Annotated in this window: 47 protein-coding genes and 1 riboswitch (2 of these 48 only partly in view); of the genes, 22 read left to right on the forward strand and 25 right to left on the reverse strand. The window is 56.2% G+C overall.

Annotated features, from left to right (window positions below; genetic code table 11):
• The 3 genes in view from NB069_RS03275 to NB069_RS03285 are tightly spaced (at most 10 nt apart) and all read right to left on the reverse strand, a layout consistent with a single transcriptional unit that may run on beyond the window.
• A protein-coding gene (locus NB069_RS03275; RefSeq protein ID WP_250587754.1) for a PTS system mannose/fructose/N-acetylgalactosamine-transporter subunit IIB crosses the window boundary here: on the reverse strand, positions 1–166 show its beginning. 329 nt of this gene lie to the left of the window's left edge; 166 of the gene's 495 nt are visible here — the first part of the coding sequence; its start codon is at positions 164–166; its stop codon lies beyond the left edge, outside the window.
• 10 nt (positions 167–176) lie between these two features.
• Positions 177–605, reverse strand: coding sequence for a PTS sugar transporter subunit IIA (locus NB069_RS03280; protein WP_250587756.1), 429 nt, complete (start codon positions 603–605; stop codon positions 177–179).
• A gap of 2 nt (positions 606–607) precedes the next feature.
• The gene (locus tag NB069_RS03285) at positions 608–2,347 is read right to left on the reverse strand and encodes a class I mannose-6-phosphate isomerase (protein WP_250587758.1); all 1,740 of its coding nucleotides are present in this window, start codon (positions 2,345–2,347) and stop codon (positions 608–610) included.
• A 183-nt stretch (positions 2,348–2,530) separates the two neighbouring features.
• Between NB069_RS03285 and NB069_RS03290 the strand changes: the two genes are divergently transcribed.
• The 5 genes from NB069_RS03290 to NB069_RS03310 all read left to right on the forward strand — a co-directional run bounded on the left by NB069_RS03290 (position 2,531) and on the right by NB069_RS03310 (position 9,727).
• Positions 2,531–3,538 carry a LacI family DNA-binding transcriptional regulator gene (locus NB069_RS03290; RefSeq protein WP_250587760.1) on the forward strand — a complete coding sequence of 336 codons (1,008 nt, stop codon included), beginning with the start codon at positions 2,531–2,533 and terminating at the stop codon, positions 3,536–3,538.
• Positions 3,539–3,671: 133 nt separating this feature from the next.
• Positions 3,672–4,493 (forward strand): 4-hydroxy-tetrahydrodipicolinate reductase, encoded by an 822-nt coding sequence (dapB, locus tag NB069_RS03295; RefSeq protein WP_250587762.1) that lies wholly within the window; start codon positions 3,672–3,674, stop codon positions 4,491–4,493.
• A gap of 455 nt (positions 4,494–4,948) precedes the next feature.
• Positions 4,949–6,097 (forward strand): glutamine-hydrolyzing carbamoyl-phosphate synthase small subunit, encoded by a 1,149-nt coding sequence (gene carA / locus NB069_RS03300; protein ID WP_139564307.1) that lies wholly within the window; start codon positions 4,949–4,951, stop codon positions 6,095–6,097.
• Between the two features lie 18 nt (positions 6,098–6,115).
• Positions 6,116–9,340: a carbamoyl-phosphate synthase large subunit gene (carB, locus tag NB069_RS03305; RefSeq protein WP_250587764.1), complete on the forward strand. Its 3,225-nt coding sequence runs from the start codon at positions 6,116–6,118 to the stop codon at positions 9,338–9,340.
• A 153-nt stretch (positions 9,341–9,493) separates the two neighbouring features.
• On the forward strand, positions 9,494–9,727 hold the full coding sequence (locus tag NB069_RS03310; RefSeq protein ID WP_250587771.1) for a YgdI/YgdR family lipoprotein: 234 nt from the start codon (positions 9,494–9,496) through the stop codon (positions 9,725–9,727).
• A 55-nt stretch (positions 9,728–9,782) separates the two neighbouring features.
• Here the strand turns inward: NB069_RS03310 and NB069_RS03315 are convergent, their stop codons facing one another.
• A complete protein-coding gene (locus NB069_RS03315; protein ID WP_434543602.1) occupies positions 9,783–11,834 on the reverse strand; it encodes an autotransporter outer membrane beta-barrel domain-containing protein in 2,052 nt (683 codons plus the stop codon).
• A gap of 1,181 nt (positions 11,835–13,015) precedes the next feature.
• Here NB069_RS03315 and kefF point away from each other — a divergent pair.
• From kefF to folA, 3 genes are all read left to right on the forward strand, one after another.
• Positions 13,016–13,546, forward strand: coding sequence for a glutathione-regulated potassium-efflux system oxidoreductase KefF (gene kefF / locus NB069_RS03320; protein WP_250587773.1), 531 nt, complete (start codon positions 13,016–13,018; stop codon positions 13,544–13,546).
• Complete coding sequence (gene kefC / locus NB069_RS03325) at positions 13,539–15,404, forward strand: glutathione-regulated potassium-efflux system protein KefC (RefSeq protein WP_250587774.1); 1,866 nt, start codon at positions 13,539–13,541, stop codon at positions 15,402–15,404. The genes kefF and kefC overlap by 8 nt, the downstream gene beginning before the upstream one ends.
• A gap of 114 nt (positions 15,405–15,518) precedes the next feature.
• On the forward strand, positions 15,519–15,998 hold the full coding sequence (folA, locus tag NB069_RS03330) for a type 3 dihydrofolate reductase (protein ID WP_006173915.1): 480 nt from the start codon (positions 15,519–15,521) through the stop codon (positions 15,996–15,998).
• Between the two features lie 43 nt (positions 15,999–16,041).
• Here folA and apaH read toward each other — a convergent pair whose 3' ends face one another.
• The 6 genes from apaH to lptD are packed head-to-tail and all read right to left on the reverse strand — an operon-like array spanning position 16,042 to position 22,766.
• Entirely contained in the window at positions 16,042–16,890 is an 849-nt protein-coding gene (gene apaH / locus NB069_RS03335; protein WP_250587775.1) for a bis(5'-nucleosyl)-tetraphosphatase (symmetrical) ApaH, read from the reverse strand.
• A 2-nt stretch (positions 16,891–16,892) separates the two neighbouring features.
• A complete protein-coding gene (gene apaG, locus NB069_RS03340; protein WP_039030409.1) occupies positions 16,893–17,270 on the reverse strand; it encodes a Co2+/Mg2+ efflux protein ApaG in 378 nt (125 codons plus the stop codon).
• Positions 17,271–17,273: 3 nt separating this feature from the next.
• Positions 17,274–18,095 (reverse strand): 16S rRNA (adenine(1518)-N(6)/adenine(1519)-N(6))-dimethyltransferase RsmA, encoded by an 822-nt coding sequence (rsmA, locus tag NB069_RS03345; protein ID WP_250587776.1) that lies wholly within the window; start codon positions 18,093–18,095, stop codon positions 17,274–17,276.
• Positions 18,092–19,078 carry a 4-hydroxythreonine-4-phosphate dehydrogenase PdxA gene (pdxA, locus tag NB069_RS03350; protein ID WP_250587777.1) on the reverse strand — a complete coding sequence of 329 codons (987 nt, stop codon included), beginning with the start codon at positions 19,076–19,078 and terminating at the stop codon, positions 18,092–18,094. Before pdxA ends, rsmA begins: the two co-directional genes overlap by 4 nt.
• On the reverse strand, positions 19,078–20,364 hold the full coding sequence (gene surA, locus NB069_RS03355) for a peptidylprolyl isomerase SurA (RefSeq protein ID WP_250587778.1): 1,287 nt from the start codon (positions 20,362–20,364) through the stop codon (positions 19,078–19,080). Before surA ends, pdxA begins: the two co-directional genes overlap by 1 nt.
• A gap of 53 nt (positions 20,365–20,417) precedes the next feature.
• Positions 20,418–22,766, reverse strand: coding sequence for an LPS assembly protein LptD (gene lptD, locus NB069_RS03360; protein WP_250587779.1), 2,349 nt, complete (start codon positions 22,764–22,766; stop codon positions 20,418–20,420).
• A 239-nt stretch (positions 22,767–23,005) separates the two neighbouring features.
• On the opposite strand from lptD, the gene djlA reads away from it, so the two are divergent.
• Positions 23,006–23,824 carry a co-chaperone DjlA gene (gene djlA, locus NB069_RS03365; RefSeq protein ID WP_250587780.1) on the forward strand — a complete coding sequence of 273 codons (819 nt, stop codon included), beginning with the start codon at positions 23,006–23,008 and terminating at the stop codon, positions 23,822–23,824.
• Between the two features lie 40 nt (positions 23,825–23,864).
• Here the strand turns inward: djlA and rluA are convergent, their stop codons facing one another.
• The 6 genes from rluA to araB all read right to left on the reverse strand — a co-directional run bounded on the left by rluA (position 23,865) and on the right by araB (position 34,054).
• Positions 23,865–24,524, reverse strand: a complete 660-nt coding sequence (rluA, locus tag NB069_RS03370) for a bifunctional tRNA pseudouridine(32) synthase/23S rRNA pseudouridine(746) synthase RluA (protein ID WP_250587781.1) — start codon at positions 24,522–24,524, stop codon at positions 23,865–23,867.
• 12 nt (positions 24,525–24,536) lie between these two features.
• Positions 24,537–27,443: an RNA polymerase-associated protein RapA gene (gene rapA / locus NB069_RS03375; RefSeq protein WP_250587782.1), complete on the reverse strand. Its 2,907-nt coding sequence runs from the start codon at positions 27,441–27,443 to the stop codon at positions 24,537–24,539.
• A 129-nt stretch (positions 27,444–27,572) separates the two neighbouring features.
• Positions 27,573–29,930 (reverse strand): DNA polymerase II, encoded by a 2,358-nt coding sequence (gene polB / locus NB069_RS03380; RefSeq protein WP_250587783.1) that lies wholly within the window; start codon positions 29,928–29,930, stop codon positions 27,573–27,575.
• A gap of 154 nt (positions 29,931–30,084) precedes the next feature.
• Positions 30,085–30,780 carry an L-ribulose-5-phosphate 4-epimerase gene (gene araD, locus NB069_RS03385; RefSeq protein ID WP_250587784.1) on the reverse strand — a complete coding sequence of 232 codons (696 nt, stop codon included), beginning with the start codon at positions 30,778–30,780 and terminating at the stop codon, positions 30,085–30,087.
• Positions 30,781–30,831: 51 nt separating this feature from the next.
• Positions 30,832–32,334 (reverse strand): L-arabinose isomerase, encoded by a 1,503-nt coding sequence (araA, locus tag NB069_RS03390; protein WP_103823226.1) that lies wholly within the window; start codon positions 32,332–32,334, stop codon positions 30,832–30,834.
• A gap of 10 nt (positions 32,335–32,344) precedes the next feature.
• Positions 32,345–34,054 (reverse strand): ribulokinase, encoded by a 1,710-nt coding sequence (gene araB / locus NB069_RS03395; RefSeq protein WP_250587785.1) that lies wholly within the window; start codon positions 34,052–34,054, stop codon positions 32,345–32,347.
• 335 nt (positions 34,055–34,389) lie between these two features.
• Here araB and araC point away from each other — a divergent pair, with 335 nt between their 5' ends.
• Both araC and NB069_RS03405 read left to right on the forward strand, forming a co-directional pair.
• Complete coding sequence (gene araC / locus NB069_RS03400; RefSeq protein ID WP_250587786.1) at positions 34,390–35,235, forward strand: arabinose operon transcriptional regulator AraC; 846 nt, start codon at positions 34,390–34,392, stop codon at positions 35,233–35,235.
• Positions 35,236–35,364: 129 nt separating this feature from the next.
• On the forward strand, positions 35,365–36,132 hold the full coding sequence (locus NB069_RS03405) for a DedA family protein (protein WP_250587787.1): 768 nt from the start codon (positions 35,365–35,367) through the stop codon (positions 36,130–36,132).
• Positions 36,133–36,137: 5 nt separating this feature from the next.
• On the opposite strand, the gene thiQ is transcribed toward NB069_RS03405, so the two are convergent.
• The 4 genes from thiQ to sgrR all read right to left on the reverse strand — a co-directional run bounded on the left by thiQ (position 36,138) and on the right by sgrR (position 41,212).
• Entirely contained in the window at positions 36,138–36,833 is a 696-nt protein-coding gene (gene thiQ / locus NB069_RS03410; protein ID WP_250587788.1) for a thiamine ABC transporter ATP-binding protein ThiQ, read from the reverse strand.
• Complete coding sequence (gene thiP / locus NB069_RS03415; protein WP_250587789.1) at positions 36,817–38,427, reverse strand: thiamine/thiamine pyrophosphate ABC transporter permease ThiP; 1,611 nt, start codon at positions 38,425–38,427, stop codon at positions 36,817–36,819. Before thiP ends, thiQ begins: the two co-directional genes overlap by 17 nt.
• Positions 38,403–39,386: a thiamine ABC transporter substrate binding subunit gene (thiB, locus tag NB069_RS03420; protein ID WP_250587790.1), complete on the reverse strand. Its 984-nt coding sequence runs from the start codon at positions 39,384–39,386 to the stop codon at positions 38,403–38,405. The genes thiP and thiB overlap by 25 nt, the downstream gene beginning before the upstream one ends.
• A gap of 34 nt (positions 39,387–39,420) precedes the next feature.
• Positions 39,421–39,520: riboswitch (TPP riboswitch) on the reverse strand.
• 36 nt (positions 39,521–39,556) lie between these two features.
• Positions 39,557–41,212 (reverse strand): HTH-type transcriptional regulator SgrR, encoded by a 1,656-nt coding sequence (gene sgrR / locus NB069_RS03425; protein ID WP_250587791.1) that lies wholly within the window; start codon positions 41,210–41,212, stop codon positions 39,557–39,559.
• Between the two features lie 87 nt (positions 41,213–41,299).
• Here sgrR and sgrT point away from each other — a divergent pair, with 87 nt between their 5' ends.
• Together sgrT and NB069_RS03435 are read left to right on the forward strand one after the other, a co-directional pair.
• Positions 41,300–41,452, forward strand: a complete 153-nt coding sequence (gene sgrT / locus NB069_RS03430; protein ID WP_250587792.1) for a glucose uptake inhibitor SgrT — start codon at positions 41,300–41,302, stop codon at positions 41,450–41,452.
• Between the two features lie 103 nt (positions 41,453–41,555).
• Positions 41,556–42,734, forward strand: coding sequence for a sugar efflux transporter (locus NB069_RS03435; RefSeq protein WP_250587793.1), 1,179 nt, complete (start codon positions 41,556–41,558; stop codon positions 42,732–42,734).
• A gap of 54 nt (positions 42,735–42,788) precedes the next feature.
• On the opposite strand, the gene leuD is transcribed toward NB069_RS03435, so the two are convergent.
• The 5 genes from leuD to leuL all read right to left on the reverse strand — a co-directional run bounded on the left by leuD (position 42,789) and on the right by leuL (position 47,650).
• Positions 42,789–43,394, reverse strand: coding sequence for a 3-isopropylmalate dehydratase small subunit (gene leuD / locus NB069_RS03440; protein ID WP_250587794.1), 606 nt, complete (start codon positions 43,392–43,394; stop codon positions 42,789–42,791).
• Positions 43,395–43,404: 10 nt separating this feature from the next.
• The gene (gene leuC / locus NB069_RS03445; RefSeq protein ID WP_250587795.1) at positions 43,405–44,805 is read right to left on the reverse strand and encodes a 3-isopropylmalate dehydratase large subunit; all 1,401 of its coding nucleotides are present in this window, start codon (positions 44,803–44,805) and stop codon (positions 43,405–43,407) included.
• Between the two features lie 2 nt (positions 44,806–44,807).
• Positions 44,808–45,899, reverse strand: a complete 1,092-nt coding sequence (leuB, locus tag NB069_RS03450) for a 3-isopropylmalate dehydrogenase (RefSeq protein ID WP_250587796.1) — start codon at positions 45,897–45,899, stop codon at positions 44,808–44,810.
• Positions 45,899–47,470, reverse strand: coding sequence for a 2-isopropylmalate synthase (gene leuA / locus NB069_RS03455; protein WP_250587797.1), 1,572 nt, complete (start codon positions 47,468–47,470; stop codon positions 45,899–45,901). Before leuA ends, leuB begins: the two co-directional genes overlap by 1 nt.
• Before the next feature lie 93 nt (positions 47,471–47,563).
• A complete protein-coding gene (gene leuL, locus NB069_RS22510) occupies positions 47,564–47,650 on the reverse strand; it encodes a leu operon leader peptide (RefSeq protein WP_350223412.1) in 87 nt (28 codons plus the stop codon).
• A 635-nt stretch (positions 47,651–48,285) separates the two neighbouring features.
• On the opposite strand from leuL, the gene leuO reads away from it, so the two are divergent.
• The 9 genes from leuO to murE all read left to right on the forward strand — a co-directional run.
• Entirely contained in the window at positions 48,286–49,230 is a 945-nt protein-coding gene (gene leuO, locus NB069_RS03460) for a transcriptional regulator LeuO (RefSeq protein WP_250587798.1), read from the forward strand.
• A 385-nt stretch (positions 49,231–49,615) separates the two neighbouring features.
• Positions 49,616–51,340, forward strand: coding sequence for an acetolactate synthase 3 large subunit (gene ilvI / locus NB069_RS03465; RefSeq protein WP_250587799.1), 1,725 nt, complete (start codon positions 49,616–49,618; stop codon positions 51,338–51,340).
• A gap of 1 nt (position 51,341) precedes the next feature.
• Positions 51,342–51,833 carry an acetolactate synthase small subunit gene (gene ilvN, locus NB069_RS03470; protein WP_032616525.1) on the forward strand — a complete coding sequence of 164 codons (492 nt, stop codon included), beginning with the start codon at positions 51,342–51,344 and terminating at the stop codon, positions 51,831–51,833.
• 179 nt (positions 51,834–52,012) lie between these two features.
• Positions 52,013–53,017, forward strand: a complete 1,005-nt coding sequence (cra, locus tag NB069_RS03475) for a catabolite repressor/activator (protein WP_250587800.1) — start codon at positions 52,013–52,015, stop codon at positions 53,015–53,017.
• Positions 53,018–53,615: 598 nt separating this feature from the next.
• On the forward strand, positions 53,616–54,074 hold the full coding sequence (gene mraZ, locus NB069_RS03480) for a division/cell wall cluster transcriptional repressor MraZ (RefSeq protein ID WP_103178262.1): 459 nt from the start codon (positions 53,616–53,618) through the stop codon (positions 54,072–54,074).
• 2 nt (positions 54,075–54,076) lie between these two features.
• Complete coding sequence (gene rsmH, locus NB069_RS03485) at positions 54,077–55,018, forward strand: 16S rRNA (cytosine(1402)-N(4))-methyltransferase RsmH (protein WP_250587801.1); 942 nt, start codon at positions 54,077–54,079, stop codon at positions 55,016–55,018.
• Complete coding sequence (gene ftsL / locus NB069_RS03490; protein ID WP_250587802.1) at positions 55,015–55,380, forward strand: cell division protein FtsL; 366 nt, start codon at positions 55,015–55,017, stop codon at positions 55,378–55,380. The genes rsmH and ftsL overlap by 4 nt, the downstream gene beginning before the upstream one ends.
• Positions 55,381–55,395: 15 nt before the next feature.
• Positions 55,396–57,162, forward strand: coding sequence for a peptidoglycan glycosyltransferase FtsI (locus NB069_RS03495; protein ID WP_250587803.1), 1,767 nt, complete (start codon positions 55,396–55,398; stop codon positions 57,160–57,162).
• Positions 57,149–57,671: the beginning of a UDP-N-acetylmuramoyl-L-alanyl-D-glutamate--2,6-diaminopimelate ligase gene (gene murE, locus NB069_RS03500; protein WP_250587804.1), read on the forward strand. 965 nt of this gene lie beyond the right edge of the window; 523 of the gene's 1,488 nt are visible here — the first part of the coding sequence; it begins with the start codon at positions 57,149–57,151; its stop codon lies beyond the right edge, outside the window. The genes NB069_RS03495 and murE overlap by 14 nt, the downstream gene beginning before the upstream one ends.

The raw sequence follows: 57,671 nt of genomic DNA on the forward strand, positions 1-57,671 counted from the left end.
CTTTGGTATCCGATACCGCTCCTTTCATGACCGATGAAAGCAGCGGATCGGCCGCGACGGCATCGTCAATGGCGACAATCCCGTCGCAAGGGAGTTCTTTAGCCCAGCGCGTGACGAGCTGGCCGTGAATCACCCTGTCATCAATGCGTACGAAAGAAATACTCATAGCGGTCTCCTTAAAAATCGTCAGTCTGCGCGGTCACCACGGGCTTAGCCTGGATGAGCGTGGGAAAAGTAAGCGCAAGAAGTTGCTCTGCCGCGAGATGCACATCCTCCTGTGCCGCGACCTCATCGATTTGCAGCAGCATCGGGAAATTCACCCCCGCCACCACGGCGACCGGCGGCTGGGTTAAGGGATTAAACGCGGCTTCGCAGGCGACATTCCAGGGGGTACCGCTCTGCATATCACAGAGCACCAGCACGCCGCTGGCCCCTTCGCTGGCCTGGGCCAGCGTTGCGTTGAAATCACGGCGAAAACCGTCAATACCCGACTGCCCGGTGAGGCATACGGCACGTACATGTGGCAACTCGCCATAGACCATTTCCCCGCTTTGCAGCAGCGCGGCGGCCAGCGGGCCATGCGTCGCAACGATAAACTGGATCATGCTTATCCCCTTACCCAGGCTTTAACGGTGGCCAGTTGCTGGCCGATGCTTTTGCCCCACGGCGAAATACGGTATTCACCCACGGCAGCCGGAACGATAAAGGTTTCGGCGTAATGCACCACAAAGGGTTCAAATGCGTTATCGGGACTGTCCACCAGCGCTTCTGCCCCCTCCACCAGGTTCAGCACGTTTACGCCGCCTTCCGTGTTGTGCAGGACTGGTTCGCTGAACCAGTGACGGCGGGTTTCGATAAATTCGCGCTCGTGCAGGCCGGTGCGCTCTTCGCGCCAGCCCTTGCCTTCGCTCACCGGCTCAAACTGGTTCACAAGGTGCTCATGCACCCAGCGGGTATCGCGCTGCCAGTCAATGACCTGCTCGCCGTGCCCGAGGTGAACAGGGCGGGGCTGGCCATCCATGCCGAGACGGCCCCAGTCCCAGAGTTTGAAGGTGAAAATGTAAGGTGTGGCGCTGATCTCCAGCACCATCGTGCCGGAACCCGAGCAGTGAACCGTTCCGGCGGGGATCAGGAAGTGATCGTGCTTATGGGCCGGGATCTTGTTCACAAAGCGGGCATCATCGAAGGCTTTTTCGCCCTGAGCGGCCCGTTTGAGATCGTCCATCATGGCCTCGGGATGGGTGCCGCTCACGGTGCCCAGGTAAACCACTGCGCCGGGCTCCGCCTCCAGAATGTAATAACTCTCATCCTGGGTATAGTGCATACCAAACTGCTGCTGGATGTACTCCGTGACCGGATGTACCTGAAAACTCAGGTTCTGCCCGCCGATGGTATCGAGAAAGTCAAAGCGGATCGGGAATTCCGCGCCGAACCGGGCGTGGACCTTTTCCCCCAGCAGCTCGCGGGGCTGAAGCAGAACCAGATCCTGAGAGGGGATCTCAATCCGCACCGTGCCAAAACGCAGTAACAGGCTGTTTTCCTCGGGCACGCAATCAAAACACCACGCGTAGTTGGGCGCGGCGGGATCGAGATCAAATTGTTGTTTCATCCACTGGCCGCCCCAGACGCCAGGATCGAAGAAGGGGACCACGCGGAAAGGACGTCGGGTGGTTTGCGCCAGGCCCGCGCGCAGGGCGTCGCCGCACACCATCGCCGGGGCGTTATCGAGAGTGGTATCCAGCAGGAAGTCAGCGCGTTTAAGCAGCGGCGTTTTGTGACGATCGAACACCCGCCATTCAATAAAGAAGGCGCGCTTATAGCGACGGAGCATATCTTCGGCCTGATTTTCGACGCCCCAGTTACCCAGCTCGCCTTTGCGCATACGCTGCTGAATTTCCCAGCGCGGCAGATCGGCATAGACCAGTACGTCACCTGGATGGACAAGGGCAGCGCCGGGGCCATAAACCACCACCAGCCCCTCTTCACAGGCGTTGACCTGCTGTTGCAGGGCTTGCAGCTTCTCCCGATCCATAAATTCCACCAGCTGGTGGCAGGAAAGCACTCCAAAAACACGGTCGTCGGTGAGATTACGCGCCAGCATCGTATGCAGCGCGTGTTCATCGCGGCGGGCCAGTTCAGCATTAATCATCAGCGCCGGACGGAGCGATGCGAACAGCATCTGCTCCAGTTCTTCGAGGCGTACGCCAGGATAGCAGTCGACAACCAGCACGCTGCGTTTAGGCTGCTGTTTCTGTGCAAGCGTACGTCCAATCGCCTCCCAGCCCTGCCAGGCACGGTGGTCGAAGCCGCTTATGTTGACTTCAGGATGTTTATCGTAGGTCGTCATAATTATTCTCCTTGAATGCTGATTAGGTTATTCGATTAACCGCATTTGAAAAGAGTGGTTAACGCGATTAACCCGGCATTCCGCGCCATTGATGGGCAAGGAGGAACGGTTATGTGAGGGGCATCACAGGGAAAAGTGCAAAGAATAGGTTATTCGATTAATCTAAAGAAAAAAGGAGAAACCATGACGGGAATAACGCTGGCGGACGTGGCAAAACGGGCAGGCGTATCAACTGCAACGGTATCCATGGTGCTGTGCAATAAAGGGCGTATCTCCCAGGCCACGAGGGAGAAAGTCCTTAAGGCGCTGGACGAGACGGGCTACGTCTATAACCAGACGGCGGCTAATCTGCGCAACCGCCGAAGTAACCAGGTCGGACTGCTGCTTCACGATATTACTAACCCGTTCTACGGCGAGATGACGGCAGGGCTGAGCCATGAGATGGAGCGTCACGACATGCTGCTGTTCCTGGCAAACAGCGAAGAGTCTTCACCGCGCCAGCAGAAGTTCGTTGATTCATTGATGCGCAACAACGTCTGCGGCATGGTGCTGTGCGCGGCGCGCGAAACGCCGCAGGCTTTTTTTGATGGCCTGAAGCGACGCACTATTCCGGCGATTATGGTGGTGCGCCCCCTTAACGATCCGGATTTTGATTTTGTTGGCACAGATAACTTTCTCGGCACCCAGTTAGCCACGGAGCACCTGTTGCGCATGGGTCATCGCCATATCGCCTTTATCGGCGGAAGTGCGCGCTCGGGCTCGCGGGCGCAGCGCCTCGGCGGATTTACCAGCAAGCTGCTGGAGTATGGCGTAACGCCGAATCCAGAGTGGATCGTCACCGCCCAGGCCAGCCAAAGCGACGGGGCGCGCGTTGCGCAGGAACTGCTGTCGCACCACCCGCAGATCACGGCGGCAATCTGCTACCAGGACATCGTGGCGCTGGGCGTTATGCAGAGTTTACGCAAGCTGGGGCGCGAGCCGGGGAGCGATTTTGCGCTGGTCGGGTTCGATGACATTACCGAAGCAGGTCTGGTTCAGCCTGCATTAACGACGGTGTCGGTGGCCGCCAAAGAGATCGGTCGTAAGGCGGGGGAGCTGCTCTTTAGCCGCATTCAGGGGAATGACGAGCCGCCAAAGCGCATCATCCTGCCCCCTACGCTGGTGGTGCGTGAGTCGTGCGGTTTTCGATGACACCTATGTTTTTTACTGATATCTGACCCGTTTTATCATTAAATTCTAATTATCGGCGTTTTCAGATGGCGGCAATCTCGCTGGCTGGTTACTCTGGAAACGATTTACATCATTTTAACGTAAGAGAATAACTATGCATGATGCACAGGTCCGTGTCGCAATTGCGGGCGCGGGTGGCCGTATGGGCCGTCAGTTAATTCAGGCTACGCTGCAAATGGACGGCGTTGCGCTTGGTGCCGCGCTGGAACGCGAAGGCTCTTCCTTAGCAGGCGCGGACGCCGGCGAGCTGGCAGGGGCGGGCAAATCAGGCGTTACCGTTCAGAGCAGCCTTGATGCGGTTAAAGATGATTTCGATATCTTCATCGACTTTACCCGTCCGGAAGGCACGCTGCACCACCTGGCGTTTTGTCGTCAGCATGGCAAAGGCATGGTTATTGGTACCACCGGTTTCGATGACGCAGGTAAGCAGGCTATTCAGGATGCGGCAAAAGCGATCCCCATTGTATTTGCAGCCAACTTTAGCGTGGGCGTGAACGTTATGCTCAAGCTGCTGGAGAAGGCGGCGAAGGTGATGGGAGATCACACTGACATTGAGATCGTTGAAGCCCACCACCGCTACAAAGTGGATGCGCCGTCAGGTACGGCACTGGCGATGGGCGAGGCGATTGCCCAGGCAATGGATAAGGATCTGAAGGAGTGTGCCGTCTACACCCGTGAAGGTCATACCGGTGAGCGCGTTCCTGGCACCATTGGTTTTGCCACCGTGCGCGCAGGCGACATTGTAGGCGAACATACTGCAATGTTTGCGGATATCGGTGAGCGCATTGAAATCACCCATAAGGCCTCCAGCCGCATGACATTTGCAAATGGGGCAGTTCGTTCGGCATTTTGGTTGAAAGGCAAGAAAGATGGTCTTTATGACATGCGTGATGTGCTTGATCTCAACAATTTATAATCATAGTTACCCTTCGTGATGTGGTTATTGCAGTCGTAATTACTTGATTGCAGAGGGCAATATTTTATTGCCCTTTAATTTTATGCTCTTCGTTTTTATTTCTTCATGATGCAACCAAAAAAATAACTTGTTACTCGGTTTTTTGTTTCAAAATTGTGAATTTTGACCAAGTGGTCCACTTTTTTGAGGTGGGTAAGATGTTTTAACAATAAAATCGGCCCGCAAGCGTTTTCCCAGGTGATTTAGTTGATCTTTTTGCCTGTTAACTTCGCTCTCTTCCATCAGTGGCGCGAAAATCACATACAAAACCCACTTTTTAAGTTGACTTTCCCCTGTCAAATCTCCAGAATGCCGCCGTTTGCCGAAAATCCACTGGCAGCAAATTTGCATTGATTCAAACCATGGTTATGAATTAATATGCAAATAAAGTGAGTGAATATTCTCTGGAGGATGTTTTGATTAAGTCAGCGCTATTGGTTCTGGAAGACGGAACCCAGTTTATCGGTCGGGCCATTGGGGCAACAGGTTCGGCGGTTGGGGAAGTCGTTTTCAATACTTCAATGACCGGTTATCAAGAAATCCTCACTGATCCTTCCTATTCCCGCCAAATCGTCACTCTAACTTATCCCCATATCGGTAATGTCGGCTCTAATGCCGCTGATGAAGAGTCCTCCCAGGTACATGCACAAGGTCTGATTATTCGTGACCTGCCGCTGATTGCCAGCAACTACCGCAATACCGAAGACCTCTCGTCCTACCTGAAACGCCATAACATCGTGGCGATTGCCGATATCGATACCCGTAAGCTGACGCGTCTGCTGCGTGAAAAAGGTGCCCAGAACGGCTGCATCATCGCTGGCGACAATCTGGATGCGGCCCTGGCGCAAGAAAAAGCCAAAGCCTTCCCGGGTCTGAACGGAATGGATCTGGCAAAAGAAGTGACAACGGCTGAATCCTACAGCTGGACGCAGGGCAGCTGGACGCTGGCAGACGAACTGCCGGAAGCGAAAAAAGAAGACGAACTGCCGTTCCACGTGGTGGCCTACGATTACGGCGCCAAGCGCAACATCCTGCGTATGCTGGTTGACCGTGGCTGCCGCCTGACCGTCGTGCCGGCTAAAACCCCGGCAGACGAAGTGCTGAAGATGAACCCGGACGGGATCTTCCTCTCCAACGGCCCGGGCGACCCGGCACCGTGCGACTACGCTATCGACGCGATTAAGACCTTCCTTGAAACCGATATTCCGGTCTTCGGCATCTGTCTCGGTCATCAGCTGCTGGCCCTGGCGAGCGGTGCGAAAACCGTGAAGATGAAGTTTGGTCACCACGGTGGTAACCACCCGGTGAAAGATATCGACAACAACACGGTAATGATTACCGCGCAGAACCACGGTTTTGCCGTCGATGAAGCCTCCATGCCTGCCAACCTGCGCGTCACGCACAAGTCGCTGTTCGATGGCACCCTGCAAGGGATTCATCGTACCGACAAACCGGCGTTCAGCTTCCAGGGTCACCCGGAGGCAAGCCCGGGCCCGCACGATGCCGCGCCGCTGTTCGATCACTTCATCGAACTTATCGAGCAATACCGTAAGACCGCTAAATAATCAGGAGCCGAGAAGACCATGCCAAAACGTACAGACATAAAAAGCATCCTGATCCTTGGCGCTGGCCCGATTGTTATCGGCCAGGCCTGTGAATTCGACTACTCTGGCGCCCAGGCGTGTAAAGCCCTGCGCGAAGAGGGTTACCGCGTTATCCTGGTAAACTCCAACCCGGCAACCATCATGACCGACCCGGAAATGGCTGATGCAACCTACATCGAGCCAATTCACTGGGAAGTGGTGCGCAAAATCATCGAAAAAGAGCGTCCGGATGCAGTACTGCCGACCATGGGCGGCCAGACGGCGCTGAACTGTGCGCTGGAGCTGGAGCGTCAGGGCGTGCTGGCCGAGTTCGGCGTTACCATGATTGGCGCCACTGCCGATGCAATTGATAAAGCAGAAGACCGTCGCCGTTTCGACGTCGCGATGAAAAAAATCGGCCTCGATACCGCGCGCTCCGGTATCGCACACACAATGGAAGAAGCGCTGGCGGTTGCCGCTGACGTGGGTTATCCGTGCATCATCCGCCCTAGCTTCACCATGGGCGGCACCGGCGGCGGTATCGCTTACAACCGTGAAGAGTTCGAAGAGATTTGCGCCCGCGGTCTGGACCTTTCGCCAACCAACGAACTGCTGATTGATGAATCGCTGATCGGCTGGAAAGAGTACGAGATGGAAGTGGTGCGTGATAAAAACGACAACTGCATCATCGTCTGCTCTATCGAAAACTTCGACGCCATGGGCATTCATACCGGTGACTCCATCACCGTGGCACCGGCCCAGACCCTGACCGACAAAGAGTATCAAATCATGCGTAACGCCTCGATGGCGGTACTGCGTGAGATTGGCGTCGAAACCGGCGGCTCTAACGTACAGTTCTCGGTTAACCCGAAAAACGGTCGTCTGATTGTTATTGAGATGAACCCGCGCGTATCCCGCTCCTCCGCGCTGGCTTCCAAAGCCACCGGCTTCCCGATTGCGAAAGTGGCGGCGAAACTGGCGGTAGGTTACACCCTCGATGAGCTGATGAACGACATCACCGGTGGCCGTACTCCGGCCTCGTTCGAGCCGTCTATCGACTACGTTGTGACCAAAATTCCTCGCTTCAACTTCGAGAAATTTGCCGGCGCTAACGACCGTCTGACTACCCAGATGAAATCTGTCGGGGAAGTGATGGCTATTGGCCGTACCCAGCAGGAATCTCTGCAGAAAGCGCTGCGTGGCCTGGAAGTGGGCGCTACTGGTTTCGACCCGAAAGTGAGCCTGGACGATCCGGAAGCGCTGACCAAAATCCGTCGCGAGCTGAAAGATGCGGGCGCAGAGCGTATCTGGTACATCGCCGATGCCTTCCGTGCTGGCCTGTCCGTCGATGGCGTCTTCAACCTGACCAACATCGACCGCTGGTTCCTGGTGCAGATTGAAGAGCTGGTGCGCCTGGAAGAGAAAGTGGCAGAGATTGGCATCAACGGCCTCGACGCTGACTTCCTGCGCATGCTGAAGCGTAAGGGCTTTGCCGATGCGCGCCTGGCAAAACTGGCGGGCGTGCGCGAAGCGGAAATCCGCAAGCTGCGTGACCAGTACGACCTGCACCCGGTCTACAAGCGCGTGGATACCTGTGCGGCAGAATTTGCTACCGATACCGCGTACATGTACTCCACCTATGAAGACGAGTGCGAAGCGAACCCGTCCGTTGACCGCGACAAAATCATGGTGCTGGGCGGCGGTCCAAACCGTATCGGCCAGGGCATCGAGTTCGACTACTGCTGCGTACACGCCTCGCTGGCGCTGCGCGAAGACGGTTACGAGACCATCATGGTCAACTGTAACCCGGAAACGGTCTCCACCGATTACGACACCTCCGACCGTCTCTACTTCGAGCCGGTAACCCTGGAAGACGTGCTGGAAATCGTGCGTATCGAGAAGCCAAAAGGCGTTATCGTGCAGTACGGTGGTCAGACTCCGCTGAAGCTGGCGCGCGCGCTGGAAGCGGCAGGCGTACCGGTTATCGGCACCAGCCCGGATGCGATTGACCGTGCGGAAGACCGCGAGCGTTTCCAGCATGCCGTTGACCGCCTGAAGCTTAAACAACCGGCTAACGCCACCGTCACCACCATTGAGCAGGCGGTTGAGAAAGCCAAAGAGATCACCTACCCGCTGGTGGTACGTCCTTCCTACGTGCTGGGCGGCCGTGCGATGGAAATCGTCTACGACGAAGCCGACCTGCGCCGTTACTTCCAGACTGCCGTCAGCGTCTCTAACGACGCGCCAGTGCTGCTGGACCGCTTCCTGGATGACGCGGTGGAAGTAGACGTTGACGCTATCTGCGACGGCGAAATGGTGCTGATTGGCGGCATCATGGAGCACATAGAGCAGGCGGGCGTTCACTCCGGCGACTCCGCATGTTCTCTGCCAGCCTATACGCTGAGCAAAGAAATTCAGGATGTCATGCGCGACCAGGTGAAGAAACTGGCTTTCGAGCTGCAGGTTCGCGGTCTGATGAACGTGCAGTTTGCGGTTAAAGACAACGAAGTCTACCTGATTGAGGTCAACCCGCGTGCGGCGCGTACCGTACCGTTCGTCTCCAAAGCAACCGGCGTACCGCTGGCGAAAGTGGCGGCGCGCGTGATGGCGGGCCAGACGCTGGCGCAGCAGGGCGTGACCAACGAGATTATCCCGCCGTACTACTCGGTGAAGGAAGTGGTGCTGCCGTTCAACAAATTCCCGGGCGTTGACCCGCTGTTAGGGCCAGAAATGCGCTCTACCGGTGAAGTGATGGGCGTGGGCCGCACCTTCGCAGAAGCGTTTGCTAAAGCGCAGCTGGGCAGTAACTCCACCATGAAGAAACAGGGTCGTGCGCTGCTGTCCGTACGCGAAGGGGATAAAGAGCGTGTGGTAGACCTGGCGGCGAAGTTACTGAAGTTTGGCTTTGAGCTTGATGCAACCCACGGTACTGCGATTGTACTGGGCGAAGCCGGTATCAACCCGCGTCTGGTGAACAAGGTGCATGAAGGCCGTCCGCACATTCAGGACCGTATCAAGAATGGCGAATACACCTACATCATCAACACCACCGAAGGGCGTCAGGCGATTGAAGACTCCAAGCTGATTCGCCGCAGCGCGCTGCAGTACAAAGTGCATTACGACACCACCCTGAACGGCGGTTTCGCGACAGCAATGGCGCTGAACGCGGACGCTACCGAGAAGGTGATTTCGGTGCAAGAGATGCACGCCCAGATCGGTAAGTAATAAACATACGCAGGTCTGGTGGCGCTTCGCTTACCGGACCTGCGATGATTGTCTTCCTCTTCAGAACCTTCTGCTTTCTCATCTCCCGTCAGACAGTTAGCCTAAAATTATCAGGTCGATAATTAAATCCAACTGAAAAGCAGGGAGAACACCATGCGAAATAATCTTTTGCTGACTTCAATTTTTGCTGCCGCAGCACTGTTTACCGTTGCCGGTTGTTCATCTAATCAGGCGGTGAAAACCACCGATGGCAAAACCATCGTCACCGACGGTAAACCGCAGGTGGATGATGATACCGGTCTGGTGTCGTATGAAAATGCGGAAACCGGGCAGACTGAGCAGATCAATCGCGATCAGGTTAAATCCATGGGTGAACTGGATAACTGATAAAAAAATGCAGTGGCCGAGGCCACTGCATTTTTCATTGCGGAAGGAAAAGGAATTACCAGCGGTGATTTAACAGGATATGACCGCCATAAGCGTCGTAGCTGTTTTCGCCCCATTCGCCGCTCGCGCGCAGGGAGATCATCGTGGTTTCATTCAGCTTGCCGGTAATGCCCAGCTCCAGCTGACCGCGATCTTCTGGCGTATCATTACTGAACGCTTCGCCGTTAAAGGCGATATCGTTTTGTCCAGCGCCTTTCAGCCAGTTTACCGCCACATAAGGCTGCCAGGCCTGTACATCTTTCTGATTGAAGTAGCTGGTTTTCACGCCCAGACGTCCCAGAACGCCGTCTTTATCGAGGGTAGAAACACGTACGCCATCGGCGTCAGTGTGGTTTTCCTGATCGAGATAGCTATAGATGGCCTGGATCTGCGGTTCAATTTTCCAGGTTCTTTCGTTTTCTGAGTTAACAACCCAGGCGTGACCCGCTTCCAGCGAGGCGGCAAAGCCCTGGCTATTATAGGACTCGTTGTCGCGACCGTCGCTTCTCAGCTTGTTGTGATACCAGCCTAAAGAGGCCCAGCTGTCGATATAGCTGCCCTTACGCAGCTGCTGATCTTCCTGCCAGGTGGCGTATACGCCGACGTTCACCCCGTCCACTTTACCGTGTGCAGAGCGCTTGCTGCCGGTAGAGGTGGAATCCGTTTTGGCCTGACCAGCACCGAACATCACCCCGCTATGCAGCACCCCGGTGTCCATCTTCTTGCTGATAAAATCAGTGCCGACCTGCATGACGTACTGGGTGGTGTCATAGTTAACTTTGCCGCCCGCCACGTTATTTTCATGATAGCGACCTTTGACGTACATCCAGGTATTGAGATCCTCTTCATTACGCAGCGTCAGCTGATCGCGATCGTCGCGTTTATGCAGGAACATGTCCTGGGCAGCGAGATAGTTACCTAAATAGGCGCCCACTTCAGGTGCGAGGTTGGCCGGAGCCGGAGCCGGTGTTGGGTCTGGCGTTGGGTCCGGCGTTGGATCCGGCGTTGGGTCTGGTGTTGGATCCGGCGTTGGGTCCGGAGTTGGATCTGGCGTTGGATCTGGTGTAGGCGCAGGCGTAGTATCTACAGATTCCAGGTACCAGTTACCATCGGTGTGCTGGTTCAGGCTATATTCCCATGCCCCGACCACGACCGGTCTGGAGAGAGAAAACGCGGCATCGGAGTTGCCACCCACGCTCACCACCTGCATGCCGTTGACGGTTTGCGCACCCATCCCGCCGATATTTGAGATACGAATACCAGATTCACCGGCACTGTTGCCCGTGATGGTCAGGTGGTCGGTCGCAGAGTTGTCATCGCCCACCACGCTGTTCATGGCGATCAGGCTGCCGCTTACGCCGGTATAGTCACCGTTAATGGTGAAATCGTTGCCGACGCTGTCATTCAACCCGGCGATCTGCAGCGTGCCGCTGTTGGTCACGTTTCCGTTAATAGCGTTAACGGTAGAGGAGGTGGACGCGCTGTTTCCCTGCACGGCATTCCATGACGCCAGTACGCCGCCGCTGAGGATATCAACGTTGTTGTTAACGGTACCTGCGCTGGCGAAGGTTGCGCCATCCTGAATGGTTACGGTGGCGGTGTTGCCTGCGCCACCCAGGGTTGCCCCTTCAGCGACCAGGGTGGTGCCGCTGCGCAGCAGGGTATTACCGGTATAGCTGTTGTTGCCGGTCAGGGTTAACAGGTTAGCGTCGACTTTCTCTACTTTGCCAGTGCCAGTGATATCAGACGCGAAGGTGGAATCAGAGCCCTGATTAAAGATAAAGGTGCCGTTATTGGCGACGGTGCCGGTCAGCGAGCCGGTGTTGGTGCCGTCGCCCAGCTGCAATGTGGCGTTACTGGCAACGAGGGTATTTCCGGCGCCATTTTTTACGTCGCCAGCGAGAGTCAGTTTACCTTTGTTGACCTTAATGGAATCACCCGTACCAATCACATCGACATTACCCGTCAGAGCCCACTCTGTACCGTTCATGTTCAGGGAAGCAAAACCATCACCTTCATTCAAACCGCGGAAGTTGCTGTCTTCGGAACCCTGGCCATTTAAAGTCAATGTATTTGTTTTTGAATTGGTGGAAATAACATCGCCATCAAGTGAAGACCCGGTTTTCAGCGTCAAGGTATTGGTCTGAGTGCTTTCAAAAGTGATTGCACTTTGTGCACCCTTTATCAGACCAGAGTTAATAAACTGAATACTGTGATTATCGGTTACGATGACACCATTTTTCGCACCTTCGATTGTTCCGCTATTCTCAGCGTTACTGTTACCTGTATTACTGAGCTTGACACCATGATCGGCAGTGCCAGTCATATGACCATTATTAACGAGCAAGATAGTATTATCGGCTGAGAATGCCGTTTTACCTTCTATCATTCCTGTTTTGGTATTCTCGAGGGTAATACTGCCTGCATCTCTCCCAATCTTAATGCCAGTTTCTGCACCACTAATTGTGCCGGCGTTGTTTATTTGGCCGCCCATCTTATCGATATCAATCCCGTTGGCGGCGGTGGATTTTATCAACGCATTTTGGTTATTATTGAGCGTAAGTCGTTGTCCACCCGTTTGGATAAACATTCCATCGCCCTCGCCAGTAATCTGCCCGTTGTTTTCGATACTGACAACATCACCGCCAAAGACATTGACAGAAGGACCTGTAGTGGTAGGGGAAATAGTTACACCTTCAACGATAATGTACTTATCATCTGCTTCGAAATTCAGTACTTTTTCTGTAGAACCACTGATTGTCGTTTCTGCGGACACCATTAATGGCGTAAATACCATCAGCGCAGACAACGCCGGAAAAATCGCTTTTAGCGATTTTGTCGTTCTGTTTAATTCTGGAGTTTTGTTTTTCATTTTCACATCCATTTTGTGATTAAAGGATGTGCATTTTAGAGAGGGGGTAATTTTTTGTAAATCACCGGTTTTTAAGATAATATTTATTTTTCTGGTTTAATCATTTGATTTTTGTTGTTTTTTAACACGGCGATAAATTTTAAATTATAGATTTAATTCAGTTTAACCATAATAATTTTACATTTTATGTGGTGATTAATTATATTTTTAAATATCATATTTTTTTATTATGGATTTAATAATTACAATAGATTTTGACGCAAAAGCATTTATCAATCTTTGCGGTTAAGGCCAGCACCGGTACAGAGCCCTTCAAACGCCTCGCTTTCCTGTCTACACTGACTGTCACAACCAGATAGTCGTTCAACCAGGTAATCATGATCCTCATTATTTACGCCCATCCTTACCCGCATCATTCCCATGCGAATAAACGGATGCTCGATCAGGTCAAGACGCTGGAGGGCGTGGAGATCCGCTCGCTCTACCAGCTCTATCCGGACTTTAATATTGATATCGCCGCCGAGCAGGAGGCGATCGCCAGAGCTGATTTGATCGTCTGGCAACATCCGATGCAGTGGTACAGCACACCGCCGTTGCTGAAGCTGTGGATCGATAAAGTGTTCTCTCACGGCTGGGCATACGGCCATAACGGTAGGGCGCTGAAGGGCAAAAGTCTGCTCTGGGCAGTGACCACCGGTGGCGGTGAAAGCCATTTTGATATCGGCTCCTTCCCCGGTTTTGAGGTGCTGGCGCAGCCCCTGCAGGCCACCGCGCTCTATTGCGGGCTGAACTGGCTCCCGCCGTTTGCCATGCACTGCACGTTCGTTTGCGATGACGAAACCCTTCAGGCGCAGGCGCGTCACTATAAACAACGGTTACTCGACTGGCAGGAGGCGCACCATGGATAGCCATACGCTGATTCAGGCGCTGATCTATTTGGGCGCCGCGGCGCTGATTGTGCCCGTTGCGGTACGTCTTGGACTGGGCTCGGTGTTGGGCTATCTGATTGCCGGGTGCGTCATTGGTCCCTGGGGATTCCGGCTGGTCACCGATGCCGAGTCGATTCTGCACTTCGCTGAAATCGGCGTGGTACTGATGCTGTTTGTTATCGGCCTGGAGCTGGATCCGCGTCGCCTGTGGAAGCTGCGAGCGTCGGTATTTGGCGGCGGGGCGTTGCAGATGCTCGCCTGCGGTTTGCTGCTGGGTGGGTTCTGTATCCTGCTGGGCATGGACTGGAAAGTGGCGGAGCTGATCGGCATGACGCTGGCCCTCTCGTCCACGGCGATCGCCATGCAGGCCATGAATGAGCGCAACCTGACGGTTTCGCAGATGGGGCGCAGCGCCTTCTCGGTGTTGTTGTTCCAGGATATTGCCGCCATTCCGCTGGTGGCAATGATCCCGCTGCTGGCCACCTCCGGGGCGTCCACGACCCTGGGCGCGTTTGCCCTCTCGGCATTAAAAGTGGCCGGGGCGCTGACCCTGGTAGTGCTGCTGGGCCGCTACGTCAGCCGCCCTTTACTGCGCTTTGTCGCACGTTCCGGCCTGCGTGAAGTGTTCAGTGCCGTGGCCCTGTTCCTGGTCTTTGGTTTTGGCCTGATGCTGGAAGAGGCCGGGCTCTCTATGGCGATGGGGGCGTTTCTGGCAGGCGTTCTGCTGGCGAGCTCCGAGTATCGCCACGCGCTGGAAAGCGACATCGAACCCTTTAAGGGCCTGCTGTTGGGGCTGTTTTTCATCGGCGTGGGGATGTCCGTTGACTTCGGGACGCTGGTGACCCATCCGCTGCGCATCGCCATCCTGCTGGTGGGTTTCCTGGCCATTAAAATGACCATGCTCTGGCTGGTGGCTCGCCCGTTGAAGGTTCCCGCTAAACAGCGTCGCTGGTTTGCGGTGCTGCTGGGGCAGGGGAGCGAGTTCGCGTTCGTGGTTTTTGGCGCGGCGAACATGGCTAACGTGCTCGATCCTGAATGGGCGAAAGCGCTAACGCTGGCGGTAGCGCTGTCGATGGCGGTAACACCGCTGCTGCTGGTGGTGTTGACGCGTCTGGAGGCAGCCGACAGTGGTCAGGAGCACGAGGCAGATGAAATTGATGAGGAACAACCGCGCGTGATCATCGCCGGGTTTGGTCGCTTCGGCCAGATTGCAGGCCGTTTGCTGCTCTCCAGCGGCGTGAAGATGGTTATCCTCGATCACGATCCGGACCACGTTGAAACCTTGCGTAAGTTTGATATGAAGGTCTTTTATGGCGATGCCACGCGGGTTGATCTGCTGGAGTCCGCCGGGGCGCAGAAGGCCGAAGTATTGATCAACGCGATAGACGATCCGAAGAACAGCCTGCAGCTGGCGGAACTGGCAAAGAGGCATTTCCCGCATCTGAAAATCATCTCCCGCGCACGCGATGTCGATCACTACATCCAGCTCCGCCAGATGGGTATCGACGCACCGGAGCGTGAAACCTTCGAAGGTGCGCTTAAGTCCGGTCGGCTGGCGCTGGAGAGCCTCGGCCTCGGTGCTTATGAGGCCCGTGAGCGCGCCGATCTGTTCCGCCGGTTTAATACGGAAATGGTTGAGGAGATGGCGGCGATGGTTGAAAACGATGCTACGTCGCGCGCGGCGGTGGTTAAACGTACCAGCGCCATGCTGACGGAGATCATCAATGAAGACCGAAATCACCTCTCGCTGACCCAGCGTCATGGCTGGCAGGGAACGGAAGAGGGTAAGCATACCGGCGATCCGCAGGATGAGCCGGAGAGCAAACCTGTAGTGTGAAGAGGGGTTGCCAGCAAATATAAAAAATTTCCTGTTCTTTACTCTGCCGCCAGTCGACGAAAGATTAAGCTTTCCGTATAGTGGCGGCAATTTTTTGCATCCGGGAAATAATCAATGATCAGTCTGATTGCGGCGCTTGCGGTAGATCGCGTGATTGGTATGGAAAACGCCATGCCGTGGAATCTGCCTGCCGATCTCGCGTGGTTTAAACGTACAACGTTGAACAAGCCGGTAGTAATGGGTCGCCTGACCTGGGAGTCAATCGGGCGCCCGTTGCCGGGCCGTAAAAACATCGTAATAAGCAGCCAGCCCGGCACCGATGATCGTGTCGAGTGGGTTAAATCCGTTGACGAAGCCATTGCTGCCTGCGGCGATGCTGAAGAGATAATGGTCATTGGCGGGGGGCGTGTTTATGAGCAATTCCTGCCGAAAGCGCAGAAATTATATCTGACCCATATTGATGCAGAAGTGGAAGGGGACACCCATTTCCCGGACTACGATCCTGACGAGTGGGAATCGGTATTTAGCGAATTCCACGACGCTGACGCGCAAAATTCGCATAGCTACTGCTTCGAGATCCTTGAACGCCGCTAATCTGTTACTGCACCTTTCCAGCCCGGAGAGGTGCAGTTCTCTTCTACGATGCGACTGCTTCGTTCTCACCTAAGTCCTGGTGCCGGTTCGAAGGCTGCATAAAGTACGCTTTATCTTCCCAGCGCAGGCAGGTAAGTTCACCGCCCCAGCAGCAACCCGTATCCAGCCCATAAATGCCTTCAGGCGTGCCTTTCCCTTCCAGCGATGCCCAGTGTCCAAAGATCACGCTGTACTGGTCCGTCACCGGACCGGGGATAGCGAACCAGGGTTTGAGCGGAGTGGGCGCATTTTCCGGCACATCCTTACAGTACATATCCAGCTGACCGTTCGGGAAACAGTAGCGCATGCGGGTAAAGGCGTTCGTAATAAAACGCAGGCGCGCAACGCCGCTAAGATCTGTGCTCCAGTTATTGGGCATGTCGCCATACATGGCATCCAGGAAAAACGGGTAGGAGTCGCTGGCGAGCACCGCTTCAACGTCACGGGCGCACTCTTTTGCGGTTTGCAGATCCCACTGCGGAGTAATACCCGCGTGCGCCATAACCAGTTTCTTCTCTTCGTCGATCTGCAGCAGCGGCAGGCGACGCAGCCAGTTAATCAGCTCATCGGCGTCAGGCGCATCCAGCAACGGGGTGATCCTGTCTTTCGGTTTATTACGGCTGATCCCGGCATAGACGGCCAGCAGATGCAGGTCGTGGTTACCAAGGACGATCCGTACGCTGTCACCCAGTGATTTAACATAGCGCAGCACTTCCAGCGAGCCAGGACCGCGGGCAACCAGATCGCCCGTTAGCCACAGCGTGTCTGTACCGGGGGTAAAATCCACCTGCTTTAACAATGCGATCAGTTCATCGTAGCAACCGTGAACGTCGCCAATGAGATATGTAGACATGTTTAGTGAATGAGTGTTGGTACAGCCAGACGGAAAACAGGAATGGCAATGCGGAATGCATTACCCTCGGCATCGACCATTTCATAATGGCCCTGCATGGTACCCAGCGGCGTTTCGATGACCGCACCGCTGGTGTACTGATACTCTTCGCCGGGCGCGATGTGCGGCTGTTCACCCACAACACCTTCGCCCTGCACTTCAATTTCACGACCATTGCCGTTGGTGATAAGCCAGTAACGCCCCAGCAGCTGCACAGGGGTTCGCCCGAGATTGCGAATGGTCACGGTGTAAGCAAAAACAAAACGTTCTTCATCCGGCGTGGATTGAGACTCAATATAAAGGCTTTGCACCTGAACACATACGCGGGGCGAATTAATCATGGCTTAGCTCTCCTTCGGCGGCGCTTTTTCACTGATGTAATTAGCCAGCTTGCAGTACTGTTCTACGGAAATGTTCTCCGCACGCATTGCCGGGTCGATACCCAACTCGGCTAACACTTCAACGGTAAACAGATTGCCAAGGCTGTTACGAATCGTTTTACGGCGCTGGTTAAAGGCTTCGGTGGTGATACGGCTCAGCACGCGCAGATCTTTGACCGGATACGGCTTCGTTTTATGCGGCACCAGGCGCACAACCGCAGAGTCAACTTTCGGCGGCGGCGTAAACGCAGATGGCGGTACTTCGAGTACCGGGATCACGTTACAGTAATACTGTGCCATCACGCTTAAACGACCATACGCTTTACTGTTCGGCCCTGCAACCAGTCGATTGACGACCTCTTTTTGCAACATAAAGTGCATGTCGGCAATGGCATCAGTATAGCTAAACAGGTGGAACATCAGCGGCGTGGAGATGTTATACGGCAGGTTGCCGAAAACGCGCAGCGGCTGACCCATTTTCTCCGACAGTTCGCCGAAGTTCATGGTCATGGCATCCTGCTGATAAATCGTCAGCTTTGGCCCAAGGAACGGGTGCGTCTGCAGGCGCGCTGCCAGATCGCGGTCCAGTTCGATGACGGTCAGTTCATCGAGGCGCTCGCCAACCGGTTCAGTCAGTGCCGCCAGACCCGGCCCGATCTCGACCATCGCCTGGCCTTTTTGTGGATTAATAGCCGAAACAATACTTTCGATCACGAACTGATCGTTGAGGAAGTTTTGCCCGAAACGTTTACGGGCTAAATGGCCCTGGTGGACGCGATTATTCATTGAGTATTAACAATCATTTTGATGGCGAGATTAAGCGCCGTAATAAAACTGCCGACATCTGCTTTTCCCTGGCCTGCCAAATCAAGCGCAGTACCATGGTCAACAGAAGTACGAATAAAGGGTAAACCGAGGGTGATATTCACCCCGCGGCCAAAGCCCTGGTATTTTAGCACGGGAAGGCCCTGATCGTGGTACATCGCCAGCACGGCGTCAGCATTCCCGAGATATTTCGGCTGGAAAAGGGTATCCGCAGGCAGCGGCCCGCTGAGATGCATCCCCTGCGCACGCATCTCGTCCAGTACCGGAATGATGGTGTCGATCTCTTCCATTCCCATATGTCCGCCTTCGCCCGCGTGCGGATTCAGGCCACATACCAGCACATGCGGATCGGCTATACCGAATTTGGTGCGTAGGTCGTGATGCAGAATGGCGATGACGTCACGCAGCAGATCCGGCGTAATGGCCTCGGAAACGGCTTTGATCGGCAGGTGCGTAGTGGCCAGAGCAACCCGCAGCTCCTCGGTGGCCAGCATCATCACCACTTTAGGGCTGTGCGAACGTTCTTCAAAAAATTCGGTATGACCGGTAAAGGCCACGCCGGCATCGTTGATCACCCCTTTATGAACGGGGCCTGTGATCAGCGCGGCAAATTCCCCGCTCAGACAGCCATCGCAGGCGCGCGCCAGGGTCTCCACCACATAATGGCCATTCTCAGTGCTTAGTTGTCCTGGGATAACCGGGGCACGAAGCGGAATGGGTAACAGCGTTAAGGTACCCGCTTGCTGGGGGAGGGGGGCGTTCTCTGCCTGATACGGCAGAAGCGTGAGCGGCAGGTTAAGCTGCTGCGCCCGCGCTTTGAGTACGCTGGCATCGGCACAGACAACCAGTTCGACCGGCCAGCTGCGCTGGGCAAGCTGGACGACCAGGTCGGGACCAATCCCGGCGGGTTCGCCGGGAGTGATGACAACACGATGCGTTTTCATTAGTTGCTCAGAACTTTGACGTAGGCGCTGGCGCGTTGCTCCTGCATCCATGTCGCGGCTTCTTCAGAGAACTTACGGTTGAACAGCATGCGATATGCGCGATCCTTTTGCGCCGCATCGGTTTTATCCACATTGCGGGTGTCCAGCAGCTCGATCAGGTGCCAGCCAAAGGTAGAGTGAACCGGTTCGCTCAGCTGACCTTTGTTCATTTTCATCAGCGCATCGCGGAAGGCCGGATCGTAAATATCCGCTGCCGCCCAGCCCAGATCGCCGCCCTGATTCGCTGAACCCGGATCCTGTGAGAACTCTTTCGCCGCGTTAGCGAAGGAGGTTTTACCGCTGCGGATGTCAGCGGCAATCTGCTGCAGTTTCGCCCGCGCCTGATCGTCAGTCATCAGCGGGGAAGGTTTCAGCAGAATGTGACGGGCATGCACTTCAGTAACCGAGATGCTCTGGCTCTGGCCGCGCAGATCGTTCACTTTCAGAATGTGGAAGCCAACGCCGGAACGGATTGGGCCCACGATATCGCCTTTTTTCGCCGTGCTCAGCGCCTGGGCAAAGATTGATGGCAGCTCCTGGATACGACCCCAGCCCATCTGGCCGCCTTTCAGCGCCTGCTGGTCAGCTGAATAGGTGATTGCCAGCTTACCGAAATCACCGCCGTTACGCGCCTGATCGACGATAGAGCGGGCCTGGCTTTCCGCCTCGGCGACCTGGTCAGAGGAGGGGTTTTCTGACAGCGGGATCAGGATGTGGCTCAGGTTCAGTTCGGTGCTGGCATCGTTCTGATTACCGACCTGTTTGGCCAGGGTCTCCACTTCCTGCGGCAGGATGGTGACGCGACGACGCACTTCGTTATTACGCACTTCTGAAATCAGCATCTCTTTGCGGATCTGATTACGGTAGGTGGAATAGCTGATGCCGTCATAGGCCAGACGGCTGCGCATCTGGTCGGTGGACATATTGTTCTGCTTCGCTATGTTGGCGATAGCCTGATCGAGCTGCTCATCAGAGATCTTCACACCCATCTTCTGACCCATCTGCAGAACGATCTGATCCATGATCAGACGTTCAAGGATCTGATGACGCAACGTGGAATCATCCGGAAGTTGCTGACCTGCCTGACCCGCGTTGAGCTTCACAGACTGCATTAAACCATCAACGTCGCTCTCAAGTACCACACCGTTGTTCACAACGGCAGCGACTTTGTCGACAACCTGTGGGGCCGCGAAGCTGGTATTCGCGACCATAGCGATACCGAGCAGCAGCGTTTTCCAGTTCTTCATACTTTTTCCATATCAATTAACCGCAAAGCGGATTACGTGTTAAATCAAGTACATCATAAGGAACTACGGTACGGCAGAATCGGTGAGCGCAGCATCTGCTGAGTACCCAGACCATAGTTGGAGCTCAGGCCACGCAGCTCGATGTTAAAGCCGATGACGTTATCGTATTCACTCTGCCCTTTGTCAGGATCCCAGCCATTCAGCTTACGCTCATAACCAACGCGGATCGCGTAACAGCAGGAGTTGTACTGCAGACCCAGCATCTGATCCGCTGACTTACTCTGATTGGTGTCAAAGTAGTATGCCCCCACAACTGACCAGCGATCGGCAATTGGCCAGCTTGCCGTGCCACCCACCTGCGAAATGCCTTCTTTGTACTGTTCGGCCGTCGAGAAGTTAGGTAACGTTGCCTGGATATACTCCGGGCTGGCATAACGGTAGCTCAGCTGAACCATACGGTCTTCGTCACGACGATACTCTACGGTTGCACTGCTGGTAGCAATGTTATCCAGACGCGTATCGTACTGCAGACCGCCACGCAGCCCCCAGCGATCCGTCATGCGCCAGTAGGTATCTCCCGCCCAGACCAGAGAGCCGGTTTTGTCGTCTTTCTCCCAGTTGATGTAGTCATCGCCAGTACGCGATTCGGTGAAATAGTAGATTTGACCAATGGAAGCATTAAAACGTTCAACCGCAGCATCATCAAATACGCGAGTTGTGACACCGGTTGTGACCTGGTTAGCTGAGGCAATGCGGTCCAGACCACCGTAAGTACGGTCGCGGAACAGGCCGCTATAGTCGGATTGCAGCAGGGAAGAGTCGTAGTTATTGATATTACTCTGATCGCGATACGGCACGTACAGGTACTGCGCGCGCGGCTCCAGCGTCTGGGTCCAACCCTCGCTCCAGTTCATGTCGCGCTCGAAGATGAGCTTACCGTCCATTTTGAACTGCGGCAGCGTACGGTTAACGGACTCTTCCAGATGGGTGCCGTTATTCGCGTTGTACGTCTCCAGATTATCCTGCTGATAGTGGGTCGCCATCAGCTTCACTTCGGTATCCAGGCTCGCCCAGTCGTTGGATACCGGCAGGTTTATGGTCGGCTCAAGGTGAATACGCGTCGCTTCCGGCATGTCGGAGTTGGTGTTCACGAAATGCACGGCCTGGCCGTAAATGCGGGTATCAAAGGGCCCCACGTCATTCTGGTACCAGTTGACGTCCAGCTGTGGTTCCGCACCGTAGGTGCTGGCGTTCTGGCTGCTGAACACCTGGAACTGACGGGTCGATACGGTGGCATCAAAGTTTTTGACCGCATAACCTGCGCTGAAGATCTGCGTGGCGTAGCCGTCGGTACTGGAACCGTATTTCGAGGTAAAGTCGTTAAAATAGTAAGGATCGCTGACCTTGGTGTAGTTGACGTTAAAACGCCACACCTGATCCATTACCCCGGCATGTTGCCAGTAGTATAACCAGCGGTGTTTATCGCCTTCCGTTGGGTGTTCATCCTGGAAGACCTTATCGGACGGCAGATAGTCCAGCTCCATCAGACCTTCACCCGCCTGCGTCAGGTAGCGGAACTCGTTCTCCCACATGATGTTGCCGCGCTTGTGGATATAGTGCGGCGTGATCGTGGCGTCCATGTTGGGCGCGATGTTCCAGTAGTACGGCAGGTAGAACTCAAAATAGTTTGAGGTGCTGTACTTGGCGTTCGGGATCAGGAAGCCGGAGCGACGTTTATCGCCCACGGGCAATTGCAGATACGGGCTGTAGAAGACCGGCACCGGGCCGAGCTTAAAGCGGGCGTTCCAGATCTCCGCCACCTGCTCTTCGCGGTCGTGGATCACTTCGCTACCGACCACGCTCCAGGTATCCGAGCCAGGCAGGCAGGAGGTAAAGGTCCCGTTCTCCAGAATGGTGTAGCGGTTTTCACCGCGCTGTTTCATCAGATCGGCTTTACCGCGCCCCTGACGGCCTACCATCTGGTAATCACCTTCCCAGACGTTAGTGTCCTTGGTATTCAGGTTTGACCAGGCTTTCGGACCTTTCAGGATGACCTGATTATCGTCATAGTGCACATTACCCAGCGCATCCACCGTTCGTACCGGTTCAGCTGCGCCTTCTGGCTGTTTCTGGTGCAACTGAACTTCATCGGCCTGCAAGCGGCTGTTGCCCTGGTTAATATCCACATTACCGCTAAACACGGCGTCGTCAGGATAGTTCCCTTTCGCGTTGTCAGCGGTGATGGTAACCGGTAGCGTGTTCGTATCACCCTGAACCAGCGGGCGATCATAGCTGGGAATACCCAGCATACATTGCGAGGCGAGATCGGCTGCCAGACCCTGTTGACTATACAGAGCCGTAGCTATCATCGTGGCCAGGAGGGTGGGGATACGTTTTTTCATACGTTTTATTTATTGTTCCGTCATCAGTGGCTTATCGCTGGCAAACGGTCAGAGACTATCTTACTCATCATCACAGTGCTAGCGTTAATCCTGCCCGTAAACGCGCCGTGGTGATAGGCGCGTTATTGAATGACGAGTATGATAATGCAAATTATAGGCGATGTCCTTCACTTGACCGTGGCCAGGCCAACGGAATGATGGCGTTGCGCGGGTCAAATACATCACCATTTGGGGAGTATATGCAGTATTGGGGAAAAATTATCGGCGTTGCGTTCGCTTTACTGATGGGCGCGGGCTTCTGGGGCATCGTTCTGGGGCTGCTTATCGGCCATATGTTTGATAAAGCAAGAAGTCGTAAGATGGCCTGGTTCGCCAACCAGCGTGAACGCCAGGCGCTTTTTTTTGCGACCACGTTCGAGGTTATGGGGCATCTGACCAAATCGAAAGGGCGGGTGACCGAGGCTGACATCCACATCGCCAGCCAGTTTATGGATCGTATGAACCTGCACGGTGATTCCCGGGCGGCGGCGCAACACGCCTTTCGTACCGGCAAGGCGGATAACTATCCTCTGCGCGAAAAAATGCGTCAGTTCCGCAGCATCTGCTTCGGACGCTTCGACTTAATTCGGATGTTTCTGGAGATTCAAATCCAGGCGGCGTTTGCCGACGGATCGCTCCACCCGAACGAACGTGAGGTGCTCTACGTCATTGCGGAAGAGCTGGGCATCTCCCGTACCCAGTTCGATCAGTTCCTGCGCATGATGCAGGGCGGGGCGCAGTTTGGTGGCGGCTATCAGCAACAGCAGGCGGGCGGTGGCGGCTGGCAGCAGGCGCAGCGCGGGCCAACCCTGGAGGATGCCTGTAACGTGCTGGGCGTGAAGCCGACCGATGAGCCAACGACCATCAAGCGTGCCTACCGTAAGCTGATGAGCGAGCATCATCCGGATAAGCTGGTGGCGAAAGGGTTACCGCCAGAGATGATGGAGATGGCAAAGCAAAAAGCGCAGGAAATTCAGAAAGCGTACGAGCTCATTAAAGAGCAGAAGGGCTTTAAGTAAGGTGGTATGCCCGGCGAGCGTTGCGCTGCCGGGCAATCGGTCAGAAGTCCGCCGGTGCCTTAAAGGTCATCGGCGTGCCATATTCCGGATGGGTGATGGTGAGCATCTCAGCGTGCAGCTGCAGACGCGGCGCCATGGACAGAGCCTCTGGTGTGGCATAAAAGCGATCCCCCAGAATCGGATGGCCCAGCGCCAGCATATGCACGCGCAGCTGGTGCGAGCGGCCGGTAATCGGTTTTAGCCGCACGCGGGCGCTGTTATCCGCTGCGTACTCCAGCACTTCATATTCGGTTTGTGCCGCCTTGCCGGTTTCATAGCAGACCTTCTGCTTCGGGCGATTCGGCCAGTCGCAGATAAGTGGCAGGTCAACCAGTCCTTCAGACGGCTGCGGATGGCCCCAGACGCGCGCAAGGTACTGCTTCTTCGGCTCACGCTCACGAAACTGACGCTTCAGCTCGCGTTCTGCCGCCTTGGTCAGCGCCACCACAATCACACCGCTGGTCGCCATGTCCAGACGGTGGACCGACTCCGCCTGCGGATAATCGCGCTGAACGCGCGTCATCACGCTGTCTTTGTGCTCATCCAGTCTGCCGGGCACGGACAACAAGCCGCTCGGCTTGTTGACCACCATAATGTGCTCATCCTGATACAGGATGACCAGCCATGGATCCTGTGGCGGATTGTAGGGTTCCATCAACATGTTTCGCTCCGCTTACTGATGCGTCACAACGATAAGGCGCAGCGCATCCAGACGCCATCCCGCCTGATTAAGGCTCTCAAGCACCTGCTGACGATTGGTTTCAATCGCCGCCAGTTCGTCGTCACGAATATTCGGATTAACCGCACGCAGCGCCTCCAGACGTGACAGCTCTGCCGACAGTTTTTCATCCGCTTCGCTACGCGCTGCTTCAATCAGGGCACGCGCCGCCTTCTCGATCTGAGGTTCACCCTGCTGCAGAATGGTATACACGTCCTGCTGCACCGCGTTAACCAGCTTGCTGCCGGTATGGCGATTCACCGCGCTCAGCTGACGGTTAAAGCTTTCAAACTCGACCTGTGCCGCCAGGTTGGTGCCGTTCTTATCCAACAGCAGACGCACGGGTGTTGCCGGCAGGAAGCGGTTGAGCTGGAGCTGTTTCGGCGCCTGGGCTTCAACCACGTAGATCAGCTCCAGCAGCAGGGTGCCGACCGGCAGCGCCTTGTTCTTCAGCAGTGAAATGGTGCTGCTGCCGGTGTCACCGGAGAGGATCAGATCCAGACCGTTGCGGATCAGCGGATGTTCCCAGGTAATGAACTGCGCATCTTCGCGGGAGAGGGCGACATCACGCTCAAAGGTGATGGTGCAGCCATCTTCCGGCAGGCCCGGGAAGTCCGGCACCAGCATATGGTCAGACGGGGTCAGCACAATCATGTTCTCGCCGCGGTCGTCCTGGTTGATACCGACGATATCAAACAGGTTCATGGCGAAGCTAATCAGGCTGGTATCGTCATCCTGCTCTTCAATGCTCTCTGCCAGCCGCTGGGCCTTCTCGCCGCCGTTAGAGTGGATCTCCAGCAGACGGTCGCGGCCCTGCTCCAGCTGCGCTTTCAGGGCTTCATGCTGTTCACGGCTGGCTTTGATCAGATCGTCGAAACCGTCGGTGTTTTCCGGAGAGGCGAGATAGCCTGTTAACTCGCTGTGCACGCTGTCGTAAATGGTACGGCCGGTCGGGCAGGTGTGCTCAAACGCATCCAGCCCTTCATGGAACCAGCGCACCAGTACGGACTGAGCGGTTTTTTCCAGGTACGGGACGTGGATCTGAATGTCATGCGCCTGGCCGATACGATCCAGACGGCCGATACGCTGCTCCAGCAGATCCGGGTTGAACGGTAAATCGAACATGACCAGACGGCTGGCGAACTGGAAGTTACGCCCTTCGGAGCCGATTTCAGAGCAGAGCAGCACCTGCGCGCCGCTGTCCTCTTCGGAGAACCATGCCGCCGCGCGGTCGCGTTCGATAATGGACATGCCTTCGTGGAACACCGCCGCGCGAATACCTTCCCGCTCGCGCAGCACCTGCTCAAGCTGAAGCGCGGTCGTGGCTTTGGCGCAGATCACCAGCACCTTCTGGGAACGGTTGGCGGTCAGGTAGCCCATCAGCCACTCCACGCGCGGGTCGAAGTTCCACCAGGTGCCGCTATCGCCTTCAAACTCCTGATAAATCTGTTCCGGATAGAGCATATCCCTGGCGCGCTCTTCCGCGGTTTTGCGTGCCCCCATGATGCCGGAGACCTTGATGGCCGTCTGGTACTGGGTTGGCAGCGGCAGACGGATCGTGTGCAGTTCGCGTTTCGGGAAACCTTTCACCCCATTACGGGTGTTACGGAACAGGACGCGGCTGGTGCCGTGCCTATCCATCAGCATGGAGACCAGCTCCTGGCGAGCGGCATCGGCGCCGTCACGATCGCTGTTGGCGGTCTGCAGCAGCGGCTCGATATCCTGTTCGCCAATCAGCTCGCTCAGGGTGTTCAGCTCCTCGTCGGAGAGGTGCTTGCCTGCCAGCAGCAGGGCCACGGCGTCCGCCACCGGGCGGTAATTTTTCTGCTCTTCGACAAAAAGGTCAAAATCATGGAAACGGTTTGGATCCAGCAGGCGCAGACGCGCAAAATGGCTCTCCAGACCCAGCTGTTCCGGGGTGGCGGTCAGCAGCAGCACGCCGGGCACGCGCTCGGCCAGCTGCTCAATGGCCATATATTCGCGGCTCGGGGCATCGAGGTTCCACACCAGATGGTGCGCTTCATCCACCACCATGATGTCCCATTCGGCATCGCACAGGTGCTCAAGACGCTGCTTGCTGCGGCGAACGAAGTCCAGGGAGCAGATCACCAGCTGTTCGGTTTCGAACGGGTTATCGGCGTCGTGCTGGGCCTCGGCGTAGCGCTCGTCGTCAAACAGGGAGAAACGCAGGTTGAAGCGACGCAGCATCTCTACCAGCCACTGGTGCTGCAGGGTTTCAGGCACCACAATCAGCACGCGCTCGGCAGCGCCGGAGAGCAGCTGCTGGTGCAAAATCATGCCCGCTTCGATGGTTTTACCTAAACCGACCTCATCCGCCAGCAGGACGCGCGGCGCATGGCGACGGCCCACGTCATGGGCAATGTTCAACTGATGGGGGATCAGGCTGGTGCGCTGGCCGCGCAGGCCGCTCCACGGCATGCGGTACTGCTCGCTCTGGAACTTACGCGCGCGGTAGCGCAGCGAGAAGCGATCCATGCGGTCAATCTGACCGGCGAACAGGCGATCCTGAGGTTTGCTGAACACCAGCTTGCTGTCGAGCAGCACTTCGCGCAGCATGACACCCGTCTCGTCGGTATCCAGGCGGGTTCCGATATAGGCGAGCAGTCCATTCTCTTCTTTTACGTCTTCAATCTTCAGCTGCCAGCCTTCATGGCTGGTAACGGTGTCGCCCGGGTTGAACATCACGCGGGTCACAGGGGAATCATTGCGAGCATACAGACGGTTTTCACCGGTGGCGGGGAAAAGGAGAGTCACCATACGCGCATCCAGCGCCACGACAGTTCCTAACCCAAGTTCGCTTTCTGTGTCGCTGATCCAGCGTTGACCAAGTGTAAAAGGCATATTTGTTCGGCTCTAATCTTTAATTGCAGGCAATAGTTCAACCACCGTCCAGAAATGGCGGTAATCGAATAATGGGTCCGGGAATGGAAAGGGCGCTATGGTACTGGATGGCAGCGATTTCGTCACCTGTCAAAAAAGCCCCAACTGACCTGTCATCAGTGTAGCAAAGTCGTCGTCCATGAACGGTAAAATTCCCTCCGCGACGGGCTGTAGCTGGCGCGTAAGGTAGTGGTCATAGTCAAGGGGGGAGCGCTGATAATCCACAGGCTCCGGGCCGCTGGTGGTCCAGACGTACTTGATGGTGCCGCGATTCTGGTACTGCGGCGCGCGCCCAAGCCGAACGTTCTCTTCATCGGCAAGCCGCGCGGCACGAACGTGGGGAGGCACGTTGCGCTGATACTCCGCCAGGGGGCGGCGCAGGCGCTTGCGGTAGACCAGTTGCGCATCCAGTTCACCCGCCATCAGGCTGGCGATGGTCTCGCGCACAAAATCCTGATAGGGCTCGCGACGGAATATTTTCAGATAAAGCTCCTGCTGGAAACGCTGCGCCAGCGGGGTCCAGTCGGTACGCACGGTTTCCAGCCCTTTGAACACCATCCGCTGCTTGTCCCCCTCCTGGATAAGCCCGGCGTAGCGTTTCTTACTGCCCTGATCGGTTCCCCGGATGGTGGGCATTAAAAAGCGGCAGAAGTGGGTCTCATACTCCAGCTCCAGGGCGCTGGTTAAACCCGCTTCTTGCAGGTGGGTTCGCCACCAGCTGTTGACGTATTCCACCAGAGACTGACCAATAGCTGCCGCTTCCGCTTCGCCGTGTGCGCCCTTAAGCCAGACGAAGGTGGAGTCGGTATCGCCATAAATCACGTCATAGCCCCGGGATTCCACCAGCACTTTGGTCTGGCGCATGATCTCGTGGCCGCGCATGGTAATCGACGAGGCCAGACGCGGATCGAAGAAGCGGCAGGCGCTGGTACCGAGTACGCCGTAAAAGGCATTCATGATGATCTTCAGGGCCTGGGAGAGCGGTTTATTGCCGTGGCGCTTGGCCTCTTCCCGCCCGTACCAGATCTGGCTGACGATCTCCGGCAGGCAGTGTTTTTCCCGGGAGAAACGCGCCCCGAGGAAGCCTTCGGTGCTGTGCTGTTCATCCGGCTGGGCGAGGCCTTCCACCAGCCCAACCGGATCGATCAGGAAGGTGCGAATGATAGACGGGTAAAGGCTTTTATAATCCAGCACCAGCACCGAGTCATACAGACCGGGCCGGGAGTCCATCACGTAGCCGCCGGGGCTGGCCTGCGGCGGTACATCACCGAGATTCGGGGCTACGTAGCCCGCCCGGTGCATGCGTGGAAAATAGAGATGGCTGAAGGCAGCCACGGAGCCGCCGTGCCGGTCAGCCGCCAGACCATTGACCGTGGCGCGCTCCAGCAGGAACGGCATGATCTCGGTTTTGTGGAAAATGCGCGTGACCAGCTCGCAGTCTTTCAGGTTATAGGTGGCCAGAGCAGGTTTATCTTCCGCGAACCGGCGGTCAATTTCGTCCATCCTGTCCCACGGGTTGTCGATAGATTTGCCCTCGCCGAGCAGCTCCTGCGACACCGACTCCAGCGAAAATGACGAGAAGCTCCAGAACGCGGATTTCAGCGCCTCGATGCCGTCGATAATCAACCGCCCGTTAGCCTGAGCAAAGAAGACGCCGTTTTTAAACCCGTGCTCGCGCCACTCCAGCTCGCTGTTGCCGCGCCCGAGCAGCAGGGGAATGCGGTAGCGCTCGGCATGTTTTTGCAATACCCGCAGATCGAACTGCACCACGTTCCAGCCGATGATGACGTCAGGGTCGTGTTCGGCAAACCAGGCGTTAAGTTTCTCGATCAGCTGCGGGCGGCTGTTGACATATTCCAGCTGAAAATCGAGCCCGGTTGGGTCGCCGTTGGCCGGGCCCAGCATATAAACAACCCGCTGGCCGCACCCCTCAATGCCGATGCAGTAAAGCTCTCCGTGGCGGGTGGTTTCAATATCCACCGACGCCCATTTCAGGGGCGGGCGATAATGTGGATTGGGCTTGAGCCGGGCATCGATCAGCCGGTCGCCCAGGGGCGTACCGTCCACCCACACCGGGGCGGTGATAAAGCGCTCCATCAGAAAGCGTTCCGGGGGGCGAACATCGGCTTCGTAGAGGGTCACGCCCGCCTCGCGCAGCAGTTTCTCATAGCGCATCAGCTGGCGGTGGGCACGGCAGTAGAGGCCGTAAACCGGGCGGCGATGGAAATCTTTTAGCGCAAGGGGGGTCAGCCGCCAGCCGTTTTCACCCTGCAACAGCTGACGGGCTTTTTCGACGTCAGGCTCAGGAATAAACGCGACGGACTCCTGGGCAGGTAGGGTAATGTGCAGCGGACCGTTATCGGTCGCCAGCCAGAAATCCACTTCGGTGCCCTGGGGCGTATCACGCCAGTGCCGGGTGAGTAAAAAGCCTTGTTGCGCCTGCGCCACACCGTTCTCTCATAAAACAAAACCAGGCCTGATTATAGCCTGGTTGCGGGTGGTGTGCTGAGGTTTTATACAGTGGTGTATTTGCCGGATGGCGCTGCGCTTATCCGGTCTGCTGGTTCCGTAGGCCCGGTTAGCGCCGCGCCACCGGGCGGTTTTACTGCCCGTAGTACGCCTTCGCGCCGTGCTTGCGCAGATAATGTTTATCGAGCAGGGTTTGCTGCATATCCGGCAGTTGCGGTGCCAGCTGGCGGCAGAAGATGCCCATATAGGCCACCTCTTCCAGCACAATGGCGTTATGTACCGCGTCTTCGGCATTTTTGCCCCAGGCAAACGGACCGTGAGAGTGAACCAGCACCCCCGGCATCTGGGCGGCGTCAATACCCTGTTTCTCGAAGGTTTCGACAATCACGTTACCGGTTTCCCACTCATACTCGCCGTTGATCTCGGCATCGGTCATCTTGCGGGTGCAGGGGATGGTGCCATAGAAATAGTCGGCGTGGGTGGTGCCGGTCGCCGGGATCGGCTGGCCTGCCTGCGCCCAGATGGTGGCGTGACGTGAGTGGGTATGCACAATACCGCCAATTGTCGGGAAAGCCTGATACAGCAGGCGGTGGGTTGGCGTATCGGAGGAGGGCTTTTTCTTCCCTTCAACCACTTCGCCGGTGGCGAGGCTGACCACCACCATGTCCTCGGCGGTCATCACCCGGTAGTCGACCCCGGAGGGTTTAATCACGAACACGCCTGCTTCGCGGTCGACGGCACTGACGTTGCCCCAGGTCAGGGTAACGAGGTTATGTTCCGGCAGAGCCAGGTTGGCTTCAAGCACCTGACGTTTGAGATCTTCCAGCATGTTTCCTCCAGGAAAAAAGGCCCGCCCTGCGGCAGGCCAAAGGTTCCCCTGTTAACGTTTTGAACCGTAGTAGACTTCGTTCCAGCGCAGCGCATCTTTAAAGGCTGGCAGACGGGTGTCGTTATCAATGACCGTCAGTTCGATGTCGTGCAGTTCAGCGAACTGACGCATGTCGTTGAGATCCAGGGCATGGCTGAAGACGGTGTGGTGCGCGCCGCCCGCCACGATCCAGGCTTCGGAGGCGGTGGCCAGATCCGGCTGTGCTTTCCACAGGGCGTTGGCTACCGGCAGTTTCGGCAGGGCGTGCGGGGTTTCGACGGCGTCAACGCAGTTCACCAGCAGGCGGAAACGATCGCCCAGATCGATCAGGCTGGCGTTAATCGCCGGACCGGTACGGGTGTTGAAGATCAGACGCGCCGGATCGGCTTTGCCGCCAATGCCAAGATGCTGCACGTCGAGGATCGGTTTTTCATCCACGGCGATCGACGGGCAGACTTCCAGCATGTGCGAGCCCAGCACCAGATCGTTGCCGTTCTCGAAGTGGTAGGTGTAATCCTCCATAAAGGAGGTGCCGCCCTGCAGACCGGTCGACATCACTTTCATGATGCGTAGCAGAGCGGCGGTTTTCCAGTCGCCTTCACCGGCAAAGCCATAGCCCTGCTGCATCAGACGTTGTACCGCCAGGCCCGGAAGCTGCTTGAGGCCATGAAGATCTTCAAAGGTGGTGGTGAAGGCATGGAAGCCGCCCTGTTCCAGGAAGCGCTTCATCCCCAGCTCGATACGGGCTGCATCCAGCACGTTCTGGCGTTTATCACCGTTAACCTGTGCCGCCGCCGTCAGGCGGTAGCTGCTTTCATACTCGTCCACCAGCGCATTCACGTCGCCGTCGCTGATTTCATTGACCACCTGCACCAGGTCGCCCACCGCCCAGGTATTGACGGAAAAACCAAACTTAATCTGCGCGGCCACTTTATCGCCGTCAGTTACCGCCACTTCACGCATGTTGTCGCCAAAACGCACCACTTTCAGCTGGCGGGTATCCTGTTTTGATACCGCCTGGCGCATCCAGGAGCCAATCCGCTGGTGGGCCTGTTTGTCCTGCCAGTGGCCGGTTACAACCGCGTGCTGCTGACGCATGCGCGCGCCGATGAAGCCGAACTCGCGGCCGCCGTGCGCGGTCTGGTTCAGGTTCATAAAGTCCATATCGATGCTGTCCCACGGCAGCGCCGCGTTGAACTGGGTATGGAACTGCAGCAGCGGTTTGTTGAGGATGGAAAGACCGTTGATCCACATCTTGGCCGGGGAGAAGGTGTGCAGCCACACCACCAGGCCCGCGCATTTGTCGTCGTAGTTGGCGTCACGGCAGATATGGGTGATTTCATCCGGAGAGGTACCCAGCGGCTTGAGCACCAGCTTGCACGGCAGTTTTGCTTCCGCATTCAGGGCGTTGACCACGTGTTCTGCATGCTGTGTTACCTGGCGCAGGGCTTCCGGCCCGTAAAGATGCTGGCTACCAATCACAAACCACACTTCATAATTATTAAAAATCGTCATTATCGTGTCCTTAATGTGTCAGGGTTGCCGTGGATTCCGGGATGCTCTTAACCGGGGCGGCGACAGGGAGATAGTGCTGCTCAGCGCTCTTCGCCCACTGCTGGTAGCGCTGATAGAGCTGTTCAAAACGTTGCGCCTGCTGCGGGCGCGGTTGCAGGGTGCTTTCTACCTTGCTGGCCATATGCTGTTGCGCCGACGGGATATCCGCATGTACGCCCGCCGCCACCGCGGCGAAGATTGCCGCGCCCAGGGCACAGCATTGATCCGAGGCGACAATCTGCAGCGGACGGTTCAGCACGTCGCAGCAGGCCTGCATGATCACCGGGTTTTTACGGGCGATACCGCCCAAGGCCATCACTTCATTAACGGCGATGCCCTGTTCGGTGAAGCACTCCATAATGGCGCGGGCGCCAAAGGCGGTAGCCGCGACCAGCCCGCCAAACAGCGCCGGGGCGTCGGTGGCGAGGTTAAGATCGGTAATCACCCCTTTCAGGCGCTGGTTGGCATTCGGCGTACGGCGGCCGTTAAACCAGTCCAGAACCACCGGGAGATGATCAAGTGAGGGGTTCTTCGCCCAGGCGTCGGTCAACTGCGGCAGCAGCTGTTTTTTGCTCTCGGCGATCTGGGTTTTCAGTTCCGGGTGAGCGGCGGCCAGTTGATCCAGCGGCCAGCCCAGCACGCGGCCAAACCAGGCGTAGATATCGCCGAAGGCGGACTGACCCGCTTCCAGGCCGATAAAGTCCGGCACCACGCTGCCGTCTACCTGGCCGCAGATGCCTTTCACGGCGCGATCGCCGACGCTGGCTTTATCCGCCGTCAGAATGTCGCAGGTGGAGGTCCCGATCACTTTCACCAGCGTGTTGGGCTGAGCCCCTGCGCCAACCGCGCCCATGTGGCAGTCGAAGGCGCCGCCGGAGATAGCAACGGTCTGCGGCAGACCCAGACGTTCCGCCCACTCGGCGCACAGCGTGCCGACCGGGATATCTGCAGTCCAGGTATCGGTAAACAGGGGGTAATCGAGATTCTGGTTGATGATCGGGTCGAGTTCGTCAAAGAAGGCGGCAGGCGGCAGGCCACCCCAGCTCTCATGCCAGAGGGATTTATGCCCGGCGCTGCAGCGACCGCGACGGATATCCTGCGGGCGGGTAGTGCCGGAGAGCAGGGCCGGAACCCAGTCGCACAGCTCAATCCACGACACAGCCGCTTGCGCCACCTGTGGATCCTGACGGGTCACGTGCAGGATCTTCGCCCAGAACCACTCGCTGGAGTAAATGCCGCCAATGTAGCGGGAGTAGTCGTTTTTGCCCGGCTGATGGCACAAACGGGTGATGGCTTCGGCTTCTTCGACCGCGGTATGGTCTTTCCACAGGACGAACATGGCGTTCGGGTTATCGGCGAACGCCGGCTGCAGCGCCAGAACGTGGCCGTCGGCGTCAATCGGCGCCGGGGTAGAGCCGGTGCTGTCCACGCCAATCCCGACGATCTGAGCGCGCTGCTCTTCGCTTAACTCTGCCAGCACGGTTTTGATTGCCGCTTCCATCGACTCGATATAGTCACGCGGGTGATGGCGAAACTGATTGTTCGGCGCATCGCAATAGCGCCCCTCTTGCCAGCGCGGATACCACTCGACGCTGGTTGCTATCTCCTGACCCGTTGTGCACTCCACTGCCAGGGCACGTACTGAGTCACTGCCAAAATCGAGGCCAATCGCAATTGCCATGGTGTTGCTCCATCAAAAAACAGATATGAATGAACATTAGAGATTGAGGGGGAAAATCGTCAGGCAGGATCCGCTAATCTTATGGATGATTTTGCTGTGACATGAGAAAGTGTGACGCCGTGCAAATAATGGATGTGGACATTTCTGCCGTGGTTATAGACACTTTTGTTACTGCCCACCCGCTCGATGTTACGGATAAATCGCAACGGAAGCGTTATGATGGCGGACATAAAAGCGTGCTGATGCCTTTTCGATCTTTAAGCTCCCCTTTTTTATGCCGCTTTTGATGATATGGACAAATGGTTTCCTTCAGGACTGTCAGGAGTACTGAAAATATGGCTGAAACGCAAAGCGATCCCCTGCTGCCGGGCTACTCGTTTAACGCGCATCTGGTTGCAGGATTGACGCCCATTGAGGCGGAAGGGTATCTCGATTTTTACGTTGACCGACCGCTGGGGATGAAGGGCTATATCCTTAACCTGACCGTGCGCGGAGAGGGGGTCATCAAGAACGGCGATCAAACCTTTGTCTGCCGTCCGGGGGATATTTTGCTCTTTCCACCGGGTGAAATTCACCACTATGGCCGTCACCCCGATGCCCGGGAGTGGTATCACCAGTGGGTCTACTTTCGCCCCCGCGCCTACTGGCAGGAGTGGCTGGCCTGGCCGTCGATGTTTGCCCATACCGGCTTCTATCGCCCGGACGAAGCGCATCAGCCGCAGTTTCGTGAACTCTTTGCCCAGATCATTGAGGCCGGACAGGCCGGGGGGCGCTATGCCGAACTGCTGGCCATCAATCTGCTGGAGCAGCTCCTGTTGCGCCGGATGGAGGCGATCAATGAATCGCTGAATCCGCCGCTGGATCACCGGGTGCGCGAAGCCTGCCAGTACATCAGCGATCATCTGGCGGACAGCCAGTTCGATATCGCCAGCGTCGCCCAGCATGTCTGCCTGTCTCCCTCGCGCCTGTCGCACCTGTTCCGGCAGCAGCTGGGGGTGAGCGTGCTGAGCTGGCGCGAAGATCAGCGCATCAGCCAGGCCAAGCTGTTGCTCAGCACGACCCGCATGCCGATCGCCACCGTCGGGCGTAACGTGGGCTTTGAGGACCAGCTCTACTTTTCACGGGTCTTTAAAAAATGCACCGGTGCCAGCCCGAGCGAATTCCGCGCCGGATGTGAATAGAAGGTAAATAAAACTAAACAAATTCACAGGATCCTGCTCACACCCGGTAAACTATTCAGACAATTGTTGTCTTGACGCAGCAGGTTTCTGTTCGCAGAATCCCTGCTTCGTCACCTGACCGGAACTGTTATGCAGGCATTGCTGGAACATTTTATTACCCAGTCCGTTACCTATTCGCTCATCGCTGTGGCGTTAGTGGCCTTTCTGGAATCGCTGGCGCTGGTCGGGCTGATCCTGCCCGGCACGGTCCTGATGGCCGGGCTCGGCGCGCTGATTGGCAACGGCGAGGTTAACTTCTGGCAGGCGTGGCTGGCGGGGATCGTCGGTTGCCTGCTGGGGGACTGGATCTCATTCTGGCTGGGCTGGCGCTTTAAAAAGCCGCTGCACCGCTGGTCATTCATGAAGAAAAACAAAGCCCTTCTCGACAAAACCGAGCATGCCCTGCATCAACACAGCATGTTCACCATTCTGGTGGGCCGCTTTGTGGGGCCGACGCGTCCGCTGGTGCCGATGGTGGCGGGGATGCTGGATCTGCCGGTCGCCAAATTTATCGTGCCGAACCTGATTGGCTGCCTCTTATGGCCGCCGTTTTACTTCCTGCCGGGCATTCTGGCCGGGGCGGCAATTGATATTCCTGCGGATGCCCAGAGTGGGGGCTTTAAATGGCTGCTGCTGGCGACCGCGCTGCTGCTGTGGCTGGCGGCCTGGCTCTGTTGGCGGCTGTGGCGTAGCGGGAAAGCCTCTGCGGATCGTCTTAGCGCGTACCTGCCGCGAGGCCGCCTGTTCTGGCTGGCCCCCGTTACCCTGGGTATCGCCGTAGTGGCGCTGGTGGCGCTTATCCGCCATCCGCTGATGCCGGTATATGGCGAGATCCTGCTTAAGGTTGTCAGCCGCTGAATGTGTCAGTGGATCCCCAGCAGGCGCGACGCGCTTGCTTTCCCACTCGCCAGCTGTTCCGTATCGCCATCCCAGGCGATACGGCCATCGGCAATCACCACTGACCGTGGGGCGATCCTGAGCGCATCTTCCACGCTGTGCGACACCATCAGCATCGTCAACCGCTGACGCTCGCACACCTCTTTGACCAGCAACAGCATCTCCTGACGTAATGCAGGATCGAGTGCCGAGAAGGGCTCATCCAGCAGCAGGACAGGCTGTTCGCGCACCAGACAGCGCGCAAGCGCGACACGCTGGCGCTGGCCGCCCGAGAGCTCGCCCGGCAGGCGATCCAGCAAATCGTCTATCCCCATCTGAATCGCGATGTCGCGCAGCTTCTGCTGCTGAGCAGCGCTCAGCTTCAGGCCCGGATGCATGCCGAGGCCAATGTTCTGACGCACGGTCAGATGCGTGAAGAGGTTATTTTCCTGGAACAGCATCGACACCGGGCGCTGTGAAGGCGGCGTCCGGGTGTGATCGTGACCGTCGATCGCGATGCTGCCGTTGGCCGGTTGCAGAAAACCGGCAATCAGGTTGAGGAGCGTGCTTTTGCCCGCGCCGCTGGGGCCGAGCACGGCGATAAGTTCCCCCTGGCGCACGGACAAGGTAAAGCGCATCGGCAGGTGCTGATAAAGCCAGGTTACATCAGTCAGTTTTAACATCACGCCCCGGAAGTTTTTCGATAACGGTAAATAACGCAAAGCATAGCAAGAGCAGCAGCAGCGCCGTGACGGCACCGTCCTGGCTGCGGTACGAGCCTATTTGCTGGTAAAGCCAGAACGGCAGAGTGCGAAAATCATCGTTGCCAAACAGCGCCACCACGCCGAAATCGCCAATCGACAGCACGCAGGCAAAGGCAAGGGCCTGGGCCAGCGGGCGTTTCAGGGCGCGCAGCTCCACCACCTTCAGCCGCTGCCAGCCGTGCATCCCCAGGGAGTCGCAGAGCAGGGTATAGCGGGCGCTGAGATCGCGCATCGGGTTTTCCAGCACCTTCAGCGCGTAAGGGATCGCCATCAGGGCGTTGGTAAAGATGACAATGCCATCGGCCGATTCGGGCAGGCCGACGGTGCTGTTGAAGAGCAGAAAAAAGCCGCTCGCCAGCACGATGCCGGGCATTGCCAGGATCAGCATGCCGCTGAGATCCAGCGCCTGTCCGGCGACGATTGCCTGGCGGGCATACAGCTCACGGCTGGTCCACAACAGCATCATGGTCAGCAGGACGCAGAGTAGCCCGGCACCGAGCGCAATGCGCAGCGAGGTGCCCAGCGCCTGCCAGAGTACCGGCTGTTGCAGTACCGACAGCAGGTTGAGATTCAGGCCGTCGACCACTACGGCCAGCAGCGGCGGGAGCAACAGCAGGAGGGCGAGGGTAATAAGCAGGCCATCGGCCAGGCGGCTTTGCAGGCTGTCCTGCGGATCGCGCCAGCCTGCGAGCTGGTTGCTGCCAACGGGGATGGCTTTCCCCAGCCGCTGACTCAGCATCACCAGCCCCAGACAGCAGACCATCTGCACGATGGCAAGCAGTGCCGCGCGGCCCGGATCGTAGTCGTAGCTCAGGGCCTGGTAGATGGCGAGCTCGATGGTGGTAGCCTGCGGCCCGCCGCCGAGTGAGAGCACGGTAGCGAAGCTGGCAAAGCAGAGCATAAAGATCAGCGCCGCAACCGGGGGGATCTGACGGCGCAGCCACGGCCATTCGACGAAGCGGAAAAATGACCAGCCGCGCATCCCGAGTTGGGCCGCAAGCTGGCGCTGCTCGCCGGGGATATTCTCCAGCGCCTGCAGCAGCAGGCGTGTGGCCATCGGCATGTTGAAAAAGACGTGCGCCAGCAGGATCCCCTGCAGGCCATACGGCGAGAAGGTCCACTCCAGCCCGAGTGCGTGGCAAAGTCCGGCCAGCCAGCCCTGACGCCCGTAGACGCTGAGAATGCCAAATATTGCCACCAGCACCGGCAGGATCAGGGTCATGGCGCACAGGCGCAGCAGCGCCTGCCTGCCCGGGAACCGTCGCCGGTAGAGGGCGCGGGCAAGAAACAGGGCGGGCGTAACCGAGAGCAGGGCGGAGAGAAACGCCTGCCAGAAAGAGAAGCGGATAACGTGCCACAGATAGCTGTCGTTCAGCAGCGCCGCGACATCGGTAACGGGGGCGTTAAACCACAGCGCCAGAAAAGCCCCCAGGGCGACGGCCACCATCAGGATGGCGGCCAGCAAACCCGGGAGTAACCAGCCGGCGATTAACGGCTGACGGCGCGTTGCCATTCACTGATCCATGCTGCTCGTTCCCCGGCGACCTCCTGAGGAGTAAATTCCAGCGTGGTTTGCGGTTTCACCAGGGTGTCAAAACCGGCCGGTAACGTTACGTTGGTCACCGGGTACATCCAGTTGCCGGTCGGAATAGCATTCTGGAACGATGGCGAGACCATAAATTTCAGGAACTTCTCGGCCAGTTCCGGCTGTTTGCTGGCTGCGGTACGGGCGGCGACTTCCACCTGCAGATAGTGGCCTTCGGCAAAGTCAGCGGCCGCGTAGTTCTCTTTTTTCTCGGCAATGATGTGGTATGCCGGGGAAGTGGTGTAGCTCAGCACCAGATCGCTCTCGCCTTTCAGGAACAGACCGTAGGCTTCGCTCCAGCCTTTGGTCACGGTGACGGTTTTGGCGGCCAGTTTCTGCCAGGCTTCCGGGGTCTTGTCGCCATATACTTTTTGCATCCACAGCAGCAGGCCCAGCCCCGGCGTGCTGGTGCGCGGATCTTCATAGATCACGCGCCATTTCTGGTCGCTCTCAACCAGCTCTTTCAGGCTTTTCGGCGGGTTTTTCAGCTTGTTTTTGTCATAGACAAAGGCAAAGTAGCCGTAATCGAACGGCACAAAGGTGTCGTTCTTCCAGCCGCCAGGGACGTTAACCGCATCGGTCGCCACGCCGCTTTTGGCGAACAGCCCGGTCTGGGTTGCCGCTTCCAGCAGATTGTTATCCAGACCCAGCACCACGTCGGCTTTACTGTTTTTACCTTCCATACGCAGGCGGTTCAGCAGCGAGACGCCATCTTCCAGCGCCACGAATTTCAGCTCGCATTTACAGTCGGCTTCAAAGGCCTTTTTGACCGCCGGGCCAGGGCCCCAGTCGGCAGCGAATGAGTCGTAGGTGTAGACCGTCAGTACAGGACTGGCAACGGCAGGCAGCGCAACCAGCGCCAGCAGGGGAAGAACAGTTTTGAACACTTTGCACCTCATTGTTTGAGAGTGGCAAAGGATTTTGAGCGACAGCCTCAAATCCCTTCGCCGGCGTTATCCGGATCAGGTTCGACGGGTATTTTCTCAGCACACGCTTTCGCGCAGCACCCCGTTGAGAACGGCGGTATTGTAATGATTTGGTGAATATTACGAAAGTGTTATGGTTCCGGCGGCGCAAACCACGCCGATTTAAAGTCAAACCAGCCCAGCGTATTCATCCTTAAACCGCGCATACTGCGCTGCCCCTGGATCATCAGCCAGTGGTGGATCAGTGGGACGATCGCCTGCTGGGCCAGCAGTTGCTGGCACCAGACCGCAAGATTCATCTCCCCGGCGCGCCACTGTGCGGCATCCTGCTGCCAGTCGCGCGCGATGCAGTTTTGCAGAAGCGGCACTTCATACAGATGCGAGAACAGCGAGAAATCCAGCGGCAGGGTGAAGTTGACGCTGTTGAGCCAGATGTCGCTGACGATCTCTCCGCGATGCCACTCCTCATAGCTGACCTCCTGAATGTTGAGCGTCACCTGCTCGGCTGCCAACAGTTCGCTCATCATTCTGGCGATCACCCGATGTTCAATATGATCCCGGTAGAAGGTCAGGGTGATACTCTCCAGCCCGGCCGGTTTGTCGCCGCGTCCCGGACGGGCATGGTGCCAGCGTGGCAGCAGGCCATACGCCGGGAACCAGTAGGACTGATACATCTCTTCGGCCTGATAGATCAGATTGGCAGGGGAAAGGATGCGGCTTATCCACTGCCGGACCTCGGGGCTGGCACCGCGATGAGAGCGGGCATCGAACAACAGATAGTAGCACCCCTCTTCGAGGCGGCTCTCGACTGCCTTTTCCCCCTCCGTTGGCCCTTCCAGGGTCAGGCCGACGCTCAGCTCTTCATTGAGATCCGGCAACACCCAGACGTTCACTTCGTCAATCAAGGCCCGATAGCCAAAGTAGTCCTCAAAGGCGCGGATCTTCAGCTGATTATTGTTATTGCGGGAAACGGCGTAAGGCCCTGTTCCCACGGGATGGCCGGTAAAGTTGGGCATGGTTTCCCATTCGCGCGGCAGGATCATCGACGGCACATATCCCAGCAGCCACGGCAGCCAGCGGTCGGGCTGGGAGAGCTCAATATCGAGGGTCCAGGCCGTGGGGGACTGGATCCGGCTGATGTGCGAGTAAAGAGGTAATTCACGGGCGCGCTGCAGCGTGGCGATGACATCGGCCATCTCCAGCTCGCGTCCGTGATGAAAATGGATGCCTGGCCGTAAAAAAAACCGCCAGTGCAACGGGGAGAGCTGCTGCCAGTGGTGCGCAATGTCGGCTTCCAGTTCCCCATTTTCCTCATTTATGCGCGTCAGACCGCTAAATATCTGCCGTGCCATATGGGTTTCCGATCGCCGTAACGCACTGCCCGGTAAAAGGTTTTTCATCGGACGATAATAGAGCACGCGCAGGATATGTTTGCCCTGACGGAAGCTACGTCCGAGATGGGAAACCAGCATCTGGCGCACCGCGGCCTTATCGCCGACCAGCTGCACCAGCTGCTCGATGCGATCCTGCTCGAGCAGATCTTCCGCCCGCTGTTGCTGTAGCGCGAGCCCGGTGTAGAGGAAGGTAAGGCGCGAACGCTTGCCGCGCCCGGCTTCGGCTTCCCAGCTCAGCCATCCCTGCTGCTGCATAGTGTTAAGCAGGGTCCGCATATGACGACGCGAACAGCTGAGCAGATCGGCCAGCTCGCTGAGCGTGGTCTCCCGGGTCTGGCCGTCACAGCACTGCCACAGGCGGATGAATTGTTGTTGCAGACGACCAGAAGACATAAAAGAGGAACTCCTGACAAAAAATCAGCAATTTATTAATCCCTATATTAAGCCAATAATTCACTTCGATGAAGCGAGGAGGTGATTATGAAGAGGTCTGCCACAAATCAGTTTTACCGCCAGTACTTCTCAGCGACAAAGGGAGTGTCCTGGCTGGCCCGCCGGTGCGCAGAACAGCGGCTGAAAATACTGGAAGATCTGATGCAGTGGGAGGTGACAACGTCGACCTCGGAACGCTGAATTGCTTCTGTCATGTGTGACTGAGTATTGGTGCTAATCACCACGCCAGCAGGTATCATCTGCTGGCTTTTTTCGTTTTCACGTGCGCTAAAGGGAATAGGGAATGCTCTGGTTAATGACGATGGGACGCCGCCTCAACGGTGTTTACGCCGCTTTTTTAATGGTGGCTTTTATGATGGGCGTAGCCGGGGCACTGCAGGCGCCGACCCTGAGCCTGTTCCTGAGCCGCGAGGTGGGCGCTCAGCCGTTCTGGGTGGGGCTGTTCTATACCGTCAATGCCGTCGCCGGGATCCTGGTCAGCCTCTGGCTGGCGAAGCGCTCCGACAGCCAGGGCGATCGCCGCAAGTTAATCCTCTTTTGCTGCGCGATGGCGATTGGCAACGCGCTGCTGTTTGCCTTTAACCGTCATTATCTGACCTTATTAACCTGCGGCGTGCTGCTGGCTGCACTGGCCAATACCGCCATGCCGCAGCTGTTTGCTCTGGCGCGGGAATATGCCGACAGCTCCGCGCGCGAAGTGGTGATGTTCAGCTCGGTGATGCGTGCCCAGCTTTCGCTGGCCTGGGTTATCGGCCCGCCGCTGGCATTCATGCTGGCGCTTAACTACGGCTTTACCGCCATGTTCTCCATTGCGGCGGCCATTTTTGCAATCAGCCTGGGGCTGATTGCCTTCGCACTGCCTTCCGTTGCGAGGGTGGAATCGACGACTGCCGTTCCGGTGACGGAGGTAAGCGGCTGGAAAAATAAAAATGTCCGCAGGCTGTTTATCGCCTCCACGCTGATGTGGACCTGCAACACCATGTATATCATCGATATGCCCCTGTGGATCAGCAGCGATCTGGGCCTGCCGGACAAGCTGGCCGGGATCTTAATGGGCACCGCCGCCGGGCTGGAAATCCCGGCGATGATCCTTGCGGGCTACTACGTGAAATATTTTGGTAAACGCCGGATGATGGTGGTGGCGGTGGCGGCGGGTGTGCTGTTTTATCTGGGGTTGATCCTGTTTCACAGCCGTGAAGCGCTGCTCGCCCTGCAACTGTTTAACGCGGTCTTTATCGGTATCATCGCCGGGATTGGCATGCTCTGGTTCCAGGATTTGATGCCGGGACGGGCGGGCTCTGCCACAACGTTGTTTACCAACAGCATTTCAACCGGCGTGATTCTGGCGGGGATTATCCAGGGGGCGCTGGCGCAAAGCTACGGACATTCTGCGGTTTACATGGTCATTGCGGGGATTTCGCTGGTGACCCTGGTGCTCACCTGGCGGGTAAAAGATGTCTGAATAAAAAAAGTCCATTGCTCGTGCAATGGACTTTTTATCATGCGGGTTAAAGCGTTAGCTCATAAAGGCGGGCTGTTTGCTCTCGTAAGCAGCAATGGCGTCTTCGTGCTGCAGGGTCAGCCCGATGCTGTCCAGGCCGTTAATCATGCAGTGGCGGCGGAACGCGTCGATGTTAAAGCTGTAGGTTTTTTCTCCGGCTTTGACCACCTGCGCTTCCAGATCCACTTCAAAAGTAACACCCGGGTTGTTTTGCACTAATGTAAACAGCTCGTCGACCTGCTCGTCGCTCAGGGTGACCGGCAGGAGCTGGTTGTTGAAGCTGTTGCCGTAGAAGATGTCGGCAAAGCTCGGCGCAATCACCACCTTGAAACCGTAATCGGTCAGCGCCCACGGCGCATGTTCACGCGAGGAACCACAGCCGAAGTTTTCCCGCGCCAGCAGGATCGAGGCGCCTTTAAATGCCGGGAAGTTCAGCACGAACTCCGGGTTTGGCACTTCGCCTTTGTCATCCAGAAAACGCCAGTCGTTAAACAGATGTGCGCCAAAACCGGTGCGGGTGACCTTCTGCAAAAACTGCTTCGGAATGATGGCGTCGGTATCGACGTTAGCCGCGTCCAGAGGGACCACCAGGCCAGTATGTTGGGTAAATTTCTCTGCCATGATGGTCTCCTTATTTCAGGCTGCGAATATCAGCGAAATGGCCGGTCACTGCGGCGGCCGCGGCCATTGCCGGGCTAACCAGATGTGTGCGCCCACCGCGCCCCTGACGACCTTCAAAGTTACGGTTGCTGGTGGAGGCGCAGCGCTCGCCCGGATTCAGGCGATCGTTGTTCATGGCCAGACACATGGAGCAACCCGGCAGACGCCACTCAAAGCCTGCTTCAATGAAAATCTTATCCAGACCTTCGGCCTCTGCCTGCGCTTTTACCGGGCCGGAACCAGGCACTACCAGCGCCTGTACGCCCGGCGCCACTTTACGACCTTTCGCCACTTCTGCCGCCGCGCGCAGATCTTCAATGCGCGAGTTGGTGCAGGAGCCAATAAATACTTTATCAATGCTCACGTCGGTCAGCGGCACGCCCGGTTTCAGGCCCATATAGGCCAGCGCTTTCTCTGCGCTGGCGCGCTCAACCGGATCGGCAAACGAGGCCGGATCGGGAATGCTGTCATTTACGGAGATCACCTGACCCGGGTTAGTGCCCCAGGTGACCTGAGGCGCAATCGCTTCGGCCTGCAGGGTGACAACGGTGTCGAACACCGCGCCTTCGTCAGTTTTCAGGGTTTTCCAGTACGCAACCGCGTCATCGTAATGCTGACCTTTAGGGGCATGGAGACGATCTTTGACATAAGCGAAGGTGGTCTCATCCGGCGCAACCAGCCCGGCTTTCGCCCCCATTTCAATGGCCATGTTGCACAGGGTCATGCGGCCTTCCATGCTCAGGGCCTGGATTGCGCTGCCGCAAAACTCCACCACATGGCCGGTGCCGCCTGCGCTGCCGGTCTTACCGATGATCGCCAGCACAATGTCTTTTGCGGTGATGCCCGGAGCGGCCTCGCCGGTGACTTCGATTTTCATGGTCTTCGCGCGGCCCTGTTTCAGGGTCTGGGTCGCCAGCACATGTTCTACTTCCGAGGTGCCGATACCGAACGCCAGCGCGCCGAACGCACCGTGGGTCGCAGTATGGGAGTCGCCGCAGACGATGGTCATTCCCGGCAGGGTGATGCCCTGCTCAGGGCCCATCACGTGGACAATCCCCTGATACGGGTGATTCAGGTCGTACAGCTCAACGCCGAACTCTTTGCAGTTCTTAATCAGCTCCTGCATCTGAATACGCGCCATCTCACCGGAGGCGTTGATGTCTTTGGTCTGCGTCGAAACGTTATGATCCATCGTCGCAAAGGTTTTACCGGGCTGACGCACCGGACGATGGTGCGCGCGCAGGCCATCAAACGCCTGTGGCGACGTCACTTCATGCACCAGGTGGCGGTCGATATAGAGCAGTGGGGTTTCGTTCGGCGCTTCGAAGACCACGTGCGCATCAAACAATTTTTCGTACAACGTCTTCGCCATGATTACACCCCTTCAGCGACATAGCGGGCGATGATATCACCCATTTCATCAGTACCGACTGCGGCCGCACCACGGGCCAAATCACCGGTGCGAATGCCTTCTTCCAGCGCGCGGTTGATGGCGCTTTCGATGGCCGTTGCCGCGTCGTCAGCATTCAGGCTGTAGCGCAGCAGCAGTGCCAGGGAGAGGATCTGCGCAATCGGGTTAGCAATATTTTTGCCTGCGATGTCCGGCGCGGAGCCGCCTGCCGGTTCGTACAGGCCAAAACCTTCTTCGTTCAGGCTGGCGGATGGCAGCATGCCCATGGAACCGGTGATCATCGCGCACTCGTCGGAGAGAATGTCGCCGAACAGGTTGGAACACAGCAGCACGTCGAACTGGGACGGATCTTTAATCAGCTGCATGGTGGCGTTGTCGATATACATATGCGACAGCTGAACGTCCGGGTACTCCTGAGCGATTTCGTTGACGATTTCGCGCCACAGGATTGAGGATTGCAGCACGTTCGCTTTATCAATAGAGGTCACTTTATGGCCGCGTTTGCGGGCAGATTCGAATGCGATACGGGCGATGCGCTCGATCTCAAAACGGTGATACACCTCGGTATCAAAGGCTTTCTCGTGCTGACCGCTGCCTTCACGGCCTTTCGGCTGACCGAAGTAGATGCCGCCGGTCAGTTCACGGACGCACAGAATGTCGAAGCCGTTAGCGGCGATATCGGCGCGCAGCGGGCAGAACTCTTCCAGCCCCTGATACAGTTTGGCCGGGCGCAGGTTGCTGAACAGCTTGAAGTGTTTACGCAACGGCAGCAGCGCGCCGCGCTCTGGCTGCTCAGCTGGCGGCAGGTGTTCCCATTTCGGGCCACCCACGGAACCGAACAATACCGCGTCGGCATTCTCACAGCCGGTCACCGTTGCCTGCGGCAGCGGCGTACCCTGGTTATCGATCGCGATACCGCCCACGTCATAGTGGCTGGTGGTAATTTTCATCGCAAAACGGGTGCGGACAGCTTCCAGAACCTTCAGCGCCTGTGCCATAACTTCCGGGCCAATTCCGTCACCCGGCAACACAGCAATATGGTAATTCTTCGACATTACACGGTTTCCTTTTTGTTCTCTTTATTCTGAGCTTTGCGTTGCAACTCTTTTTCAACTTCCGCGGCACGCCAGATGTTGTTCAGGACGTGAACCATGGCTTTGGCGGAGGATTCGACGATATCGGTCGCGAGGCCCACGCCGTGGAAGCGACGCCCGTTATAGTTGACCACGATGTCGACCTGACCCAGCGCGTTTTTGCCCTGGCCTTTCGCCGTCAGATCGTATTTGACCAGCTCAACGTCGTAATCGGTGACGCGGTTAATGGCCTGATAGATGGCATCGACCGGACCGTTGCCGTTAGCCGCTTCGGCTTTAATCTCTTCGCCGCAGGCCAGCTTGACGGAGGCGGTAGCGATGTCGCTTGAGCCCGACTGCACGCTGAAGTAGTCCAGACGGAAATGCTCTGGCTCTTCCTGCTGTTTGTTGATAAACGCCAGCGCTTCCAGATCGTAATCAAAGACCTGACCCTTTTTATCGGCCAGCTTCAGGAAGGCGTCGTACAGGTGATCCATGTTGTAGTCGGTATCTTTGTAACCCATCTCTTCCATACGGTGTTTAACCGCCGCACGGCCAGAGCGGGAGGTCAGGTTCAACTGCACCTGATTCAGACCGATGGATTCTGGCGTCATGATTTCGTAGTTTTCACGGTTCTTCAGCACGCCGTCCTGGTGGATACCGGAGGAGTGGGCGAAGGCGCCGGTGCCAACGATCGCTTTGTTCGCCGGGATTGGCATGTTGCAGATCTGGCTGACGGTCTGGCTGGTGCGCCAGATTTCCTGGTGATTGATGCGGGTCTGCACGTTCATGATGTCTTTGCGCACTTTGATCGCCATGATCACTTCTTCCAGTGAACAGTTACCGGCGCGCTCACCGATGCCGTTCATCGCGCCTTCAACCTGGCGTGCGCCGGCATGGACCGCGGCGATGGCGTTACCCACCGCCAGGCCTAAATCGTCGTGGGTGTGAACGGAGATAATGGCTTTATCAATATTCGGCACGCGCTCATACAGGCCGGTAATGATGTTGGAGAATTCGAACGGCATGGTGTAGCCGACGGTATCAGGGATGTTGATGGTGGTAGCACCGGCACGGATGGCCGCTTCAACCACGCGGGCCAGATCTTCAATCGGCGTACGGCCTGCATCCTCACAGGAGAACTCAACGTCGTCGGTATAATTGCGGGCGCGTTTTACCATATAGATAGAGCGCTCGATCACCTCATCCAGCGTACTGCGCAGCTTGGTGGCGATATGCATCGGCGAGGTGGCAATAAAGGTATGAATGCGGAAAGCTTCGGCGACTTTCAGCGACTCGGCGGCGACATCGATATCTTTCTCGACGCAGCGAGCCAGGGCGCAGACCCGGCTGTTTTTGATGGTGCGGGCGATGGTCTGCACGGACTCAAAATCACCGGGAGAAGAGACCGGGAAGCCGACTTCCATCACGTCTACGCCCATACGTTCAAGGGCCAGAGCAATCTGCAATTTCTCTTTAACGCTCAGGCTTGCCTGTAATGCCTGTTCACCGTCACGTAAGGTCGTATCGAAAATAATGACTTGCTGGCTCATGGGTTAGGTCCTTGTCTGAATTTGGGCGCCTTGCTACGAGCATAAAAAAACCCGCGCAGTGGCGCGGGTTTTTTGTCTTAACCAGGGAACGATTCAACGCTGAATTTCGCCCGCCAGTCTACCGCGCACAGTGGATGCGTTTAGTAGTAGTAGACCGGTGAAACGAATGCTGTGAATCATGAATCATGTCCCAGATAAGTAAGATATGCTTTTAGTGGTACTGGATACGCAGATTGATGTCAACCCTTTCGATGCGAAAACGCCCATTGGCGCCCCTGACTCACGAGGGTGAAATTAGCTTATTGTGCTGGATTTTCCCTGTATGGCAATTTTGTTCTTCTGATTTATGTCGTGGTTTTTATCGCTGGAATTATTTAAATATATTTTATTGCACTTATTTAAATTTTAGAAACAATAATCATGGGTTTTCAATTCTTTATCTTTCATTAAGTTACCCTGATGCGTTGATCAAACTTGAGGCAAAGGTGGCTATCCTGATAATAAAATGTTAATCATTTTAATTAGATTGCTGGTAATGTTTTATTAAAACTTAATTAGTACTTAACGGATTGCCTTGTTGTTTATTTGTGTGATTTATGATTTCATTTACAATATAAACTAATCGATATGTTTTGTTTTTTCTTAAGCGTGTTTTCTTTTCTTATACCGTAACCCTGTCACCGCCGACGGGTATTTATATATTCCTAATTTGTAACATTTCTCTTTAGCTTGTTTTATATGCGTGATAAATCATATTTTTTAAATTTATTGTTGTACACGAGCAAAGGGAGTTCAGCGTGACAGTGGAGCAGGATATGTCTGAAGAAAGTAGCGAAAAATCGTCTGTGGCAGAGGGGACAAAACCCCAACTGCGCACGGTGGACCTGAATCTTTTAACGGTCTTTGATGCGGTAATGCAGGAGCAAAATATTACGCGTGCCGCCCAGTCGCTGGGGATGTCGCAACCCGCTGTCAGCAATGCCGTTGCAAGGCTCAAGGTTATGTTTAACGACGAATTATTTGTTCGTTATGGCCGCGGTATCCAGCCTACAGCCCGCGCCTATCAGCTGTTTGCATCGGTACGCCAGGCGCTGCAGCTTGTGCAGAATGAATTACCGGGATCGGGCTTTGACTCCAGCAGCAGCGAACGTATATTCCATCTGTGTGTTTGTAGCCCTCTGGATAATTACCTCACCTCACTTATTTATAATAAGGTTGAGCAGGTAGCGCCTAATATTCAGTTAGTTTTTAAGTCATCCCTTAATCAGAATACGGAGCATCAGCTACGCTATCAGGAAACGGAGTTTGTTATCGGCTACGAAGAGTTTCGCCGCCCTGAGTTTTCCTGTGTACCGTTATTCAAGGATGAAATGGTTCTGGTCACCAGCAAGAGCCATCCGCGCCTGAATGGTATGCTGCAAGAAAGCGATATTTACCGCGAGCAACATGCGGTGGTAGCCCTCGATCGTTACGCCTCATTTAGCCAGCCGTGGTATGACACGCCGGATAAGCAGGCCTGCGTGGCTTATCAGGGAATGGCGATGGTCAGTGTATTAAATATTGTCTCACAAACTCACCTTGTCGCTATTGCCCCGCGCTGGCTGGTTGAAGAGTTTGCCGAGCCGCTAAATTTACGCATTATGCCGTTGCCTCTGAGCCTTAACTCGCGGACCTGCTACCTTTCATGGCATGAAGCGGCCGGTCGCGATAAGGGCCATCAGTGGATGGAGGAGTTACTGGTAAGCGTTTGCCGCCGGTAAATGTCGTCAGAATAAATTTCAATATTTTTGTTATTTATCCTGTCTTTTATTTTATTTATGAAATTTTATCCTGCTTGAGGATTTTTCACTGCCGCTTGCTGGCAGTGAAAATGCATGAATTACTGTGCTTCTCCCTTTTTAAATGATGAACGCTCACTCCTCTTCGTTATCGTAGTAGATTTATCCATAACAAATATTAATACCTCTTATTTCTTCTTTTAGGTTAATGCGCCAGCCAGGGTTTGCTAATTGCCTGCCTTCCGGCGAGCGGTTATGGTAACTGTCACTCTGCACAATAAAAATCGCCAGGGGAAACCCTGACAATAAAGACGGCTCAGTATCTGGTTCTTCTGTCCGTCTGAAACGATAAGCCTGGAGGCAAATCATGGAGATGTTGTCTGGCGCCGAAATGGTCGTCCGATCGTTGATCGATCAGGGCGTGAAGCAAGTGTTCGGTTACCCTGGGGGCGCGGTCCTCGATATTTACGACGCACTACATACCGTTGGCGGTATCGATCATGTCCTGGTGCGTCATGAGCAAGCTGCCGTGCATATGGCCGACGGACTGGCGCGCGCGACAGGTGAGGTGGGCGTGGTGCTGGTGACATCCGGCCCTGGCGCGACCAACGCCATTACGGGTATCGCTACCGCGTATATGGATTCCATTCCAATGGTGGTGCTCTCTGGCCAGGTTGCGACCTCGCTGATTGGTTATGATGCCTTTCAGGAGTGCGACATGGTGGGTATCTCGCGCCCGGTGGTGAAACACAGTTTCCTGGTCAAGCAGACGGAAGATATTCCGGGCGTGCTGAAAAAGGCCTTCTGGCTGGCGGCCAGCGGACGTCCGGGACCGGTGGTGGTTGACCTTCCCAAAGATATTCTGAATCCGGCCAATAAACTGCCTTATGTCTGGCCGGAGTCGGTCAGCATGCGCTCCTACAACCCAACGACTCAGGGGCACAAGGGCCAGATCAAGCGCGCCCTGCAAACCCTGGCAACGGCAAAAAAGCCGGTGGTCTATGTGGGCGGCGGGGCGGTGAACGCCCGGTGTGAAGCACAGCTGCGAACGCTTATCGAAAAGCTGAATCTGCCGGTGGCCTCTTCATTAATGGGGCTCGGCGCGTTCCCGGCCACACATCGTCAGGCGCTCGGCATGCTTGGCATGCACGGCACGTATGAAGCCAACATGACGATGCACAATTCCGATGTCATCTTTGCCGTGGGGGTGCGCTTTGACGATCGCACCACGAATAATCTGGCGAAGTATTGCCCGAATGCGACGGTGCTGCACATCGACATCGATCCTACCTCTATTTCCAAAACCGTTCCGGCGGATGTGCCGATTGTGGGCGATGCGCGTCAGGTACTGGATCAGATGCTGGAGCTGCTTGCACAGGAAAACTATGCCCAACCGCTCGATGATATTCGTGACTGGTGGCTGCAAATTGAGCAGTGGCGTGCGCGTCAGTGCCTGAAGTACGACACTCAAAGCGAGAGCATCAAGCCGCAGGCGGTGATCGAAACGATCTGGCGGCTGACCAAAGGCGAAGCTTACGTTACCTCGGACGTCGGCCAGCACCAGATGTTTGCCGCGCTCTACTATCCATTTGATAAGCCACGTCGTTGGATTAACTCCGGCGGCCTCGGCACTATGGGCTTTGGCCTGCCTGCCGCGTTGGGCGTTAAGCTGGCGTTACCCGCAGAGACGGTGGTCTGCGTGACCGGCGATGGCAGTATCCAGATGAACATTCAGGAACTCTCCACCGCGCTGCAGTATGAGCTGCCGGTGCTGGTGCTCAATCTGAACAACGGCTACCTGGGCATGGTGAAGCAGTGGCAGGACATGATCTATTCCGGACGCCATTCCCAGTCGTATATGAATTCGTTGCCTGATTTTGTGCGTCTGGCAGAAGCCTACGGCCACATTGGCATGCGCATCAGCAATCCGGCAGAACTGGAAGCGAAGCTCGGTGAAGCCCTTGAGCACGTTAAAAATAACCGCCTGGTCTTTGTTGATGTGGTTGTGGATGGCACTGAGCATGTTTATCCGATGCATATTCGTGGCGGCGGTATGGATGAAATGTGGTTAAGCAAAACGGAGAGAACCTGATATGCGCCGGATATTATCTGTATTACTGGAAAACGAGTCCGGGGCGCTGTCGCGCGTGATTGGGCTCTTCGCACAGCGCGGCTATAACATTGAAAGCCTGACGGTGGCCCCGACGGACGATCCAACGCTTTCCCGTATGACTATTCAAACGGTCGGGGATGCCAAGGTGCTCGAGCAGATCGAAAAGCAGCTGCACAAGCTGGTTGATGTCTTACGCGTCAGCGAGCTGGGGCAGGGGGCTTACGTTGAACGCGAGATCATGCTGGTGAAAATTCAGGCCACCGGTTACGGGCGTGAAGAGGTGAAACGCAATGCGGATATTTTCCGCGGGCAGATCATTGACGTCACCCCCTCTATCTATACTGTTCAGCTTGCCGGCACCAGCGATAAGCTCGATGCCTTCCTCGCCTCGGTGCGGGATGTCGCAAAAATTGTTGAAGTGGCGCGTTCAGGCGTTGTGGGACTCTCCCGCGGCGACAAAGTGATGCGTTAAGGATAAAAAGTTCGCCTCTCTATTGCCCGGTGCGATTAACCGGGCTTTTTTTTGCGCCCGGATGCCGTTGTACAGACAAAAGCGGTTGCCGCACAGACTATTCTGCGCTTAGATGTTACAAGTTTTAGTCTTAACCCTGGCAAGGTCATGGACTCTTTTATACTTTTTAAGGGGCAATTGTGAAACTGGATGAAATCGCCAGGCTCGCCGGCGTGTCGCGAACGACGGCAAGCTATGTGATTAACGGTAAAGCGAAGCAGTATCGGGTCAGCGACAAGACCGTTGAAAAAGTCATGGCCGTGGTGCGTGAACATAACTACCACCCGAATGCTGTCGCGGCAGGTTTACGCGCCGGGCGCACCCGTTCGATCGGCCTGGTGATCCCGGATCTGGAAAACACCAGTTACACCCGGATCGCAAACTATCTTGAGCGCCAGGCGCGCCAGCGCGGCTATCAACTGTTGATCGCCTGCTCGGAAGATCAGCCCGATAACGAAATGCGCTGCATTGAGCATCTGCTGCAGCGTCAGGTCGATGCCATTATCGTTTCAACCTCGTTACCGCCGGAACATCCGTTTTACCAGCGCTGGGCGAATGATTCGTTTCCTATTGTCGCCCTCGACCGCGCCTTAGATCGCGAGCATTTTACAAGCGTCGTGGGTGCCGATCAGGATGATGCCGAGATGCTGGCGGCGGAGCTGCGAACCTTCCCGGCGGAAAATGTTCTCTATCTGGGGGCGTTGCCTGAACTCTCCGTGAGCTTCCTGCGAGAGCAGGGTTTCCGCACTGCCTGGAAAGACGATCCGCGTAAAGTGGATTTCCTCTATGCCAACAGCTACGAGCGTGAAGCCTCGGCGCAGCTGTTTGAGAAGTGGCTGGAAACCCATCCGATGCCGCAGGCGCTGTTCACGACCTCTTTTGCGCTGCTGCAAGGGGTCATGGACGTCACGTTGCGCCGCGAAGGCAAGCTGCCTTCGGATCTGGCGATTGCGACATTTGGCGATCACGAACTGCTCGATTTCCTGCAGTGTCCGGTGCTGGCTGTTGCTCAGCGTCATCGCGACGTGGCGGAAAGAGTGCTGGAGATTGTGCTGGCGAGCCTCGATGAGCCGCGCAAGCCGAAACCAGGGCTAACGCGCATTCGCCGCAACCTCTATCGTCGCGGCATATTAAGCCGTACGTAAGCGTGGCAGGGCAGTGAAAACTGCCCTGAATTTATTGCAATTCATCCGTTCCGTAATCCCTTATTCTTTTTAAGATAATTCTCTAAAAAACATCGCCTGCTACGCTTTTAATTTCTGTTAGCTATTTAAAATGGCATCTCATGTTTATTTAATTGCCAGTGATGACATTAATTGTATTATTTTGTTACACAACCGATCCCTGTTGCTGAATTATCAGCCATTTTTTCCCTTGCGTTGTCTCTCTCTTCGTTTACGCGCCGCCGGCACGGCGGCTGCGTTGAATCTGGCGCTGTTATCCCCTGACAATATGGCTTAAAATGCCGCCCGCGTCGCAAACTGACACTTTATATTTCGTTGCGATGAGATGAGTGATTTTTAACGCTGGTATGCATATTCGAGTTTTTTCTCACAAATATTCATCACGTTAATTTTGCCTCGCCAGTTGTGCGGTTAATAGCCTGATTAACTTCCGTTCGTAAATCAGTAACATTTAGACTGATGTGGCGGAAGTCCTGGCTTGACAAGCTTTTCCATCGCTCCGTAAACTCCCTTTAGTGGGAATTTGTGGGTAAAAGTGGTGAGGAGGGGTGAGACTGGCATGTTCCGTGGAGCGACGTTAGTCAATCTCGACAGCAAAGGGCGTTTATCGGTTCCAACACGATATCGCGACCAGCTGAACGAGAGCGCTTCTGGTCAAATGGTCTGCACCATTGACATCAACCACGCCTGCCTGCTGCTTTACCCCTTGCCTGAATGGGAAATCATTGAGCAAAAGCTGTCTCGACTGTCGAGCATGAACCCGCAGGAACGCCGCGTGCAGCGGCTGTTATTGGGTCATGCCAGTGAATGTCAGATGGACAGCGCGGGGCGTCTGTTGATTGCGCCTGTGCTGCGGCAACATGCCGGTCTGACAAAAGAAGTGATGCTGGTCGGACAGTTCAATAAATTTGAACTGTGGGATGAAACGGCCTGGTATCAACGGGTCAAGGAAGATATCGACGCAGAGCAGTCTGATTCCGCAACATTGTCGGAACGATTGCAGGATTTGTCTCTATAAATATGATGGAAAATTATAAACATACGACGGTGCTACTGGATGAGGCCGTCAATGGCCTGAATATTCGTCCTGATGGCATCTATATTGATGGCACTTTTGGCCGGGGTGGTCATTCACGTTTGATCCTCTCCCAACTGGGAGCGGAAGGCCGTTTGCTGGCAATCGATCGCGATCCACAGGCGATTGAGGTGGCAAAAACCATCGATGATCCACGCTTTTCCATCGTTCATGGTCCTTTCTCAGCGCTGGCTGATTACGTCAGCGAGCGCGGTTTAACCGGCAAGATCGACGGCATTCTTCTCGATCTTGGCGTCTCCTCACCGCAGCTTGACGATGCTGAACGCGGCTTCTCCTTTATGCGCGATGGTCCGCTGGACATGCGTATGGATCCCACCCGCGGCCAGTCCGCCGCCGAGTGGCTGCAAACCGCCGATGAAGCCGATATCGCCTGGGTGATCAAAACCTTTGGCGAAGAGCGTTTTGGCAAGCGTATTGCCCGCGCCATCGTTGAGCGCAACCGCGTTGAGCCGATGACCCGCACCAAAGAGCTGGCGGAGGTGATCGCGGCGGCCACTCCGGTGAAGGACAAGTATAAGCATCCTGCCACCCGTACCTTCCAGGCGGTTCGCATCTGGGTTAACAGCGAGCTGGACGAGATCGAGCAGGCGCTGAAGAGTTCGCTCGGCGTGCTCGCCCCTGGCGGTCGTCTGTCCATTATCAGCTTCCACTCGCTGGAAGATCGCATTGTGAAGCGCTTTATGCGCGAGCAAAGCCGCGGCCCGCAGGTTCCGGTCGGGTTACCGATGACGGAAGAGCAGCTTAAAAAGCTGGGTGGTCGTCAGCTGCGCGCATTGGGCAAATTAATGCCAGGCGAAGCAGAAGTGGAAGAGAACCCACGCGCCCGTAGTTCAGTGTTGCGTATTGCAGAAAGGACCAACGCATGATTGGCAAGGTGGCAGATACCTTAAGCAAGGTTAAAGGGACGCTAAGCAGCAACGAGCGTCATGCTTTACCTGGCGTCATCTGGGACGATCTGTTGCGTTTCGGCAAGCTGCCACTGTGCCTGTTTATTTGCATCATTGTGTCGGCGGTCACCGTCGTGACCACCGCTCACCATACCCGTTTATTAACGGCGCAGCGCGAACAGCTGGTGCTGGAGCGTGATGCGCTGGATATCGAGTGGCGAAATCTGATCCTCGAAGAAAATGCGCTCGGCGATCACAGCCGGGTTGAACGGATCGCAACGGAAAAGCTGCAGATGCAGCATGTTGATCCTTCTCAGGAAAATATCGTAGTACAAAAATAAGGAAAAACGCGACGCATGAAATCCGCGGCGAAGGCGCTAAAACCAAAACGTCAGGAAGAACAGGCCAGCTTTATCAGCTGGCGTTTTGCGTTGCTGTGCGGCTGCATTTTACTGGCGCTGGGTTTCCTGCTGGGCCGCGTGGCGTGGCTGCAGATCATAGCGCCTGACATGCTGGTGCGTCAGGGTGATATGCGCTCTCTTCGCGTTCAGGAAGTCTCGACGTCGCGTGGTTTGATCACCGATCGCTCGGGGCGTCCGCTGGCGGTCAGCGTGCCGGTAAAAGCGATCTGGGCGGATCCTAAAGAGCTGCATGATGCTGGCGGGATCTCGCTGGATAACCGCTGGAAAGCGCTGTCAGACGCGCTGAAAATGCCGCTCGATCAGCTGGCGGCGCGCGTTAATGCCAACCCGAAAGGGCGCTTTATCTATCTGGCGCGTCAGGTTAACCCTGATATGGCCGATTACATCAAAAAACTGAAGCTGCCCGGCATTCACCTTCGTGAAGAGTCGCGTCGCTACTACCCGTCCGGGGAAGTGACTGCCCACCTGATCGGCTTCACCAACGTTGACAGCCAGGGTATCGAAGGCGTTGAGAAGAGCTTTGATAAATGGCTGACCGGCCAACCGGGCGAGCGCGTGGTGCGTAAAGATCGCTATGGCCGCGTGATTGAAGATATCTCTTCCACGGATAGCCAGGCGGCGCACAACCTTGCGCTGAGTATTGACGAGCGTTTACAGGCGCTGGTCTACCGGGAACTGAACAACGCCGTGGCCTTTAACAAAGCGGAATCCGGTAGTGCGGTACTGGTGGATGTCAGCACCGGTGAAGTCCTGGCGATGGCCAACAGCCCGTCCTACAACCCGAACAACTTTACCGGCACGGCCAAAGATGCCATGCGTAACCGCGCCATCACTGACGTCTTCGAGCCGGGTTCAACGGTAAAACCGATGGTAGTGATGACGGCCCTGCAGCGCGGCATCGTCAATGAAAATACCGTGCTCAATACCATTCCTTACCGAATTAACGGTCACGAAATCAAAGACGTGGCGCGTTACAGCGAATTGACCCTCACCGGGGTTTTACAGAAGTCGAGTAACGTCGGCGTTTCCAAGCTGGCGTTAGCGATGCCGTCCTCAGCGTTGGTAGAAACTTACTCACGTTTTGGGCTGGGAAAAGCGACCAATTTGGGGTTGGTCGGAGAACGCAGTGGCTTATATCCTCAAAAACAACGGTGGTCTGACATAGAGAGGGCCACCTTCTCTTTCGGCTACGGGCTAATGGTAACGCCGTTACAGTTGGCGCGTGTCTATGCAACGATTGGCAGCTATGGCGTCTATCGCCCGCTCTCAATTACCAAAGTTGATCCCCCGGTGCCCGGTGAGCGTATCTTCCCGGAATCGATCGTCCGTACCGTCGTTCACATGATGGAAAGCGTTGCGCTGCCTGGCGGCGGCGGCGTGAAGGCGGCGATCAAAGGTTATCGTATTGCGATCAAAACCGGTACGGCGAAAAAAGTGGGGCCAGATGGCCGCTACATCAATAAATACATTGCATACACTGCAGGCGTTGCGCCTGCGAGTAATCCGCGTTTTGCGCTGGTGGTGGTCATCAACGATCCACAGGCGGGTAAATACTACGGTGGCGCCGTTTCCGCGCCGGTCTTCGGTGCCATCATGGGCGGCGTACTGCGCACCATGAACATCGAGCCGGATGCGCTGGCAACGGGCGAGAAAAGTGAATTTGTGATTAATCAAGGCGAGGGAACAGGTGGCAGATCGTAATTTGCGCGACCTTCTTGCTCCGTGGGTATCTGGTTTACCTGCGCGAGTACTGCGAGAGATGGTACTCGACAGCCGTTTGGCGGCGTCGGGCGATCTTTTTGTGGCAGTAGTGGGTCATCAGGCGGACGGGCGTCGGTATATCCCGCAGGCGATAGCGCAAGGTGTAGCTGCCATTATTGCTGAGGCAAAAGATGAGGCCACTGACGGTGAAATCCGTGAAATGCACGGCGTGCCGGTCATCTATCTCAGCCAGTTGAATGAACGTCTCTCTGCGCTGGCGGGACGTTTTTATAACGAACCCTCTGACCGGCTGCGTCTGGTTGGCGTGACCGGAACGAACGGTAAAACCACGACCACACAGCTGATGGCACAGTGGGCGCAGCTGCTGGGTGAAACCAGTGCGGTGATGGGGACCGTGGGCAACGGCCTGCTGGGCAAAGTTAACCCAACGGAAAACACAACCGGCTCTGCCGTCGACGTACAGCATGTGCTGGCCGGTCTGGCAGGGC

Origin of the sequence: Leclercia adecarboxylata (assembly GCF_023639785.1) — a bacterium.
Lineage (GTDB): Bacteria > Pseudomonadota > Gammaproteobacteria > Enterobacterales > Enterobacteriaceae > Enterobacter > Enterobacter adecarboxylatus_D.

What these genes read in the sequence shown, in the direction of transcription:
- apaH (WP_250587775.1), bottom strand. Translation starts at nt 16,890, where the DNA reads ATGTCTACATATCTCATTGGCGACGTTCACGGTTGCTACGATGAACTG.
- pdxA (WP_250587777.1), bottom strand. Translation starts at nt 19,078, where the DNA reads ATGAAAACGCATCGTGTTGTCATCACTCCCGGCGAACCCGCCGGGATT.
- leuB (WP_250587796.1), bottom strand. Translation starts at nt 45,899, where the DNA reads ATGTCGAAGAATTACCATATTGCTGTGTTGCCGGGTGACGGAATTGGC.
- dapB (WP_250587762.1), top strand. Translation starts at nt 3,672, where the DNA reads ATGCATGATGCACAGGTCCGTGTCGCAATTGCGGGCGCGGGTGGCCGT.
- NB069_RS03285 (WP_250587758.1), bottom strand. Translation starts at nt 2,347, where the DNA reads ATGACGACCTACGATAAACATCCTGAAGTCAACATAAGCGGCTTCGAC.
- rapA (WP_250587782.1), bottom strand. Translation starts at nt 27,443, where the DNA reads ATGCCTTTTACACTTGGTCAACGCTGGATCAGCGACACAGAAAGCGAA.
- araC (WP_250587786.1), top strand. Translation starts at nt 34,390, where the DNA reads ATGGCTGAAACGCAAAGCGATCCCCTGCTGCCGGGCTACTCGTTTAAC.
- NB069_RS03405 (WP_250587787.1), top strand. Translation starts at nt 35,365, where the DNA reads ATGCAGGCATTGCTGGAACATTTTATTACCCAGTCCGTTACCTATTCG.
- NB069_RS03495 (WP_250587803.1), top strand. Translation starts at nt 55,396, where the DNA reads ATGAAATCCGCGGCGAAGGCGCTAAAACCAAAACGTCAGGAAGAACAG.
- djlA (WP_250587780.1), top strand. Translation starts at nt 23,006, where the DNA reads ATGCAGTATTGGGGAAAAATTATCGGCGTTGCGTTCGCTTTACTGATG.
- ilvI (WP_250587799.1), top strand. Translation starts at nt 49,616, where the DNA reads ATGGAGATGTTGTCTGGCGCCGAAATGGTCGTCCGATCGTTGATCGAT.
- folA (WP_006173915.1), top strand. Translation starts at nt 15,519, where the DNA reads ATGATCAGTCTGATTGCGGCGCTTGCGGTAGATCGCGTGATTGGTATG.
- surA (WP_250587778.1), bottom strand. Translation starts at nt 20,364, where the DNA reads ATGAAGAACTGGAAAACGCTGCTGCTCGGTATCGCTATGGTCGCGAAT.
- ftsL (WP_250587802.1), top strand. Translation starts at nt 55,015, where the DNA reads ATGATTGGCAAGGTGGCAGATACCTTAAGCAAGGTTAAAGGGACGCTA.
- thiP (WP_250587789.1), bottom strand. Translation starts at nt 38,427, where the DNA reads ATGGCAACGCGCCGTCAGCCGTTAATCGCCGGCTGGTTACTCCCGGGT.
- rluA (WP_250587781.1), bottom strand. Translation starts at nt 24,524, where the DNA reads ATGTTGATGGAACCCTACAATCCGCCACAGGATCCATGGCTGGTCATC.
- apaG (WP_039030409.1), bottom strand. Translation starts at nt 17,270, where the DNA reads ATGATTAATTCGCCCCGCGTATGTGTTCAGGTGCAAAGCCTTTATATT.
- NB069_RS03280 (WP_250587756.1), bottom strand. Translation starts at nt 605, where the DNA reads ATGATCCAGTTTATCGTTGCGACGCATGGCCCGCTGGCCGCCGCGCTG.
- sgrT (WP_250587792.1), top strand. Translation starts at nt 41,300, where the DNA reads ATGAAGAGGTCTGCCACAAATCAGTTTTACCGCCAGTACTTCTCAGCG.
- araA (WP_103823226.1), bottom strand. Translation starts at nt 32,334, where the DNA reads ATGACGATTTTTAATAATTATGAAGTGTGGTTTGTGATTGGTAGCCAG.
- leuO (WP_250587798.1), top strand. Translation starts at nt 48,286, where the DNA reads ATGTCTGAAGAAAGTAGCGAAAAATCGTCTGTGGCAGAGGGGACAAAA.
- araB (WP_250587785.1), bottom strand. Translation starts at nt 34,054, where the DNA reads ATGGCAATTGCGATTGGCCTCGATTTTGGCAGTGACTCAGTACGTGCC.
- NB069_RS03290 (WP_250587760.1), top strand. Translation starts at nt 2,531, where the DNA reads ATGACGGGAATAACGCTGGCGGACGTGGCAAAACGGGCAGGCGTATCA.
- leuC (WP_250587795.1), bottom strand. Translation starts at nt 44,805, where the DNA reads ATGGCGAAGACGTTGTACGAAAAATTGTTTGATGCGCACGTGGTCTTC.
- leuD (WP_250587794.1), bottom strand. Translation starts at nt 43,394, where the DNA reads ATGGCAGAGAAATTTACCCAACATACTGGCCTGGTGGTCCCTCTGGAC.
- sgrR (WP_250587791.1), bottom strand. Translation starts at nt 41,212, where the DNA reads ATGTCTTCTGGTCGTCTGCAACAACAATTCATCCGCCTGTGGCAGTGC.
- rsmH (WP_250587801.1), top strand. Translation starts at nt 54,077, where the DNA reads ATGATGGAAAATTATAAACATACGACGGTGCTACTGGATGAGGCCGTC.
- ilvN (WP_032616525.1), top strand. Translation starts at nt 51,342, where the DNA reads ATGCGCCGGATATTATCTGTATTACTGGAAAACGAGTCCGGGGCGCTG.
- carB (WP_250587764.1), top strand. Translation starts at nt 6,116, where the DNA reads ATGCCAAAACGTACAGACATAAAAAGCATCCTGATCCTTGGCGCTGGC.
- kefC (WP_250587774.1), top strand. Translation starts at nt 13,539, where the DNA reads ATGGATAGCCATACGCTGATTCAGGCGCTGATCTATTTGGGCGCCGCG.
- thiQ (WP_250587788.1), bottom strand. Translation starts at nt 36,833, where the DNA reads ATGTTAAAACTGACTGATGTAACCTGGCTTTATCAGCACCTGCCGATG.
- NB069_RS03310 (WP_250587771.1), top strand. Translation starts at nt 9,494, where the DNA reads ATGCGAAATAATCTTTTGCTGACTTCAATTTTTGCTGCCGCAGCACTG.
- araD (WP_250587784.1), bottom strand. Translation starts at nt 30,780, where the DNA reads ATGCTGGAAGATCTCAAACGTCAGGTGCTTGAAGCCAACCTGGCTCTG.
- mraZ (WP_103178262.1), top strand. Translation starts at nt 53,616, where the DNA reads ATGTTCCGTGGAGCGACGTTAGTCAATCTCGACAGCAAAGGGCGTTTA.
- leuL (WP_350223412.1), bottom strand. Translation starts at nt 47,650, where the DNA reads ATGATTCACAGCATTCGTTTCACCGGTCTACTACTACTAAACGCATCC.
- kefF (WP_250587773.1), top strand. Translation starts at nt 13,016, where the DNA reads ATGATCCTCATTATTTACGCCCATCCTTACCCGCATCATTCCCATGCG.
- rsmA (WP_250587776.1), bottom strand. Translation starts at nt 18,095, where the DNA reads ATGAATAATCGCGTCCACCAGGGCCATTTAGCCCGTAAACGTTTCGGG.
- leuA (WP_250587797.1), bottom strand. Translation starts at nt 47,470, where the DNA reads ATGAGCCAGCAAGTCATTATTTTCGATACGACCTTACGTGACGGTGAA.
- NB069_RS03435 (WP_250587793.1), top strand. Translation starts at nt 41,556, where the DNA reads ATGCTCTGGTTAATGACGATGGGACGCCGCCTCAACGGTGTTTACGCC.
- lptD (WP_250587779.1), bottom strand. Translation starts at nt 22,766, where the DNA reads ATGAAAAAACGTATCCCCACCCTCCTGGCCACGATGATAGCTACGGCT.